The sequence below is a fragment of the Bhargavaea sp. GQ12 genome, assembly GCF_059758705.1.
On sequence record NZ_JCAXEU010000022.1, the window covers coordinates 1 to 47,034 of the forward strand.

The window sequence follows — 47,034 nt, forward strand, 5'->3', positions numbered from 1 at the left end:
AAATGGGTCATAGGTTTCTTCCTGGCTGCGAAGTGATGAAGCGATCCAGTCAACTATTGCTTCATCAATTATAGCGGGTCGGTCTGTTAGTTCATTGTGTAAAATATCCGGAATTTCACGGATGAAGTGGACCGGCAGTCCTGCTTCAAACCTGGGCACGGCATACCTGGAAGCCAGGCATACCGCTCCGACCACAGGAATCTGGATGTTTTGTGTAAGCAGCCAGTAGGTTAAAGTATCCACCGCGAAGTTCAGTTGGACAAACGGGGATTGGAAGTAGCTGACTTTGCCGTCCTGTGCCGTCCGTTTTAGCAGGGCGGGTTGCTGTTCCAGTTCAAGCGTACCGCTGATGTTTTTCACTTCAAGGATAAAAGCGAATTGTATTGTAATCACAAGTGTATCAATCTGAACGGAATCCTCACCCAAAACACGAACCGTCAGATCACGAAGAATCCGGGAGCCTTTGGGAAGATGGGCCCGCCGGAGCATTTGATCAGCTCGGAGTTCACCTTCGTAGCCGTAACGCATGTTGGTCATCTCCGCAAGAGCATCACTATACTTTGGAGTTTGATCCGTCATTCTCTGGAGCATGCGTTCTGTTGCATACAGGAAAGAGGATAATTGCGATCAGACATCCCATCACCTCCTATTCCGTATTACAACCGGCACAATGGGAAAAAGCAAATCCCCATTTTTCAAATTCAACCTCCAAATTCACCCTAATTTCAAATTTTACAGCTTCTTATAATCGGACAAACCCCGCCCCACGGCACTTCCCGAAAAAACAATTTCAAATTTCACCAGTTTCCCTTGAACTTTTCTCGGTTTCGCCTGTCTAATAAGTACAGAGATATTGGAAGCGGGGGAAGGCCATGGAAGAAAGAGAGCTGGCTGAGCGCTCAATCAGGGGAGATGCAGAGGCGTTCGTCCAGCTGATGGAGCTGCATAAGGTGTCGCTGTATCGTACGGCGTACGCTTTCCTTAAATCAGAGCATGCCGCTGTGGAAGCAGTGCAAGAAGTGACGGCGAGGGCTTTCCGCAATATCAGGCGGCTGAAAGAGCCCACATACGCGAAAACATGGCTGACACGGATCATGATCAACTACTGCCAGGATGAACTGAAAAAAGCGAGGCGTGAACCTGTCACCGACCGGATGCCGGAAAGCGTCGCTCATACCGGTGACGACCTCCTTATTCTTGAGGAGGCACTTCGCACCCTGCCTGATCCGTCGCGTCGGCTGATCCAACTAAAGTATTTTGAGGACATGAAGATCAAAGAAATCGCGGAAATCGAGAAAATTCCGGAGGGCACTGTTAAATCTCGCCTTAACAAAACGCTGAAGTCATTGCGGGATTTCATATACGGGAAGGGAGGGCACACAGATGACTGAGCGTGAAGAAGATCAGCTTCGGAGCATGAAGGAACAGCTGGATCAGATTCCGATTCCGGAAGAAGCTCTGTCGGATGCGATCAGGGCGGGTGTCCGGGAGGCGGAGCAGCAACGTATCCGTAAAAGAAAGGCCCGACGCTTCATCTGGCCGGCAGCAGCCGTTGCTGCCCTGTTGCTGGCCTTTGTGATGACCATCAGGGTCTCGCCGGCATTTGCCCACGCCGTTTCCAGCCTCCCGGGCATGTCGCAGATTGTGGAGATGATTCAGTACGACAAAGGTATGAAGGCGATCATTGCCAACGACTATTATGAAGAAATCCATGCGACCGACTCGGACGGAACCGTCACAGTCACCTTAAACGGAGTGATCGTCGACCAGTCCGGGATGGTCATTTCCTACACGGTTGATTCAACAACCGGTATGAAAGATCCGCAGATTGACGAGATTGAACTTTATACTGGAAATAAACTGCTCGAACACCAGGGCATCAGCTTCAACTATCCGTCTGAAGACGGAAAGATGAGCAATGAACAGCTGATCCAATACAACTTTACTGAACCGCTGCCGACTGATCGCCGGGAATTCGAGCTGAAACTCAGTATCGGGGATACGGAGGATCATCATTTCAGACTTCCGTTCACCATCCAAAAGCCTGTCGCAGAGGGTAAGGTATACGACCTGAACCGCTCCGTGACCATTCATGGACAAAAACTCACCATCGAATCCATCACTGTCCATCCGCTGAAGGTCACCGTGAGAATAAAGGAAGATCCGGACAATACGATGGACATCCTGCAGTATGAGGATCTCCGGATCGAGGACGGGGACGGGGAAGTGTGGAGCCGGATCACAAACGGAATGACTGCAACGCAGGATGAAGACGGCACTGATCTCTACTTCCTGCAGAGCAACTATTTCGAGCAGCCCGATCTGATGGTCTTCCGCATGAATCGTATGCAGGCCATCGACAAAACCGAAAAGCTTGTCGTGGATACACTAACCGGTGAAGTTCTAAAGACGCCGTCAGACGGGAAGCTTGCAGTGACGGAGCTGTCACCGACACTGGTTGAAACGCAGCTCCGGACGGGTCCTGAGTTCGGCTACGGATACCTTGGGAGTGCAGTTGATGCTAATGGCAAAACAATCGACCTTGCTTCGGGCGGTTCCTGGCATATAGGCGAATACAGTTACAATGACATGAGGTTCACAAACGGAGATTACATGAATCCGATCACCATCCATTTCTTCGCCTATCCGAATTACATCGAAGGCGACGTAACAATCCGGCTTGAATGAAACGGACAAACGGTGGGAAGCATAGACTTAAATGCTTCCCACTTTTTTCATGGCGTGCTATACTCATAAAATCGTGCATTTTTCCGCCTGAATGGAAAAATGCTTTCATTACGTTTACAGGGGGCTTTCGATTGAAACAGGCGATTCCGTTTGCATTGGACCGGGAGCGGTCGTTTTTTGAGTCACTCGACGACTGGATCGGCGATGTGCTGTACGATGAGCTGACCGAGAAGGGCTTTGACCTGCGCGATGAGCAGGTGTTCATGGCATTCCAGATTGGCCAGGCACTCAAGGACAAGTCGGTGTTGTTCGCGGAAGCGGGGGTCGGCACGGGCAAGACGATCGCCTACCTGCTGCCGGCGGTCGCCTATGCGCGATACACCGGGAAGCCCGCAATCATTGCATGTGCCGATGAGACACTTATCGACCAGCTGGTCAAGGAAACCGGTGATATCGGCAAGCTGGAGAAGGCGCTCGGACTGACAGTTGACGTCCGTCTTGCAAAGTCCCGTGAGCAGTATCTGTGCCTCAAGCGCCTTGATGAATCCAAAGGTGTAACGGACGTTGCCGATGACATCGACGCCAGCCTGCCGGACTTTGTACGGGGCCATGGTTCGATGATGCGGCTTGACCCGTATGGCGCACGCTCTGATTATCCGGATCTGTCCGACGAGGACTGGGGCTCGGTCAACTATCATCCGCTTTACCAGTGCGGTTCGTGCGAACTCCGTAACCGTTGCGGCCAGACACTCCACCGCAACCACTACCGGGCTTCGACCGACCTGATCATCTGCTCGCAGGACTTCTATATGGAACATCTCTGGACGAAAGAGTCCCGCAGCCGCCAGGGCCAGCTTCCGCTCCTGCCGGAATCCTCCGTTGTCGTCTTCGACGAAGGCCATCTTCTGGAATATGCAGCGCAAAAGGCGTTCACGTACCGCGTACAGGAGCGTACCATTGATACGGTATTGTCACGCATTATGGTCGATGGTGTCCGCGAGAAGACGCTGGTCCTCATGGAGGCGCTGATCGACCGTCACGCGGAACTGTTCCGCCTGCTGCATGAATCAGCACAAGGAGAGGGTGACCGCCGCGCGATCGTCCGTTCCAAGGCGATCGGCGATCATGCTGCGGCAGTCGTGAAGCTTGCCATCGATATCCTTGAAGAGCTCGTATTCGATTCTGACCTTTATGTCATCCCGGAATACGACTTGAAGATTGCAGAAGAATACCTTGAGCAATATATCCATTCAATGAAGCTTTTCTGCGAGAACGGGGAAGCGGTAGACTGGCTGGAAGATGAAAACGGTGATGAGACACTCGTCATCATGCCGCGTTTAGTGACGGATATGCTGGAGGAACTGTTATTCTCGAAGAAGATGCCAGTCATCTTCTCGTCCGCGACGATGTCGGTGGACGGAGACTTTTCTTTCCTTGCCGGTTCTCTCGGTATCCGTGATCACAAGTCCTTCTCCGTCGAGTCGCCGTTTGAGTACGATGAAGTGATGAAGATCAGGGTGACGGATGCTGCCGACAAAGCTTCTGAAGTTTTACGGCTTACAGAAGATGATGGACAGCAGTCACTCATTCTCTTCCGGTCAAAGGCTACAATGGATGCTTTCCGGAAAGCGACTGGTGGTGACCCTCGCTTCCTGTTCGAAGGAGACCGTGCACTGTCCGCGATGGTCCGTGATTTCCAGGAGGGCAAGGCACAGGTGCTGTGCTCCTGGCATCTATGGGAGGGACTCGATATACCGGGTGAGGCGCTGACCCGCGTCATTATTCACGATCTTCCGTACCCGCCGGACGACCCGCTTTTCGAAGCGAAGCGCCGGTTCGCTGAAGATGCCCACCGCGACATCGATCTGCCTTACATGCTTCTGCGTCTCAGGCAGGGCATCGGCCGTCTGATCCGTACGTCCGAGGACCACGGAGATATTCAATTGCTGCTCGATGAAAATGATCTGAAGGCTGAAGAAGACATCCTTAAGGTACTTCCCGTCCAGCCAGACAGCCTGCCTTCCGCATAATGCGGAAGGTTTTTTTGTGCGATTGGCAGGATAGCGGCAGGTAGGGGCTTCGCGCCGGCATGTCACGGATTAGCGGCGGCAACGCCTTAATCTTAGCCGGAGTCTCCCGGTTCCTAACCGGTGCTGCCCCAATTCCTTCTCCTCTGCCACGCTACAGTGAAAAAATGATATGATAGCACAAGAAAATAGAGACAGAGGAGATTTATGGCCTATGGCGCAAATTGCACAACAACACGAAACTTTAATCCGGCAGGCGGCTCAGCTGGCGGTGCTTTTCCGTGAGAACGGGGACCGTGAGCGCGCCGAAAAAGCGGAGCGTTTTGCTAGGAAACTGATGAAGAACGATTACATTGTCGGATTTGCGGGCCACTTCTCCGCAGGGAAATCAAGCATGATCAACGCCCTTACAGGCGTCGACATCCTGGCGACCGGGCCGATTCCGACAAGTGCCAATATCGTAAATGTACATAAAGCAGATGATGACTTCGCCATAATCCACCGGACGGACGGCGCGCCGATCCGCTTCACGGGAGATGTTGATGTCAGCTATGTAAAGGAATTCTCAAAAGACGGGCAGGCCGTCTCCGAAATCGAGGTCGGCCATATGGATTCAGCACTCCCGGAAGGCGTGACAGTTATGGACACACCGGGTGTCGACTCGACTGATGATGCACACCGTCTTTCAACAGAGTCATCCCTTCACGTGGCGGACCTGGTGTTCTATGTCATGGACTACAACCACGTCCAGTCAGGGCTCAACTTCACGTTCACAAAGAATCTGATGACCTATAACGAGAATGTATACCTGATCGTCAACCAAATCGACAAGCACCGCGAGACAGAGCTGAGCTTTGAAGACTTCAAGAATTCCGTACGGGAATCGTTCGCTTCATGGGGTGTCCACCCGAAAGGGATCTTTTTTACCTCCCTGCGCGAGCGTAACCTGCCGCATAATGATTTTGAGAAAGTAGAAACACTGGTCGCAACATCCATACAAAACCGTGAAGAGTCGCTCCTGGCATCAGGTGAAGGCACTCTACGGAAGCTTGCCGATGAACACATCCGGTTCCTGGAAGATGAGCGGGAAGAGCGAAAGGCGACTTATGCGGATGTCCTTTCGGAAGAAGAGTGGGGACGCCGTGAGGAGATCAAGAAAGAAGCTGCCGATGCTTCGAGGCGGGTCGAGCTGCTGTCACCGGAACGCTGGCAGGATGACTTTGAGTCCAAGCGGAAGGATCTCCTTGAAAATGCCGGGCTCATGCCGTTTGAAGTACGCGATCTCATGAAAGATTATCTGGAAGCACAGTCAAAGTCGTTCAAGGTCGGCTTCCTGTTCAGCGGGAAAAAGACCGAGGAGGAAAAGCAGCGTCGGGCGGAAGCAGTTCTTGCCACATACAGGAAAACAACGGACGCTCAGGTGGCGGTCCACCTTCGCGGCCTGATGAAGACGTCAGTCAGGGAAGCAGGTCTCCTTTCGGACGAAGAAGCGCTCCGGATCGACAGTATGGATTTTGTTCTGCCGATTTCGGTCATTGAAAGCCAGGTGCCGCAAGGGGCACTTGTTACAGGCGATACGGTGCTGAACTTCACGGAATCGGTGCGTCAGTCTACCATCCGCTGGTTTATCCGAGAAACTGACGAATGGAAAATTGAACAGACTGCACGGATTGCCGATGCGGCAAATGAACGGACGGATTCCGAGCTTCAGCAGTCTTCCGTGCTCAGCAGGAAGGCGGATGCAATCCGCGCCATCGAAGAGGCCGATAGCGAAATCACTGACTTCCGGAAATCTCTTGAAGCGCCGCCATCTGCATTAAAGAAGGAAGCAGGGCTGCTCGCCGGTAACTGGGAAGCCAAACAACGGACCTTAATGGAGTCGGTGATAGAATTTGATCCGTCAATGGCTCCCGGCAAGGAAGCGGAGCAGGAAGTGACATCAGAAGAATCCGTGCGTGAGGAAACTGGCCATGTGGATACCGAAGGGGCGATCCGCCAGGCGTCATTGATCGCTGAAAAGGTCCGGCCGATTCCTGGATTCCAGGAAACCGCGGATTACCTGATGCGTAAAGCGGACCGGCTCGGCAAACAGGATTTCACAATCGCTCTGTTCGGCGCATTCAGTGCCGGGAAATCATCGTTTTCAAACGCCCTGATCGGGGAATCGGTGCTTCCTGTGTCACCGAACCCGACCACTGCCGCCATTAACCGGATCCGTCCGGCAAGCGACAAACATGAAAGCGGCACCGCAGACATCCATCTGAAATCTCCGGACGCCATGACGGAAGACGTCACACGCGCATTTGCCCAGCTCGGCATGACCGTCCGCTCGCTCGATGAAGCGTTCCGGCAAGCCGACGATGCAATCGGAAAGGAAGACATCGAAGACGGAAAGCAGCTTCACCGCTCGTTTATCCGGGCATTCCGTGACGGGTATCCGGAACGGGGCATGCTGCTCGGGCAGACAGTCAATGTGGAAGAAGACGAGTTCCGCAAGTATGTCGCCGACGAAAGCCGCAGCTGCTTTGTCGAATCGATCGATTTCTTCTATGACTGCGAGCTGACGCGAAGGGGAATCACCCTCGTTGACACGCCGGGGGCAGACTCGATCAACGCCCGGCATACAGATGTCGCATTTGAGTACATCCGCAACGCGGATGCGATTCTGTTCGTGACGTATTATAACCACGCGTTTGCGGCAGCGGACAGGGAATTCCTCATCCAGCTCGGCCGGGTGAAGGATGCGTTCGAAATGGACAAGATGTTCTTCCTCGTAAACGCTATCGACCTTGCGGTAAATGAAGAGGAAGCGGACATGGTCAAGCAGTACGTCGGAGGCGAACTCCAGCGCTTCGGCATCCGCAACCCTCGGCTCTACGGTATCTCAAGCCTGCTTGCATTAAAGGAAAAGCAGGAGCAGTCGGACCTCGAATCCGGCATGTCGGAGTTTGAAAAAGCGTTCCATCACTTCCTTGGTGACGAACTGAGCGGCCTGGCCGTCCAGGCACTCAATGAGGAAAGCCGCAAGACAGCTGAGCGGCTCGGAGAACTCATCGAGCGGACAGAACGGAACCGGTCCAGAAAAGAGGAGCGGATGGAAGAGCTCCGCCGTTTTGAGCAGGAACTGCGGAAGCGTTACGCACAATCGGCTGCGCCGGTCATCCTGAATGACTCCAAGGCTGAGCTGGACGAGTTGCTGTACTATGTGCTCCAGCGCGTATTCTTCCGGTTCAATGAATTCTTCGGTGAAGCATATAACCCGGCAACATTCGCGGCCAAGCCGTCCAGGGAAGCCCTCTCCATTGCGCTGCGGGAAGCGCTCGATGCAGTAGGATTCGACATTGTCCAGGAAATGAAGGTCACTGACTTCCGGCTCATGAACTTTACCATCCGCAGGCTTGGCATGAGGTTCATCGAAGAGCAGCGGAAACTCCGGGACATGGATGCCATGTTCTCCATGACGCCGTACGAGCCCGAGGACAAGGCAAGCCTCGCATTCCCGGCGGTTTATCCGGATCCGAATAAGCACGCGTCGGTCAACCGTCTGTATAAGAATGACAAAGACTTCTTCGAGGGAGGCGGGCGTGATAAGCTCCGCGATGCACTGGAAGCAGTCGCTAAGAAGGATGCAGAGGCCTATGTGGAGAATGAGAAGAAGCGGATGATTGAAGACTTCACCCAGTGGACCGAACTGGAGACTGAAGGTCTCCGTCAACATCTGTTGCATGGTGCTCTTGCCCGCATCGCTTCGGAGAGGGAAGTTCTTGAAAAGACAGTGAATCTGCAGGAATGGAAAGAGGTATATGAAGCCATTTGCGAATTGGAGGGATCCAGGTGACGGACGTGTTCAAATCAGTGGATGATTTGTCTGGGGGCTATTACAAGCTGATCGATGCCAGGTTTTCGCTGGGTGACCCGGAAGCAGGCAGGAAAGCATATCAAGAAGGACATATTGCCGGGGCGGTTTACTGGGATCTTGAAAAAGACATGTCAGATATGGCATCGGACCGCGGACGTCACCCGATGCCTTCGCGTGAACAGCTTACTGAACTTTTCCGGCGGAGCGGCCTGTCCCTCGACGATCGGATTCTGATTTATGACGGTGGAGGCGAGCCGTTCGCCGCACGGGCTTATTTCCTTCTCCGATATGGCGGATTCACTCAGGCCTTCATCCTGGAAGAAGGGTTCAACGGTATGCGGACAGCCGGCTACCCGATTGACGCGGAGTCGTGCCGGCCTCATGTATCGGACGTGAAACCGGACTGGCAGGAACACCTTTTGGCGTCAAGAGATGACGTCAAGGTGATTTCGGAAGGCCTTGAAGGGGATGTCCTGCTGGATGCACGTGCTGCAGAACGTTATGCCGGGAAGCATGAGCCGCTGGACCCGGTAGCCGGACACATCCCGGGTGCCCGTAATTTCGACTGGACTCTCCTCAAAAAGGAAGGCCTATTCGATACAGGAGAAACAACGGAACAATCACTCAGGGGCACAGTAGCCGCTGATGAAAAAGTCACGGTGTACTGCGGGAGCGGCGTGACGGCCGCACCACTCTTCGCCATGCTGGACCATATCGGACACCAGGATCTGCGTCTCTACGTCGGGAGCTACAGCGACTGGGTATCCGACCCGGACAATCCGGTGGAGAAGGAAAACGACTGATCCGGCACATTGGCAGACTGTGCCAGATTTGAATAGATAGGAACAGGGTATCTACCGTGATAATGAAAGAATCATTGTCACGGAGGGATTACCTTGGATTATTTGCTGATTGCCGGGAAACTGGTCATCGGAATTGTGTTCCTGCTCACGATCATACGCATTCTTGGACGGAAGGAACTTGCGGAGATGACACCGTTCGATATTGTCTATCTCCTGATTTTCGGAGGGATTCTCGAAGAATCGGTCTATGATGACAAAGTGTCCATCTGGATGCTGATCTTTGCGCTCATTTTGTTTGGGATTATCGTATTCATCATTGAGAAAGTCGCGGAGAAGTCCGATAGGGCACGGGTGCTTCTCATGGGCACACCGGACTATATTATCAAGGACGGCAAGCTGAACACTAAGCGTATGGACCGCAATATGATGGAAATGGAGCAGCTCCGCATCATGTTGCGTCAACAGGGGATTTTTTCTCTGCGCGAGGTGAAGGACCTGATCATCGAGCCGGGCGGTTCCGTTTCGATCAACACATATGCCAAGTACAAGCCGGCAACCGTCGGCGACCTGAATATTGAAAAGCCGGAAGAAGACCCATCCGTCCTGCTGATCGATGGCGGATTCATCAAAGAGGATATGCTAGAACTGGTCGGCAAGAGCAAGCAGTGGCTCTATGACCAGCTTGCTGAATTGGGATATCATGATTCGGACAAAATCCTCTATTGCGAATGGTCTGAGACAGAGGGTTTCTATATCCGGACCTACGACGATACGACTGAGGCTGGGGGTAGAGAATGAGGTATGCGCTTTTGGGAGACATCCATTCATCCGTCGAGGATCTGAAGGATGTGTTGAACGATATCCAAAAACAGGCCCCGGGTGCCGAGCTGATCGGAACCGGCGACCTGTTTGAATGCATCATCAGCAAGAAGCGAGCGCCTTTCGAGCGTTTCAACAGGCTAAAGGATGTCATGCTGTTTTCTGATGAGCTGATCGACATGCTGACCTTTCCTTCGGTCCGGGGCAACCAGGAAGAGCGGATTGCACAAATCACCGAATCCGACGAGCCACTCCTGTTAAGAATCCGTACGATGGAAGAACGGATCGGAATTGAAAGAACTGCGGACGTGATCCACGGTCACCAATGGGAATGGGGAGGGGAGCCGTGGATGCCCGTCTTTCCTGAAACAGGACGTAATCTGATCTTTTATGGCCACAGTCATGAATCAGGCTTGACCATTGACAGCCAGGTGGAAGAGGTCGGTTTCGGTGTCCCGTATGATGTGACGAAGGGCCGGACATTTGTTAATGTCGGGGCTGTCGTCGGAGATCGCAATTGGGTGCTATACGACGCTGATGCAGGAACAGTTGTTTTCATGAAAGTTATGGACTAAAAAACGGAAGCCGGCAATGCAGACGCCGGCTTCCGTTTTTAATTTCTGCTCCGGGACGAATTCCCCCGTAGTGCCAGGCCATACTAATCCTTACTTCCTCCTGATGGCGGACCTTGCGAGCGCATCCGCAGCCCGATTCTGACTGTCGGGAATCCATTTAATGAAGAAGAAATCGAATTTGTCTGCGATTTGAAGCACCTGATTGAGCATATCCATATGTAAAGGGTTTTTCGCATATCGCTTTTCGACTGCGCTGACCACTGCCTTGGAATCGGAACGGACCGAAATCATCTCGGACGATAATTTCGATGCTTCTTCCACGCCTCTCACAAGTGCCAGGAATTCAGCCGTATGGTTGTCCAGCTCTCCTGCGGGCTCAGACACGCTCACTTCGTGCCCTTCGCCGCGGATAAATACCCCGATGCCCGCAGGTCCAGGGTTGCCTGCGGCCGCACCGTCGATATAGACTTCAAGCATCTTTAAGAACCGCCTTTCCTTCCGGTGCACATCCCAGCCGCTTGAAATGAGGACGGGAAGCCGGTACAATGTGGGAATCAGTAAACTGGAGTGAACGCTGTTGAATAAAATGGACCTGATACAGGGTATTGATGAACTGCTGGACCGCTATTGCGACGGCTGTTTCCTGAAAAAGCAGCTCCGTTCGGAACAGGGCAAAGCGACTGCACACCGCTTTTGCATCAAACAGTGCACCGTCGGAGAGCAGCTGCGCTTTCTCGGATCTGAACTGAATAAGCTCGGACAATGAAAATCCCGCTCTGCAATTGCAAAGCGGGGTTTATTTGTTTCATTGTGCGTCTAATTTCACGACATTTGCGGCTTGGGGACCACGATTGCCTTCCACCACTTCAAATGAAACGGTTTCGCCTTCATCGAGGGTTTTGAATCCGTCACCGGTAATTCCGGTGTAGTGCACGAAGACGTCCTCGCCGTTATCAAGTTCAATAAATCCGTAGCCCTTTTCATTGCTGAACCATTTCACCTTGCCCTGGTACATGCCCATCCCTCCAAAGCACAAATGTCTTTGTCCAGCATGGCCGGAACTACTCTTCAATATACAGGAATCGACAGTGAGCGTCAATGGACGTGCGAATATTCCGAGGAATCAGGGTTTTTTTACTAGTTTAATGTATGCCCATAAACGGGAACTTCAATATCATCATACACAAACCAAGAAAGTAGTTGATTGATATGAAACCGATTATCGGCATTACCGCTCAACAGCAGGAAAACCTATATGACTACAAGTTACAACCAGTCTATCCGGAAGTCGTCATTCAAGAAGGCGGCATCCCGATCATGCTGCCGATCGTCCCTTCAGACCAGTTGGATGAAGTTCTGGACCTTGTTGACGGGGTGATCATGACCGGCGGATGGGATATCGACCCTGATCTGTACGGAGAGGAGACCATGCCGCAAACCGGCCAGCTAAACTTCGAGATGGACGAGTTCGATTCTTGTGTCATCAAAAATATACTGGCACGGGATATGCCATTTTTCGGGACATGCCGTGGCGCACAGATGCTCAATGTCATGACCGGTGGAACGCTGTATCAGTGTATCGAAGAGCAGCTGGATGAGCCGCTTAAACATAAACAGGAACATGGCAGGGAGCATCCGGTCCACCATGTGGACATTGTCGGAGGCGAGATATTGCCGCCGCTTTTCCCGGGAGGCCGGACTAGGGTCAACTCTTCCCATAGTCAGGGGATCAAAACAATCGGTGAAGGTGTGGAGATTGCGGCGCAGTCTCCGGACGGCCTGACCGAAGCCATCGAATTGACAGACAAGCGGTTCGTCCTGGCCACACAGTGGCATCCGGAAAATTTTGCGCTAAAGGGCCATGAGCCTTCCAAGGCCATCATCGATAAATTCATCAAGGCTGCTGCAGATTACAAGAATAGTAAATCGTGATCGAGTTCGCACCGGACAACCGGTGCTTTTTTTATTTCTTCTGCACCCCGGTACAGCTTCCTGTGATATACTTTCGTTAGCACCAGATGCTAATGACTGGTATTAATCGTCCGGGAGGTATTCAGAATGGGAGATCTGCTGAAACTTGAAGGTAAAAACATTGTAATCATGGGCGTTGCGAACGAACGCAGCCTTGCTTGGGGTGTCGCCAAGCAACTGCAGGAAACAGGGGCCAACCTGATTTTCACGAATCGCCAGGAACGTTCCCGCGCTAAGCTTGAGCGCGCTCTGGACAAGCAAGGATATGAAGCACGTCTAATTGTCCAGTGTGACGTGAATGATGATGAAAGTGTCAAAGAAGCTTTCCGCGCCATTGGTGAGGAAGTCGGAACGATCCACGGAATCGTTCACTCGGTGGCTTTCGCAAAGGCTGAAGACCTGAAAGGGGACTTTGTCGAGACATCCCGTGACGGCTATGCATTTGCCCAGGATACGAGTGCGTATTCACTGGTGGCAGTGGCACGTGAAGCGAAGCCTTATATGACTGAAGGCGGAGCGATCGTAACGATGACTTATCTAGGAGCGGAGCGCGTACTGGACGGCTATAATGTCATGGGCGTCGCAAAGGCGGCGCTAGAAGCATCGGTCCGCTACCTTGCAAACGATCTGGGTAAAGACGGCATTCGCGTCAACGCACTTTCTGCAGGGGCTATCCGCACGCTTGCGGCAAAAGGGGTACCGTCATTCAACACGATTTTGCACCAAATTGAAGAAACTGCCCCGCTCAAGCGTAATGTCGACCAGCGGGAAGTCGGCGATATGACTGTTGCACTCTTGTCCAACATGGGAACAGGCGTGACAGGTGAAGTTATCTATGTCGACGGCGGCTATCATATTATGGGGTAAATGCCCATGAGACCGGAAGGCCACTTGCCTTCCGGGTTTTTGTTTCCACGGACCCTCGATCCTTGGTTCAAATGTACTGAAACATAAATTCCCTCTTGTACTGCTGATTTTATTATGAAACAATGACTGCATACTTGAATAGGCAATCCTTCGGGGCGGGGTGAAATTCCCCACCGGCGGTGATGGGCGCATGCCCTCAGTCCGTGACCCGTATTCGTACGGTGGACCTGGTGCAACTCCGGGACCGACAGTTAAAGTCTGGATGGGAGAAGGAGCCGCGTTTGAACACGACAGTGTTCAGCGTTTATTTAGCTATGCTTTCAAGCCCCGTATCTTTTTTGATACGGGGTTTTCTGTGTGATTGCGATAGAAACAGGCTGAGTACAAAAAAGAAAGGAGCCATAAATTTGTATGTTGAGCCCTACATGAGGACCATACTTTTGCCCGGCAAGTTAATGAAAACGGGCATCCCGCTTATTGAGAAATACATCAAGCATTTTGACTGCTACAGTCGCACTGAGACACGAGGCAACACCGATGAGTCCGCCGCATCAGCCGTCGGCAGGACCGAACGCTCTCACACAAGAAGATTAAGTCAACGGCGTATCAGCCGTATCCGTACCTGCCTGACAAGGCCTGCCTCTCTCCACAATCTCTCTCCTGACCTCCCGTCTGCCCCGCGGAGGAAACATTCCCATTCAAGTTATACCGGACACGGATCTCCTGATACCGGTCCCTTCAGATATCGTATGGAACTTCGGTACTGCGACGATCCGGCGCTGCAGAAAGGATGATTTGATGTTCACTGGAATCATTGAAGAAATTGGTACGGTCCGCTCCGTGACACCAGGACGGGATGCGGCGACACTGAAAATCGGAGCCTCGGTCGTCCTTGAAGATGTTCGGCTCGGCGACAGCATCGCGGTCAACGGTGTATGTGTGACCGTTACAGGCTTTACCAGACATGCATTTACGGCAGACCTCATGCCGGAGACTTTAAAGGCGACGTCTCTTGCGACCGTGATATCCGGTACACCTGTTAACCTTGAGCGCGCTCTCAGAGCCGATAGCCGTTTGGGTGGCCATATCGTTTCGGGTCATATCGACTGCACTGCGGTGATCCGATCAAAACGGACTGAAGGCAACGCAATATACCTGGATCTGACGATTCCAAATGAGTATTCGACCTACCTGATCCAAAAAGGTTCGGTTGCGTTGGACGGGACTTCGCTGACTGTTTTTGAAGCCAGAGAAGATTCGATCACCGTATCGCTCGTCCCGCACACGCAGGCCGTTACTATCCTCGGATCCAAGAAACCGGGTGACCGGGTCAATCTGGAGTGTGACATTCTGGCCAAATACGCGGAGAGGATGCTGCAGCCATTTGCCGGACAGAAAAACGGAGTCACATTCAATACACTGCAGGAAAACGGGTTTGCATGATGAAAGGGGAGAACACAATGTTTTCGACAATTGAAGAAGCATTGCAAGACCTGAAGGCGGGCCGTCCCGTAATTGTAACTGATAATGAGGACCGGGAAAATGAGGGGGACCTGGTGTCCATCGCGGAACTGGCTGATGCGGAAATCGTGAACTTCATGGCAAAGCATGGCCGGGGGCTGATCTGCATGCCCATCACAAAAGATAAGGCGTCTGCCCTTCGTCTTCCTCTGATGGCTGCTGAGAACACCGATTCTTTTGGCACCGCATTCACTGTCAGCATCGACCATGTCACGACGACTACAGGCATCAGTGCCGAGGAACGCGCGGAGACGATCCGCAGTGCAATGGATCCCGCTGCTCCTGCGGATGATTTCCGCAAGCCAGGGCATATCTTTCCGCTCATCGCTAAAGACGGAGGAGTACTGGAACGCCCCGGGCATACAGAAGCGGCCGTAGATTTGGCCCGGCTTGCCGGGCATTCTCCGGGCGGCGTCATCTGCGAGATTATGAATGACGACGGCACAATGGCCCGGCTTCCCGAGCTCACAGTTATGGCAGAGAGGTTCAGGCTCAAGCTGATTACGATCCAACAATTGATCGAGTATCGGAAAACGCAGGAATGCTTGGTCTCCCGGGAAGCAGAGATCAGGCTGCCTACCGATTTTGGAGAATTCCGGTTGATTGGCTATACCGAGCGGCTGACCGGGCAGGAGCATCTTGCTTTGATCAAAGGCGAAATCCCTGAAGACGGTCCCGTCCCCGTGCGCATCCATTCTGAGTGTATGACCGGCGATGTTTTCGGCTCCAGCAAATGTGACTGCGGCCCGCAGCTTCATGCGGCGCTCATGCAGATGCAGGAAGAGGGGCAGGGGATCCTGCTTTATATGAGACAGGAAGGCCGCGGCATCGGCCTCATTAATAAGCTAAAGGCGTACAGTCTTCAGGAAGAGGGCTTGGACACCGTTGAGGCCAACGAACGACTCGGTTTCCCGGCCGATATGAGGGATTACGCGATTGCGGCACAGATACTGAAGGACTTGGAAGCCGGAAGTATTCGCCTGATGACAAACAACCCAAGAAAAGTGGATGGGCTCACCCATTACGGTATCCGAATTGTAGAGAGGCTGCCGATCGAGACTGAGCCAATACCGGAAAATCACCGATATTTAAATACTAAAATGGAAAAACTGGGGCATCTGCTCCATGTTTGAGGAGGACAAGGAAATGGTCAATGTGTTGGAAGGGAATTTAGTAGGAACAGGTCTAAAGATCGCGATTGTTGCAGGACGGTTCAATGAATTCATCACAGGAAGACTGGTTGAGGGTGCCCTGGATACTCTACGGCGACACGGTGTTAATGAGGAAGACATTGCCGTCGCAAAAGTGCCGGGAGCCTTTGAAATTCCGCTTGCTGCACAACAACTCGCAGCTTCCGGCAAGTATGATGCTGTTATTACACTGGGCGCGGTGATTCGCGGCGCGACAGCCCACTTCGACTATGTCTGCGCAGAAGCAGCCAAAGGGGTGGCCAAAGCGTCTGCAGACACAGGAGTACCTGTCATGTTTGGTGTGATCACAACGGATACAATCGAACAGGCAATCGAGCGTGCTGGTACAAAAGCAGGGAATAAGGGGGCGGAATCAGCAACCGCAGCCATCGAAATGGCCAATCTGCTTCGTCAACTGAGCTGAAAAACGGTAAAGTGATATAACTGAACTATAAGCATCATCGACTTTTTAATATGTAAAGAAGGGAGCCTCTTAGGGGCTCTTTTCGTTTTTCTTCAGGCGTGTACTGGGTGGAACTGTTGTATTTCAACCGGAATTTATATAGAGGCCGGTTCTTAATCATCAAAAGGCAATAATTCTTTTATTACCGTTTATTACAAACAGATTACAAGAGCCCTCGAAAAGAAATACTTTGTAAAGCAGAGAGAATAGTCCCGATTTCCCCGCTAATATTGGATGAAGTTGCGGATTTTCTTTAGGCTTGTGAGGAAATCGATTCATTGATTGATAAAGTCTGATTCTTTATGCCTTGGAGAAGAACTTTCTTTATTCATCCCGTGGAATTTCCTCGAAACATCAACCTTTCTAAAGAATCATTTTCCATAATCATGCAGAATATGCATCCTTGCATATCCTAAAGGCCTATTGGTGAGCCCGCGCCAGTCCTGCAACCTTCTCTTTCGCCTACTAAACGACGAGTGTATTGTATCGGACTATTTACCCTGACGGCATCAGTCCCAATGGAGCAATTCCTTTTTACACCTATCGACAATTCAAAAATATCAGTTTTTTCGTTGTATAGTAGTGCTAACAACACAGATGCAGGAAGGCACCATGAATCAGAACACTTATTTACGGAAAGGAGGAGTGAGGCATGGGCCGTCTTTATTCTTCCCGGGAAATGGGCGGCTCCTACAGGACCGGGCATTACCATTCGAAGGGGAGGAAACGCATTGCCGGGATCAAAGAAGAAATCCACAAAGTTAATGAGCATGGCCGCCACAGTGCTGATGGTTTCGTCACTAATCGCACCGGGCCTCGCATCCGCGGAAAGCCGGACGAGCTTATCGGCGGTTGATACGGCCAAGGAAGCGCAGGCGAAACTCAGCGACCGGCTGATCACAGAGTTCAAGAATGATGAGAAAGTCAACTTCCTCATCAAGTTCAAAGACAAAGCAGATACAGTGAAGGCAGCGGCGTCTGCCAGGGAAGCGGCCGAAAAAGCTGATTTATCCTCACATCAGACCAAGCTTGCTGCACGCTCGGCTGTGGTATCTGAACTGAAGGCGACTGCACAGACCTCACAGGCCGACGTCAAAAAGTATCTGACAGTGCTTGAAAAGAGCGGTGAAGCGGAAAACGTCCGACCGTACCACATCGTCAATGGGATGTCGGTCACAGCAACGAAGGAAGTCGCTGAGAAAATCGCAGGCTTCAACGAAGTCGAAAAAATTCTGCCTGACGAGAACCGTCAGCTGTTTGTGACGAAGACACCGGAAGCGGAAACTCCGAAGTCCGAGGTCGCAAATGTCGAATGGAACGTTGAGCGGGTCAAAGCCCCTGAGGCGTGGAATCTCGGCATCGACGGTACCGGCACGGTAGTGGCCAGCATCGATACCGGCGTCCAGTGGGATCACCCGGCGCTGAAAGAGCAGTACCGGGGCTACAACCCGGCTACCGGCGAAGCAAACCATGACTACAACTGGTTCGATGCGACGGCAGGCAACACGACACCTTACGACGACCAGGGTCATGGCACGCACGTGACAGGTACGATGGTCGGTGCAGAGCCTGACGGCAGCAACCAGGTCGGCGTCGCACCTGGTGCAAAATGGATCGCCGTCAAGGCGTTCACGGCAGCAGGCGGCACGGACAGTGATCTTCTGGCAGCAGCACAGTGGATCCTGGCTCCGACTGACTCTGAAGGCAATGCGCGCGTAGATATGGCGCCGGATGTCGTCAACAACTCGTGGGGCGGCGGACCAGGACTGGATGAGTGGTATCTTGAAGTCGTGCAGAACTGGCGTGCAGCTCAGATTTTCCCTGAGTTTTCAGCAGGCAACACGACTCTCTTCAATCCTGGCGGACCGGGATCTGTGGCATCACCTGCCAACTATCCTGAGTCGTTCGCAACAGGCGCCACTGACATCAACAACATAGTGGCAGGATTCTCGCTCCGAGGCCCATCGCCATACGACGAGATCAAGCCCGACATTTCTGCTCCTGGTGTAAACATCCGCTCGTCGGTACCGGGAAGCGGATATGAAGGCGGCTGGAACGGCACATCGATGGCAGGCCCTGCAGTATCTGCCGTAGCGACGATGCTCCGTCAAGTGGATGCAGACATCACAGTCGATGAAATGGAACAGATTCTCATCGATACTGCTGTACCATTGACAGACGAAGAATATCCGACTGTTCCGAACCATGGCTACGGATATGGCCTCGTTGACGCGATGGCTGCCGTATCTTCCCTCATGTCCGGCATCGGCACGATCGAAGGCCAGGTTATGAAGGAAGGCGATGATGAGGAAGCACCTGAGTTCAGCCACACAGCACCGGCTGAGACATATGCCGGCATGGACCTGACTCTGTCGGTTGATATCACTGATAATATTTCGGTCAGCTCCGCAGTGATCAACTATACGGATGCTGAGGGCAATGCTCAATCCGAGGAACTCGTCCGCACGGCGGGCAGCTTCACTGAAGGCACTTATGCAGTCACTGTGCCCGGCGAGCATATCGGAGGCGAGGAGTTCAACTACTCGTTCACGATCAATGACTTCGGCAGCAATGAAGTGACGTCCGATGAGTATTCCGTATCAGTCCTGCCGGGTATCACAACCGGTTACTCGACAGACTTTGAAGCGGATGCAACGGGCTGGATCTCGTTCGGTAATGAGAACAGCTGGGAGCAGGGTGCTCCGACTTCCGGGCCGGGCAACGCGGCATCCGGAGAAAACGTCTATGCCACCAATCTTGCTGGCCAGTATGCGAGCAACATGAACGCGACGCTCGTCATGCCTCCGGTCGATCTTCCTGAAGGCAACAGCTACCTGCAGTTCAAGCACTGGCACAACTTCGAAGAATCCACATCCACAGGCCGCGCATGGGATTACGGTCACGTGGTCATTTCCACAGATTACGAAAACTGGACTCAGCTTCTCATGGTCCAGGGCGAATCTGGAGATTGGGCAGATGTCGAAGTTGACCTTTCCGAGTATGCCGGACAGCGGGTATACATTGGCTTCAACGCCTTCTCGGACGGCAGCGTGACACGTGACGGATGGTACCTCGATGATGTTTCCCTTTCTGAAACATCTGAGTCCACATCCGCAGCGGTCAAAGGCAATAACGGAAAAGGCAAGGCAAAAGGCAAGACAAACGGTAAAGCAAACGGTAAGGCCAGCGGTAAGGCAAATGGTAAGGCAAGCGGAAATGCGAAAGCCGGCAACAACGGCAAGCAGCTTGGCGTCATCAAGAAAGAAAACGAAGCACTGAAAAAAGGCGATCCGATCGATCCGACTACGATCAAGCCGGTCATGCCTAAAAATGAAGTCAAACCTGTTGAAGACGGACAGAAGCCGGCACCGATGCTGCTTCCGCTCAATGCGCAGGTAAGCGTCCTTGAAACAGGGACTTCCGTTTATACGGACCCGGCGGACGGCACGTATTCGATGCGTACGGCAGCCGGCGACTACACGCTTGTCGCAGAAGCATACGGTTTCCGTTCTGATAACCAGAGCGTATCTGTCGGAGCGGACGAAACTGCAACCGCTAACTTCGTCCTCGAGGAAATTCCGATGAACACGGTATCCGGCACGATCACGGATTCCGCAGACGGTTCTGCGGTCGAAGGAGCCACTGTCCTTCTCGTGGAAGATGCGAACATCGCACCGGTTACGACCGATTCCGATGGCCGCTACGAAATCGAAGCTTATGAAGGGGACTACACGCTGAAAATCGTCGCATCCGGCTACCACGGCACAGAGGTGAATGTCACAATCGGCGATGAGCCGGCAGTTCATGACATCACGCTGGAGCCGTTCTACACAGTACCGGGCGGGGAAATCGGCTATGACGACGGCACAGGCGAGAACGCACGTGCATTCTACGATGCGGGCAACGGCTGGGCAGTCAAGATGACTCTTCCTGAAGGGCAAGAGCAGGGGATCGTCTCTGCAGGGGTCTTCAGCTTCTGGGATACTTCCTGGCCGGTACCGGGCGGAACAGACTTTGCAGTTGAAGTCTGGGATGCATCCGGCACTGATGGCGCTCCTGGTGAGAAACTTGCCGGACCATTTGAGGCGACTGCACTCCGGAACGGTGAGTGGACGGTTGTCGACCTGAAAGAACACGGCATCAATGTCGGGAAAGATTTCTACATGGTCTACATCCAGTCCCACGCCAACCCGAACACTCCGGGACTTGCAACGGATGAAAACGGACCAAATGCAAATCGCAGCTATCAGTTTGTAGGCGGTGCGTGGTCCCCGGTTCCTGAAGAAGAAGGTAACTACATGATCCGTGCACAGGTGGATTATGAAGTCGCGACCCCGGTCATCACGAACCCATCCGATGGCCAGCTGACGAATGAAGCAGACATCACGGTTGAGGGTACGGCATCGGCTACAACCGAAATCCGTCTCGACAACAATGGTGAGGAAGTCGGCACAGCGACAGTCGGCGATGATGGCAAGTTCTCGTTCGATCTGACGCTTGCTGAAGGAGAGAACACCTTCACGGCCACTTCGCTTCTGGACGGCCGGGAAACAGGGGTATCCGCTCCGGTCACGGTTACACTCGACACAGCTCTGCCTGAGCTCACGATCGACAGCCCGGCAGACGGCGAAAAGACGAACCGTGAGACTGTAACGGTCCAAGGTTCTGTATCCGACGCCAACTTGGATTGGGTTGAAGTCAACGGCCAAAAGGCTGACGTCCGTGACGGCAAATATTCGAAGCGGATCCTTCTGGACAATGGCGCCAACCTTATTGAAGTGGTTGCGCAGGATGCTGCAGGAAACCAGGCAACCGAGAGTGTAACGATTCAGGCAAACTATGATGCGCCTGCCATCGAAAATCTCATGCCGGAAGAAGACGTTAACCTGAAAACAGGCCAATCCTTCATGTTCGAGTTCGACAGCACACCTGGCCTCAAGGCAAGCTTCGTCATTCATATGCCATTGACGAACCTGCCGTCCACCAACCCGACTGAACTCCCGATGATGGAAACGTCTCCGGGCCACTATGTCGGCTACTGGACAGTACCTGCCGGTATGAAAGCAAACGGTGCGCAGCTTGAAGTGAAGGTTAAAGACGACTTCGGCAACGAAGCCCGCAAAACTGCAAACGGCAAGATCTACATCAATATCAATTGATGTGAAAGCGCCCCGGGACAAGTGTCCCGGGGTATTTTTGTGTCAGTCCAAAAGATAAGTTTACCGGGGTGAATAACAGAATCACTGGTGCGCATAATAAAATCGGACATATTCAAGGTGCGGTTCTGATCTTTCTCGGTCCGGTGGATTGTCCTGAAAATCTCACCTATGGCAGAGCACAGGACAAAACACGAAAAAATGAGATGGACAACGTCCTATTGGGTACAGACTACGAATGGAGCGCTATGAGAAATATTTCACAAACAGGCCTGGTTTTATAAACAATTTAACCAAGAACGAAAGCCCTAAAAAAAGTTTGACAAAATGGTGAATAGGATACAGAATAATATCAAGCCCTAAACCCGGCTTTGCCGGGACCATTATATAAGGAGTGGAAACCGTTCATGCAGTGCTATCGTGTTGCACCGGACAAGGAAGCTTCTCGTTGGATGATTACCATGGGAAATCAGGATTTGGAAGAGATGTTCATTTATAAAGACGAGGCCATCGCCGAGGCGATTATCCTTGCTAAAGCGAACAGCCCGAGCAAGATTGAAATTTGTGATGAAACATATGAAGTGGTCGACAAACGGAAGTATTAATGCTGCCTTTATCAATTTCTATTATTTATCTTCCGATCGACTCACCGGAGAGCAGAAACAATCTGCTCTCCGGTTTTTTGTTTTTCGGGGAGGCAAACAAAAAACACGGGGAGGAAGTGTCCTCACCCGTGTTTTGCAGGAACGGCAATTAATTGTTATTATTGTTGTTATTATTATTTTTGTTTCGGGCGTTTCCGCCTTTTTCTCCAATTTCCTCGTAGAAGCTGCGGTCATGGTTTTCGGAAGTGGCTTCTCCGCCCTTACGTCCGATTTCTTCATAGAAATCTTGGTCGTGATTGTTGGAAATGGCTTCTCCGCCCATACGGCCTGCTTCTTCTCTGGACATTTTGTTGTTCTTGTTTCTGTTGTCTGCCATGTTGCATTCCTCCTCGATTTTATTATTGGAAAGAAGCTATGTGCAGCTTCATCCATTGTATTGCCGCTTATAGAACTTCTAAACCACTGAAGAAGAATCGTAATAATTGTAATAATTTCTATTGAAGACGAAGAATCACAAAAGTGATATTTCATAAGGGTTTGAGTGGGTTTTTTTCATCTTGACACAATGCTATTTCTCACAAGTAACAATTTTAATACACTACTAAATATTAAACTCTTTTTACAGAAGAACACAAAGGAAGACTTTATAGTAAGATAATGTTAAAATACAAAATATAAAAATTTAAAAATGGGGAAATGAGATCGTGAACCGACATCAAATAGAGAAAATCATCCATGAGACGATGAACCATGTCGGGGTTATTCGTGAAGTCCGTTTAGAGAGGAACGGCATCAACATGACGTACCACTTTATCCATGACTATGTCACGTATGATCCCGACCGGATTCTAGAAGCAGTCAGCGAGCAGGAACGCCGGGTATCAATGGAAACATATGTGGCTGCGATCACCATGCACGAACTTGGGCATGCGCTCGATCGCCGGGCACTACTTGCCGGACTCTCGCTTTCAAGGGAAGTCTATCAGATGAAGAAAACGACGCCTCCAAAAGTTTTGGAACGAAATCCGGAATATATGGCAAAAATCATAGCTGAGGAGGAGCGAAATCTTCACGCGGAAAAGACAGCCTGGAACAATGCCGCAGAGCTTAACCGCAAACATGGTCTGATCAGCGAGTTGGATTTCGCAGCAATTAAGCGGCAGTCTCTCTCATCCTATGAGCGCCGTCTTGCCGGAAAAGTAAAAGTGTACCGCATGGCAGCCGGCGAGGATGTCGGCGACTGATTCGGGTTTGATTACCCTCCATCAAAGCACTGTCCCTTATTTTGGGGATGGTGCTTTTTCATGTCTCTACAAATAGTTCCGTATATTGCCAAAGATTGTCGGACAACGTACTATTAATGCAGAGTAACCATACAGGAGGGGTCTTCTTGGCCTATATGATCCCGGAAACCATCCGATCGTCCGCGACTGCAGGCGAGCGGCTGCTTTTCCGCACAATGAAGCAAGTCCTGCCGGATGATGTGATTGTCTATCATGAACCTGAAATCCATGGCCGCAGACCGGACTTTGTGTTGATCGGACCTGACTTCGGAATGGTGGTCCTTGAAGTGAAAGACTATACACGAAATACCCTTTATCAGCTGAATCGAAATGAGTGGACACTGCTGACTTCTGGCAGTACACATACAACTGTGAAAAGTCCGATGCTTCAGGCCAAAGAATACATGTTCCACATTAAAAATGTGCTGGAAAAGGACAAGGCGCTTGTCCACCTAGAAGGAAAGTATCAGTTTAAGTTAAAGTTCCCGTGTGGCTTCGGTACCGTATTCACGAGGCTTTATGAACAAGACATGGTCAAGGATCATCTTTATTCCGTTCTTGATCCGGAGCGGACATTCACCCGGGACGCAATAGATCCCGATCAGGAAGGATTCTCCGGGGAGCAGTTTATAGAAAAAATTCATGCACTGTCTTCAATGACGTTCCCGCTGCGTGAGCCATTGGGACGGCAAGAAATCGATTCCATCCGGTACCATTTGTTCCCTGAAGTGCGGATCAGCGCAGAATTTCGTGAGCCGGTTCCTTATAAAGACCAATTGCTGCTATCTCTGCGTGACCTGAAAGCGATGGATCTTCATCAGGAGAATCTTGCCAAGCAACTAGGTGACAAAAACCGGCTTATCCGCGGAGTGGCAGGAAGCGGCAAGACGCTCGTTCTGGCGAGCCGCGCCAAACTCTTGGCAAGAGAGCATCCCGAATGGAAGATTCTTATCCTCTGCTACAATATCTCCTTGTCACGATCCATTGAGTCACTGGTCAGGCGCATGATGAATGAACCGGACAGCCTGTTCGACTTTGATTTGGCTGACGGTCAAAAAAGAAATGACATTCCCGGCACGGGGAATATCCTTGTCCGCAATTTTCATGCGTGGCTTCGGAATGACCTCAAGATTAGTGAAAAGCAGATTCCATATTACCTAAGCAAACTCGATCATGGTGAGGCTGTCCTTCCATCCTATGATGCTATTCTGATCGACGAGGGCCAGGATTTTGAACCGGAGTGGTTCCGGTTGGTCAGCAGTCTGCTTAACCCGGAAACCAAATCACTTCTTCTCGTGGAAGACCGTGCGCAATCAATCTACAAGCGAAAGCGTTCCTATGTACAAGACACAGGGCTTGATTTCCGCGGACGGTCAAAGGTTCTCAATATCAACTACCGTAATACCGCTCAGATCGTTTCTTTTGCATGGGATTTTTACCGTGAGCATTCAACTTTGAAAAACAAAGTGGTCACTAAAGAGTTCGAAGGGGAGATCATTGCGCCACAGAGTACCAAGCGGAACGGGTATGAACCCGGAATTATCAGGAGAAAGGATTTCTTAGAGGAGGCGGCATTTGTCGCCAGACAGGTCCGGCTGCTTCACGAACAGCGGAATATCCCCCTTTCCGGCATGCTGATCCTTTACCGGGTCCGCAAATGGGGAGGCCACGACTATGTGGATGCTCTGCAGAAAGCTCTCGAAAAGGAAAACCTCCCTTTTTACTGGCTGACCGAAACCCCAGAGTCTAAAAGGAATTATGACCGCAATGCAGAAGCTGTCACAATCAGTACAATCGACAGCAGCAAAGGACTGGATTTCAGAGCAGTCTTTATCGTGCATATTGACCTATTGCATCTCCCTCTGGAAAAGGATGAGGAGCGAGAAGCGTCTCTTCTTTATATCGCGATGACGAGGGCTCAAGAATATCTGTGCCTTACCTATTCAGGCGAATCGGCGTATACCCGCTATTTTGCAGCCATTGCAGAAGAACGCAAACAGCATCTCGTACGTGGCGGGATGAGCTGACGGAAGAGGTTTAAAAAAACAAAGCGGATCATCGTCCCGGCATGCAACTTTTGCATGAGCGGGGCGTTTCTTTATTAAGATTGCTCATTGGCCGGGGAAATTGGGTAATACCATATAGAAGTATGGTTTTAATGGAGGGTCGGTCGATGGACAGCATCATGATTTGGTTTGAAAAGCTCCTTCCTTATCTGGATGGAGTGAAAATAGAGGATATTGAGACCGGAAAAACGGACTGTTCAAAAGGGCTCTGGACGCTGCAAAGAAAAGACGGAGGAGAACCGGTTGGCGAACTCCATCTGGACAGTAAAGGAGGAATACGCTACTTCATTAATCACCAAGCGGAAGGACGCACTCCGGTCGTGTCACTGTCGCCGGTTGCCATTCGGGATCGCGCCGGTCAATTTATTGCCGATGTCTTCGGGATGGAGGCGGCAGAGTTACAGTTTTCTTCCGTTGTTGATCTGGAACATGTCTATACTGTCGATTTTGTCAGGGCGGATGAAGACGGTCTGGAGCTACCGAATTCCGGTCTGAGTATCGCCTTCCAAAAAGATGGGGTACTGTCCGAAGTGGTCAGCTATCTCGGGCCGCTTGTATTGATTGACGAAGAAAAATCGATCAGTTCAGAGGCTGCACTTGATCTGTACATGGCCAATCTTACAGCGGAGCTGAAAATCAGCAAATATGACTCTGACCTTTACGTGGATGGCGATGATCAGTTTCATCTGATCTACGATTTCCTGACTGGTTCTCCTGATGAGGTCAAGATGGACGGGACGGTCATCTCTCTGGCGGAAGATCTAGGAATTTATCCGCCGGACCACGAGCCGCTTGGCAAAGAGACCCTTAAGGCGGAAAGCCGTCCTGATACTTCTTATCGAATTGCGCTGGATTCAGCAATCAAGATGTTATTCAGGAAGTTTCCCGGTGCTGAGCAGCGGTTTCTCCTCAGAAAAGAGCAGAGCGAATCCCAGGCAGAAGAGAGAAACGTCTTCACCTTCATTTTCGACCGCCACCAGTACGGAGTTCAGGTGGAGGATGAAGGCGTTGAAATAGACGTGGACCGTAAGACCGGCACAGTAGTCCGGTTTGATATGAGCGAGGCGGCCGCCATTGATTTCAGCCCGCTTTTGCGAGAGCGTCCTTTTAGTCTGCGCACAGTGAAGGCGCTGTTCGTCTCCGATATCACGATGCGTCCGGTCAGGACTAGAAATGAAGCTGCGGGTGGCGTGCCGGTGTACGAGCTTGTCTACATTCCGGACTTCCCGGAACCGGGCGGCCATGTTCATGCCATTGATGCCCATTCACTCGAGAAATGGACGGTGGACACCGGTTCACTCCTGGAAGGATAGGTTAGTTTACGCTTACAATCGGATTTCAACATTGTATAATGGATAAGGAATTATGGATGACGAATTATATTATAGGAAGTCGGGAATAAGAGAGAATGATGGAAAACAAACATGTAACAGTGAGGCAAGCGGCAGAAAATTTTTCGCTCGAAGTATTAAGCGGCAAGGATGAACTGGACCGGGAGATTACCAAAGCACAGGTGAGGCGTCCGGGACTTGAATTTTTGAATCACTTCGGTTTTATAGCAAAAGGCCATGTCCAGATTCTGGGACGCAACGAAATCAGTTATCTCAGGACATTGGATGCGGATGAAGCCCGGCACCGGATCGGGAATATGGTGACGTACGACCCGCCGTGCATCATCATCACATCCAACCAGGAGGAACCTGTTGGACTATTGCTGCATTGCGGCGAAGCGCATATTCCGGTGCTTAGGACATCAGACTCGATGACTGATCTGGTCCAGAAACTGAACCGTTTCCTGCTGAATCAACTGGCTGAAGAAATCGCGGTTCACGGTGTGTGTGTGAATGTATCCGGCATCGGCGTCCTTCTCCGGGGGAAATCAGGAGTCGGGAAAAGCGAGACGGCCCACACGCTCATCGGCCGTGGGCACCGTCTCGTAAGCGATGACATCGTGGTACTGCGAAAGCTAAGCCCTCAGACACTCCTTGGTACTCATGACGGAAGCAACAAGGAGTTCTTGGCCCTCCGGAGCGTCGGTCTGCTGAATGTCGTCCGAATGTATGGCCGCACCTCCTTCCAAGAAGAGACACGCATTGCGCTTGATATTGAACTGATCGAATGGGAAAAAGACGCGCTTAACAATGAACTTGAAGTCGACATGAAGTTCAAAGAATACATGGGCGTGAAGATCCCCCATATCCAGATTCAGCTGCAGCCGGGACGTGATGTCGCAGGACTGATCGAAGCAGCGGCAAACAACTGGTATCTGCGTATGCAGGGATATAGTGCTGCCGAAGAATTCAGGCACCGTCTTGAAGAAGCATTCCATGATGAGGAAGATGAATAAGTAGTCCGGGCCCCGTGCCCGTCTGGCGGTTTTGTTTCTGCTTCCAACAAGGATGCAGGGGGGAAGCCGCCTTCTTATGTTGGGAAGATATTTGAGAATAGGGTAGTATATTGATAGGAATATGATTCCTTGAGGAGGTGCGGCTGTGAACGATCAATCCAGGTACAGGCAACTTGCCAACCTAACCCGAATCATCAATACGAAACTTGACCTGAAAGAGATGCTGCAGGCGGTGACGGACGCTATTTCTCAGGAAGTTTTCCAGTGTGACTCGGTCGGCATTTACCTGCCGCAGGAAGACGGCACATTCAGGGGGTTCACCGGAAAACCGGAAGTCCTAAACGGCATGACGCTTGATATGCATGTGATCAGCCCGGAAGATGACGCCCTGGTCAGGGAAGTCACAAAAACAAATCGGGCTGTATACATACCGGATACCAGATCCGATGGCCGGCCGAGCGACTGGGCGGTCGACTCGTTTCTGATCCGCTCGCTGCTCGCAATGCCCATTGCTTTTGGAGATGACCTTTACGGACTCGTCTTCCTGTTCAACTACGGGCAGCCGATGAACATCACCGGGGAACAGCGTGAGACTGTGGAAGCGTTTGTCAACATGGCAGCAGTCGCCATCCGCAATGCCAATGATCTCTTGCGTAAAGAGAACCTGATCCAGGACAAGCAGCTTCTCCTCGATGCCAACAGTGAACTATCGAGGGCGGAAACGATGGACCAGGCGATCCAGACCTGCTTCCGGCATGTAGGCCAACTGCTTGAAAGCGACGATCCCGCTGTTCATCTGCTGGATCCGGTCGCCGGTAAAAAGATCAAACCCGCTCATCTGGCAAAGAGCAGTGACATGAGTGAGGATGAATGGCTGCGAATGCACAGGGCACAGCTTAATGACCTGCTTGAAGACAGGATGTACCAGGATTCAATACGGACGAGGAAACCGGTATATATCCCTGACGTGACCAAGGACGAACGTCCGAACAAGGATATCTGCCGGACGTTCGGGATCAGGGGAATGGCCATATTCCCGATGATTGCGATGAACGAGATTCTCGGATTCATCGCTGTCCCGAATCGTTCCGGGAAGATTGTCGAGTATCCCCAGACCACGATTGACCTGGCACAGTCCATTGTGGACATGACTGCTTCCACACTTTCAAACCTCCTCTTTATCGAGAAGCAGGAAATGATCATTAATCAGCGGACCAAGGAAGTAACGGTTAAAAACGAAGAGCTGCAGCGGGTAATCACAGAGCTGGAATCGCTCTCCAGGGAAAAGGAACTGATCCTGAAATCTGCAGGCGAAGGGATTTTTGGAATCGGATTGGACGGTAAGGTTACATTCAGTAATCCGGCGGCACTGAAAATGCTCGGTTATTCCCGTCCCGAAGAACTTGAAGGCCAGTCTTCAGCGAATATATTTCGTGGAGGGGACAGCGGAGAGCTACCGCAGCTAAATGATGAATCAGACGTTTTCCACAGGAAGGACGGAACCGTGTTCCCTGTGGAATATGACATCTCCTTTATTCAGGAAGACGATCAGATCTTCGGTCAAGTCGTCATTTTTAAGGACATTACAGAGCGTCGCTATCTTGAGGAAGAGATTAAGTATTACGCATACTATGACAGCCTGACCGATTTGCCGAACCGGCTGCAGATGAAAGAACGACTGGATGAAGCGTTGGAAAATGCCAAGAGAGATGATGAGCAAGTGGCGGTGATGTTCCTGGATCTGGACCGCTTTAAACTTGTCAATGACACTCTCGGACACAGTTTCGGCGATCTTCTTCTGAAAGAAGTGGCGAAACGGTTGAGTGAAGCCGTACCTATTAACGGTATCGTGTCCAGGCAGGGCGGTGACGAATTCATGATCATCCTGCTTGACGTCAAAAACCGGGAGGAAGTCCTTCGTGCCGTCAGCAAGATCAATAAATCTTTTGCAAAGCCGATCACCATTGACGATCACGAAATATTTATCAAAAACTCAATTGGCATCAGCATGTTTCCCGCAGACGGCGATAATGCCGAGATGCTCATCAAAAATGCCGACACGGCGATGTATCACTCCAAGGAAGTGGCCGGCGGCAGCTATTATTTCTACGACGAGAAGATCGGCAAACGGACCATCGAAAGCGTCAAATATGAAAACGCACTATACCGGGCGTTGGAGCGGGACGAATTCACTCTGTATTATCAGCCGCAGGTCGACTTATGCAAGCACCGGATGGTCGGTGTGGAAGCGCTGATCCGATGGAATCACCCGGAGGAAGGCCTGGTATCCCCGGATATATTTATCCCGCTTGCCGAACAGACCGGCCTGATCGTACCGATCGGTGAATGGGTGCTTCGCGAGGCGGTTTCGCAGCTTAAAAAGTGGCATGACAAAGGCTTCGATGATCTTTGCATGGCCGTCAATCTGTCAGCCGCACAGTTCGAACAGGGCAGCCTTCACCGTATCGTCAAGCAGGTGCTGGCCGAAACTGGCATCCGTCCCGAACTGCTTCATCTTGAACTGACAGAGAATCAGATCATGCGCAATACGGATCTTGCCATCTCTACGATGAACAAGCTGAAGGAACTCGGTGTACACCTGGATATCGATGACTTCGGTACGGGTTATTCGTCACTTGGCTATCTTCAGAGATTCCCGCTGACAACCCTCAAGATCGACAGGACATTCATCCGTGATATCCTGCTTGATGAGGATGACCGCGCGCTGACCGATACGATCATCACAATGGCAAAGAATATGGGCCTTGAAGTGATCGCGGAAGGCGTAGAAACAGAAGAACAGGCCGACTATCTTGCCTCCCGCGAGTGCACGATGATGCAGGGCTACTTCTTTAGCCCGCCGGTACCGGCCAGAAAGCTTGAGAAGGACTTTTTGACCAACGACCAAGGGGGATGGAGCCGTTGAAAGCAGGGATAGCGGTACTTGAGTTCTTCAGGAACATAGGAATCGACCGGATATTCGGGATACCGGCGGGCAGCGTCAATGTACTTTTCGACGGGATGAACGACTATGAAGACATCTTGCCGATCATCACAAAGCATGAAGGGGCAGCCGGGTATATGGCGGCGGGGTTCGCCAAGTATTCCGGAGGTCCTGCAGTCGCGATCGGCTCAAGCGGACCGGGTGCGATGAACCTGGTCACGCCTGCTGCAAATGCCATGCGGGAACAGCTGCCGGTCCTGTTTCTGACGGGATTCGTGCCGACGTCAACAGTAGGGATGAATGCCTCGCAGGAACTGGAGGCCGCATCTGTGTTTGCGCCAGTCACAAAATACTCCAAGCTGGTCGGCCGTGGAGATGAGCTGGTAAAGGAAATCGCAAAGGCCCTTGAGATCGCCATGAGCGGGGTGCCGGGACCTGTACATATCGCAATGCCGCTTGACGTGCAGATGACTGATATCGATCCGTCCATCATCCCGGTTGCAGTCTGTCCGGCAAGGATAAAGGCGGATACTGCGGCTGCCGGCCAAGCTGCAAGGGAGCTGAAGAGCCGCAACGCCGGCCTGATTTTCTGCGGGCAAGGTGCCCGGGGAATGGTGTCGGAAGTCATGCGCCTTTCTGAATTGCTGGGCTGGGCGGTCGTTTCCACGCCTGTGGCCAAAGGCTTGTTTAAAGATGCACACCCGAACTTTGCAGGAGTCTATGGCTTTGCCGGGAACGAGTCAACAGGCCGGCTTATCCAAGATGGGGACTTCGATACACTGCTCGTCATCGGCTCGAGCTTGGGTGAGACCGCTACGAGCAACTACAGTACCGCTCTCGCAAAGGACCGGTTTGTTATCCAGTTTGATCGGGACGAAACGGTGTTTGGCAGGAAGTACTCCGCAGATCTTCCCGTTTTAGGCGATCTGACAGATACGCTTCCGGTTGTCCTGAGGGAGCTTAAGATGCTCGGAACAAGAGAAAAACCGGTCAGCGTCCCATACAATCCGGAGAGGCTATCGCCAGGAGCCGCATATACGACGAAAAACGTCGTTCTAAAGCTTCAGCAACTGTTGCCGGAAAATACCAGATACGCAGTCGACATTACGGAAACCGAAGCTTATGTGATACATGACCTGAGCGTCCTTTCGCCGGATGCCTTTGATATCAATGTGCACTTCGGTGCAATGGGAAGCGGTTTATCAGTTGGAATGGCCGCTAAAATGGCGGACCCTGAACGACCGACGGTGATCATCACCGGTGATGGCTGCTTCCACATGCACGGCATGGAGATATTGACAGCGAAAGAATACGGCGTGCCTGTTTTGTTCATCGTCATGAACAATGCCCGGCTTGGCCTGGTCTATCACGGACACAGTCTGCAGTTCAAGCGCGCGCACAAAACGTTCTCCACACAGCCGATGAACTTCACGAAGATGGCGGAAGCCCTTGAAATTCCGGCGGCGCGTGTGGAATCGATGGAGGATCTTAACGGGGAAACGATCAGTAAGCTGATGTCCACAGACGGCCCGGCCCTTCTCGAGATCGTCCTTACCGACGACAATCCGCCGCCGATGGGTGACCGTGTCAAATTCCTTGCAGGATTTGCAGAGTGAAAACGAATTGATGCGGGACGTTGCCATATTGGGGTGTAACGTTAACATACTGGAGTGAAACGCTAACATACTGGAGTGAGACGTTAACATACTGGATGAAAACGTTGATGATGCCCAACGCGCATGCCCCTACACAAAACAGCCCGGATCCGCAGAGGATCCGGGCTGTTCATATGCACATGGGTCAATGTTGGGGATGTTCTTCAAAATACTCGGTGATCGTCCGGATCGTCAGCGTCTTAAAGTCGTCGGATACGGGCTCGCCTTCGGGGTTTGCATAGAAAGCGTGTCCGTCGCGGTTTTGATAACCGATGTTGATCAGACGCTTAAGAAGATCTTCCGGGAGAAATTCATTGCCGTTGACGGTCATGAATTCTTCGGTAGGGGTAACAAGAACCTCCAGGTCTTCGTGTCCGCCTGTAATCATGACAAGATCTCCGCGATGGCGTTTTACCCAGTTGTCCTTGGATCGGATCGAAATCGGTGCTTTCTCAATGGAGACAATTCCTTTGAGATTTGTGCCAAACAGATAAAGCAGGAGCGGACAGAGATGCTCCACTGTCAGCGCGGGAAGTTTCTGCAGTTCCTCAGAAAGAATCTCCCTGTTTGTCAGCCCTTCACGTTTGCCGCGCAAAACCGGCACATAATCATAGTCAAAACCGAACAATTCAAGCACGATTTCATGAACCGCGTCAGCAGGGTCCCTGCCGGCGATCGATGAAAGCCGTTTTTCCATTTGGCCGAGCCGGTTTAGCTTTTCTTCCGTCACTTCAAACACCGCCCTGAACGACCTCTCTTTTGTATTATTATGCCACACTTTATCACGCTTTGTAGTCCGCTAATAAGAAATGATAGAATAAGTAGATTGTAAAAGAGAAGGAGTCAGCGTTGTGAACGAAAATGGCGAATACTATTATGCGTTTCTGGAACACCGGCATCTCGCCTTGGTTGCAGGGGAACTGGAGCAGTCTGTCTATACGAGTCCGAGGACGATGCTGACGCATGCACGTGTACTGATCGATTCGGTCCTTCAACTGGTCATGCAAGAAGAAGGGATTCCGGATGTTCAGCATAAATCATTAAAAGACCGGCTAGACGAAGCAGGTCGCCAGGGTTTGCTGACCGATGAAGTCCGGGATGCGCTGCATGACATCCGAATGGCAGGAAACCGGGCAGCCCATCAGCCAAGAGCCTTCCGCGTAACAGAGTCTCTTGCTGCCTGGGAACAGCTGTATATCGTAATGAAGTGGTATGTGGAAGTTTACGGGAATCCGGATTTCACATTCCCGGAATACCGGGATCCGGCTCCTCCGAAGGAACAGACATTCGAGTTACCGGAGCTGGAATCCCGCCTTGGCCGCCTGGAAGAACTTCTCAGAAAAACATTGAGCAATGAAAGGGAAGAAACTCTCCCTGCTGAATCTATAGCTGTCAGCACACCGAAGACACACCAATCTGAACAGCCTGGCTATACAACTGTCCGCCAGATTCGCCACGGAGACAGAACACTGGATATTCCCTATTTCCTGCGCGACGCATTCCTGCTGCCGCAGCGATTTGAGAAGTCGGTCCGCTTTCTTGTGAAGCTCCACGGAGTGGAAGAAGCGCGAATCATGAGTGAATTGCCGGCTGACCTTACAGGACTTCATCAGGCGGTTACACGCTACACCGAGAAAAATGATGAACAATTTTTCGAGGAGCTGGCGGAATTTGTTGATGAGGAAAGGGCACGCCGGCGAATCCGCATTGAGCGGCCGGGCGAACTGTTCCTGTTCCATAAAGGAGACTCCATTATCGTGACGGAGACCCTCGCCAAGGCTGAACTGACCAAAGAGAACTTTCCTTCGCTGACACCTGGATTTATCCGGCAGTTGGAGGAATCGGGCATCCGGCGGGCTGGGCAGCTGCCACAGGAACTCGTCATACTCGCCAAATACAAAAACGTAGGAGCGGGGACGATCGAGAAACTGTTTGAAGACATGAAAAACACGCAAAAAGAAGCCGAAACGGTATAACGATGAAGCACCCGCCATCCGGTGGGTGCTTCATTCTTTTTAGATGAAAATATGGGTAGGGAGATACTCGAGATAAAGTCATTAATAATAGTATTATGTATACTAAAATGCTTTAATCGCTCTTTCATGCCTATAAATATATTTCCAGTACCGCTTGCTTATAAGAAAGGGAAACCCGTAGAACATGTCGAATGGGGGGAAATAGTCAGATCGATATTTCATACTTGGAGGGATCATGATGGAAGAACATTACCCGGTGCTCAAAGGCGCCGAACCTTTTCATGCAGAAGGCGGGAAAGAAGGGATTCTGATCTCGCATGGCTTCACGGGTTCCACGCAAAGCATGCGGCCACTGGCGGAAGCGCTTGCCGGAGCGGGATATACGGTATACCTGCCGAGGCTGAAGGGTCACGGTACCCACTATGAAGACATGGAACGGTCAAGCCGGCAAGATTGGGCCGACTCGGTTGAAGAGGGATACAACTGGCTGAAGGATCGGTGTGACAAAATCTTCATGGCAGGTCTGTCGATGGGCGGGACGCTGACACTCCACATGGCGCAGAAGCACCCGGACATTAGGGCGATCGCACTGATTAATGCAGCGATTGATATGCCGGCACTAAAGGAAGTCGGAGAACCGGGAGACATCAGGTTTCTCGATGCGATCGGTTCGGATATTAAAAAATCGGGCGTTACTGAACTGGCTTACGACAAGACTCCGGTTAAGTCGGTCAAGGAGATCCTCGCGCTTATGGAAGAAGTGCGGGCAGAATTGGGTAAGGTGAACTGCCCGGCACTGATCCTTGTCTCAGATGAGGACCATGTCGTTCCGCCAGGGAACTCGGATATCATTGCTGAAGGGATCTCGTCGGAAGTGATCGAAAAAGTCCGGCTCGAAGAAAGCTATCATGTCGCCACGCTGGACAATGACCAGGAGAAAATCACCGAAAATGTGCTGCGCTTCTTCAAGGAGCATGCTTAAAATCAATAGGGTTTTGGTACCATGAACAAAAACGGTGCATTAGTACGAAAAACAGGCTCTGTTGATATGTTACGATACTTACGAGAAATAGAAATGGACCAGGCACGGCAGATTCTGCCGGGGATACGCCTTAAATACTAAAAAGCCCGCCCGGACCCGGAAATCCCGGCGGGCTGTTTGCATGTAGGCCGGGTCACGGAAACCATTTATGAAAAGGTGGTGACGGCATGAAAGTCTTGGACGTAACCTTATTCCGCGAAGGTATGCAGCGGAATGTCGAGACGCTGATGCGCCTGGAAGAAGAAATGCAGATGATCAGGGCGGCGACAGAAGAGCTCCTCGCTCTTCAGGAATCACTGAAAGGAGAGGGAGGCGATGCGATCCGGGCTTTTTACCGGGATTGCCATCTGCCGCTCCTGCAGTACTTTGGAATGTTCAAATCCCAGTTCCAAACTATCCTTCAGCAGATGGATTCAGCGCTGAATGCCCTGGAACCGGCAACCGGCGGGCATATCCGGGAAAGCTTCCTCGAGAGCGAGGTCGAGAGCGGCCTTTCCGAAATCGCCACGGCCTTCCCCGAAAGCAATCCTGAAGTCGGGGTTCCGGGTGACTTTGGTGTCCATCCGCTGACTTTGGCCAATCAGACGGAAGGCGATGTTCTTCCTGGGTGTCAACCGTCTTGAGCAGCCGATCAAAAACATCACATTCGACTATACACTCGGTGTCGATACAGGTGACGGAGTCGAATACGTCTTGGAAAAGGAACGGGTTGAGCTTCCCGAGCCATTTGCCGGCACCATCCAGCCGGGCCATGCCATCCCGTTCACTGTACCGGTCACGCCTGAGGGCGCAGAGATTCTCCAGTCGATTACGGAAGAAAATAAAGTCGTCAAGCTGGAAAATGCGGACTTCGAACTGGAAAACTGACGGACCAGGCAAGACGACGGAGGAAGAGAATTGGATTTTTTCATAAAAAGAAACTGGGCCATTACGAAAGAGATCGCCTCGGAGATCATACGGAATTGGAACAAGTTCCGGAGCCTGACGACCCGTGGTGACAAAACCAAAATGTTTACATTCCTCTATATGAGCGCCGTTTTCCTGCTGGCGTTCTTGGCAAGCTGGTATGTCAGTGCCCTGTTTGCCATTTTGGGGATTGTGATGGGATTGTACCTCGGAATCACGGATCACCCAGGATTTTTTGCGCTACTGTTGCTTCCGTTGGTCGGTATCATCACACTTAAGCTTACACAGCTTTACTGGACCCGGTTTTATCCGGAGTACCGCAAGGAATTCTTCAATAAGATGAACCTTTAAGTTGAATTTGTACGGCAAAAGGCACCCGCCAGGGTGTCTTTTTATATGAAACCCGGATTCAATTGGTATAATGGATTCAGAACAGTCTGAATCATAAAAGAAAGGCAAAGCATCTAAGCACGAAGCCCCCCTCAAGATGAGATTTCCCATGGCGCAAGCCAGTAAGATCCCTCGAAGATGACGAGGTGGATAGGTCCGGGGTGGAAGTGTGGCGACACATGGAGCTGACGGATACTAATCGATCGAGGACTTCTCCTCAAGGGAGTGCCGAAGCGGCCCGAGCAGTTGGCCGCTGAGGCCGGACCATGGCACGTGGAAAGATGGTTATACAACAATGTCTCGTTTATCCGGTTTTGAGCGAACAAGCTCAGGTCCAGTGATGAAGGCGAAGAGGTCACACCCGTTCCCATCCCGAACACGGAAGTTAAGCTCTTCAGCGCCGATGGTAGTCGGGGGCTTCCCCCTGCAAGAGTAGGACGTCGCTGGGCAAAGGCCGTCTCCAAAAGGAGACGGTTTTTTTGTGCATTTATCATTTATGGCGACTGTAGTGATCAAGAAGCTCCCATGCAACCCCCTTATCATATAATGACTGAATATTGTTAAAATATAAAATCTGGTGGTTACAAGCAAGTAGATTTAATTTACAATAAAAGATAACGTGCTTGCAGGAGAAATCTCCTTGTACAACATGAGAATGCCACAGGGGTGATCAGGATGCTGTTATCAGTCAAGGAAATTACCGACTCATGTTTATTTAAGAATGCCACCATCAAAACCGGGGAAGAGACCATTTCCAACAAATCGGTTGAGTGGGTATCAGTCATGGAAAGTCCTGTTGAAAATTTTGTCCGTGAGAATGAATTCGTTTTGAGTACCGGTATCGGGTGCCATGAAAATTCAGATGAGCTATTGTCATTTATAAAAGATGTCTACGACTCGGGAGCCACCGCCCTGGCCATTGCAACAGGCAGATATATATTTGAAATTCCGGAAGAGGTCATTCAATTTGCTAAAGATCGGGAGTTTATTATTATCGAACTTCCTTGGGAAATTCGATTTGCGGACATTGTCCATGAAGTAATGAATAAACTGAATGAACTCAAACAGTCTGAAACGATGCGCTTTCGGGAAGTGCAACAGCAGCTGATCCAGAAGGTCCTTGAAGGAAGAACATTAAAACATATATCGGGTTTCGTTGAACAGGAGTTAAGTCGGCCTGTACTGATTTGCAACGAGAAGAGGCAGCCGATTGCGGGCAGCGCGGATCCGGATGAAGTGTTCACTTTGTGGAAACAGGTGGAAGAGAAGTCAGCCACCCATGAATCTAATCATCCGAGGCATGCCGAGATCAAGAAAGTAGAGAGCGGAAATGTGGAACTGATCCATCTGAACATCCAATCCGATGTCGGCCATAAAGGTGATTTTTTCATTCTTTCCGAGTCGGGAAACAGGCTGAAGGAACAGGAAATGATGATTGCAGAGCAAGCTGTGGTCGCAGCTGCTTTATGGTTCACGCGAAACAGTGCGGTCATTGAGGCCGAAAGCAGGATGCAAAATGAATTCTTGCTGGGGTTGGCGAAAGGGGAAACAATGTCTGAAGAGCATGTGGCTTCACATGCAGAGTTCTTTAAATACAATCTTGATCTTCCGTATCTTTGCATCATCGGCTTTCCGGAAGACCTTAACGACTCCCTCGATCACGATGCGGCACCTGATGAATCCAGAAGGACGAAGTTGGATAGGGTCGCCATCTATATCAAAGAAGGAATGCTGTATGCAGGAGAGAATGTGCAGCGACAGGTTTTGTTCGCATATGAGGCTGATCAAGTGATTGTTTTTTTGGAGGCATCCAGCAGTCCTGCACCAGATGCGGTCAATCAGTTCCTGGATCTGGTGGAAAGAAGGTTCAGCCACTTATTGCCCGGTGTAACGTTTTCATGGGGAATCGGAATGGAGAAGGATGGTGTCCGTAATTTTTCCGGCAGCTTTCAAAAAGCGACAGCTGCTTTGGAAATGGGCAGAACTCAAAGAGGCATTGGGAAGCGGACCTATTTTGATGAGACACAAATGAACAGGCTCATGCTGAACCTGGCCGGCAATGAGGAAGTCAAAGATATCACGATCTCCACTGTGTCGCCATTAGTTGAATATGATGAAAAAAGAGAGATGGATCTGATCAAGACATTCATCACGTACAACAACAACAACGGGAATGTCAGCCAGACAGCCAGGGAGCTGAATCTTCACCGTCAATCGCTTCTTTACCGGTTACGCAAGATCGAGTCACTGACCAAACTATCACTGGTCAATCCTGATGATTTGTTTTTATTGAACTTCAGTATTAGAGTCTGGTCGACAGGTGTAATTAAAATGAAAACAGGACATCTAACTCATAATTGGGACCGGAGTGATTAATCTCCGGTTCCATTTTTCTTATGAAAAGTGTATGAACGGCTCAAAAAGAATTTCATACAAAGTTGCAGATGAATTATAAATATTTAGAATTTATAATCATCCTTACAAGATCGGTTGAGCAAAGGCTAAAAGGCTTCTTTGTTTCAGCGGACAGAATACCAATGAATGATCAAAAGGAGGAACGCAGATGTTGCCTTTCGGATTACAAGAGTACAAGGCCCGGTTGGAAAAGACAAAGGAGAGTATGTCGGACCAAGGAATTGAAGTGCTGCTGATTACCAATCCCGCAAACATGAATTATCTTTCAGGCTATGACGGTTGGTCCTTTTATGTTGACCAAATGCTGATTGTGATCAGTGATGAAGACCAGCCGATCTGGATCGGAAGGAAGATGGACGCCAAAGCAGCCGAGGCAACGACATGGCTTTATAAAGACAACATCATTCCTTATCCGGAAGATCATATTCAGAACGATTTAAAGCACCCGATGGATTTCATCGCTAAAATCCTTTCTCAAATCGGCCAATCCAAACGGAAGATCGGTGTCGAGATGGGCTCCTATTACTTTTCAGCGCTGGCTTACGAAAAACTAAAGAGAAATTTGCCGAATGCCCAATTCTCTGATGCGACGCTTCTTGTGAATTACGTCCGGCTCATTAAATCGGAGAAGGAAATCGAATATATGAAAAGAGCGGCCCGCATTGCGGGAATCGGCATGCAGGCTGCAGTGGAGTCCATCCGGGAAGGAGTCAGGGAGTGCGATGTGGCAGCCAACATCTATAGCGGGTTAATCAGCGGAACGCCGGAGTATGGCGGCGATTATCCGTCAATCGTCCCTCTGCTGCCGGCTGGTAAAAATACATCAACCCCACATCTGACATGGACGGACCGAAAATACACCAATAACGAAATGGTGCTCATTGAATTGGCGGGTTGCCACCAGCGCTACCATTCCCCGCTGGCAAGAACCGTTTCAATTGGGAAACCGGCAGACAAAGCGCTGGATACCTCGAAGATATTAGTAGAAGGATTGAACACTGCATTGGATAAGGTGAAGCCGGGGATCACATGCGAGGAAGTAGAACTTGCCTGGAACACTGTCATATCAAAACATGGCATCAGCAAGGACTCCAGGATCGGCTATTCCATCGGACTAAACTACCCGCCTGATTGGGGCGAGCATACCGCGAGTCTCCGAAAAGGAGATCAAACGGTTTTACAGCCAAATATGGCCTTCCATCTGATACCGGCACTTTGGTTTGAGGATTATGGAATTGAGATCACTGAATCATTCAGAGTGACAGAAACCGGCTGCGAAGTATTGACTGATTTTGAGCGCGGCCTGATTGTAAAAGACCATCTGCAGGCCATTATTTAACGGGATCAGTGTACAAATGAACAATAAAATGAAAGCGCTTAACAAAGGGGTGTTGGGTATGCCGGTCCATAGCGAGCACACAACTGTAATCGCAAAAAGTTTGGAGCAGCAGCTGATTGCGTGGCGAAGACACCTCCACAGATTTCCCGAGCTCAGTTTCAATGAATTCAAAACAGCTCAATTTGTTGCCGAAAGGTTAGGGGAGGTCGAGGGGGTTACCGTCCAAACCGCCATCGGGAAAACCGGTGTGGTTGCAACCCTGTCAAATGGTGAAGGACGGACAGTGGCAATCCGGGCAGATATGGACGCACTGCCAATCGAGGAGAACACCGGCCATGGCTTCCAGTCGGAGCACACAGGTGTCATGCATGCTTGCGGCCATGATGCCCATACGGCCATTTTGCTGGGTGTTGGCAACTTGCTGGCTGAGAAATTTTCATCTGGACAGTTACACGGAACCGTCAAGCTTATTTTTCAGCCCGCGGAAGAAGACACCGATAAAGAAGGGCGGTCGGGTGCCCAGAGGATGATTGAAGACGGCGTTTTGGAAGGCGTTGACTCCATCATTGCACTGCATGTCTGCCCATGGCATCCGGTTGGAACGATCCAACTAAACGACGGATACAGCATGGCGAATGTGGATGTATTCCGCGGCAAAATCAGGGGATCGGGCGGCCATGGCGGGTACCCGCATCTGGGCACCGACCCAATCTGGATGCTTGCTTCTGTCTTGCAGGCGTTTTATGGAGTGACATCCAGGAGAATTTCCCCGCTGGACACAGCAGTTGCCAGTATCGGTGAAATCCACACCGGCGCAGCGAGCAATGTCATCCCAGAAGAGGTGGAAGTGACAGGAACGCTGCGGACTTATTCAAACGAGGTGAGGGAGCAGCTGAGCGCCGAGATCGAAAAAGCATTTCAAGTGGTCGAAGCATTCGGAGGGACCTATTCGTTCAGAGTAGACCGAGGTGAACCTGCGCTGAATAATCATGCCGCAGTCAATAGCATCATCAAACAGACCGCAGCAGACTTAAATCCTACTATTCAAATTATCGAAGAGGAGTTTGGTCTTGGAGGCGAGGATTTTGGCTATATGACACAGGAAGTTCCGGGTGCGATGTTCTTCCTTGGCTGTGCTCTTCCGGACGGGGTCAGACGGGGTTTGCATACGAACACTTTCGACCTGGATGAACGCTGCATGCTATTGGGAGCGGAGATCCTGGCAGAGTCCGCAATCAGGCTATTAACCGGAGAAATCATTTCTTGAAAGGCAGGTGCAGGTTGATTGAATACTAAAGTGCTTGGAAAGCCAATGCTCATCGCCGGCAAATGGGTCGAAAAAGAGGAAGTCATCGAGGTGTGCAATCCTCAGGACAACTCACTGATCAGTACGGTTCCGGCGGCATCAGAAGAGGACATGCTGCTGACAATTGAAGGAGCTAAGGAAGGGGCTAAGGTCGCCGCTTCCATGCCCGTCCATCAGCGAATGATCATCCTGAATAAAGCGGCTGCGTATATCGAAGAAAATCTAGGGGAATATGCGGCTACGATTGCACTGGAAGGCAGCAAGACCATCAGAGAAGCGACAGCTGAAGTCAAGCGCTGCATCCAGACGCTGAGGATCAGTGCAGAGGAAGCAAGGCGCATCAATGGCGAGACCATTCCTTTCGATCAGGCTGAGGGCAGCGAAGACAGGATCGGTTATTACTACAGATTTCCGATTGGTATTGTTGCGGCCATCACCCCATTTAACGATCCATTGAATCTGGTGGCCCACAAAGTGGGACCGGCAATTGCCTCTGGCAACGCCATCATCGTGAAACCGGCCACAGTTACGCCACTAAGTGCACTTTTGCTTGCGGAGGCATTTGAAAAGGCCGGATTACCGTCCAAGGTACTGTCAGTGATTACAGGCAAGGGAAGTGTTATCGGCGATCTTCTGGTGACCCACCCTGCGATCCGGATGGTTTCGTTCACAGGAGGTCTGGAAACAGGGGAAGAAATTGCACGGAAAGCCGGCCTGAAAAAGATCAGCATGGAGCTCGGATCGAATTCCCCTGTCATTGTGCTCAACGATGCGGATATTGAAAAAGCTGTGGAGTCTACGGTGTCAGGTGCCTTTTATGCAGTCGGGCAAAACTGTCTGGGTGTGCAGCGGATCTATATTGAAGAAGAAAGTTATGAAACATTCTCTTCTCTCTTCGTCAATCGGGTTCAGCAATATCAGGTTGGAGACAAAATGCTGAATACGACCGATATGGGGCCCATGATCAGTGAGACGGAAGCCATCCGGGTGGAGCGTTGGGTGGATGAAGCGGTTGCGATGGGGGCCAGACGATTAACCGGCGGAAAGCGGGAGGGTGCCTTTTATCCTCCGACTGTGCTGACCGATGTGCCGCCGGACTGTACCATTGCCCGGCAAGAAATCTTTGGCCCCGTCGTACTGCTGTATCCGGTCGCCGATCTCGACACGGCCATTGAGCAATCCAATGACGTGAATTACGGGCTGCAGGCCGGAATCTTTACGTCCAATATTGATAAAGCCTTCGAAGCAATCGGAAAGATGGATGTTGGCGGGATTATGATCAATGACAGCAGTGATTACAGGATTGACGGTATGCCATTTGGAGGGGTGAAGGGATCCGGTTTAGGGCGGGAAGGGGTCAAGTTTACGGTTCAGGAAATGACAGAGCCGAAAGTTGTGAGCTTTAAGCTAGCGCAAAAGCGGTCTGTATAGGAGATTCCCTCTTTTCGCTGTTTAGGTTTCCGGAGACTAAAGGAGTCATAATATGAAACCAAAAACTAGAGCAAAGCATATGAACATCGTCTTTTGGACATCTACGGCGGTCATCACCCTACTCGTCTTATGGGGGACGGTGAACCCTGCAGGTTTGTCCAGATGGGCAGACACGGCGTATAGCTTTACAACGGATGCATTCGGATGGTTCTATTTGCTCTCGGTCCTGGCGATCGTCCTCTTCTGTTTCGGGCTGGCCGTCAGTAAATATGGGCGGATCAAATTGGGAAGGGACGATGAAAAGCCCAAATACTCCTACTTCGCATGGATCGGCATGCTGTTCAGCACGGGGTTTGGCGCAGGCCTTGTGTTCTGGGGAATTGCCGAGCCGATGAGCCACTTCGCCAATACACCGACGGGGATGGAAGGCTATAGTCCGGAGGCAGGACGGCAAGCCATGCAGTATTCCTTTTTTAACTGGGGCGTGCACCAATGGTCGGTGTTCACAATAGTCGGTCTGGCTTTGGCCTACTTCCAGTTCCGGAAAAGGGAAGGCCGGATGATCAGCGATACGCTGAACCCGGTCATAGGGAAGAGCGGCAAGAAGCCGCTGAGAAATGCGATCAATATTCTGGCGGTTATCGCGACGGTGCTGGGTGTCGCCACATCCGTCGGAATGGGGATCCTGCAGATCAATGGCGGGCTCAATTATGTGTTTGACGTTCCGCAAAATACGCTTTTCCTATTAATCATTACCGGCGGACTGCTGCTGCTGTATTTGACTTCTGCATTAACGGGACTGGATAAGGGGATCAAGATTCTCAGCACCCTAAATCTAAGCCTCGCCATCGGACTGATCCTGGTTGTCCTGTTTCTCGGGCCAACACAGTTCATCCTGGAAGCATTGGCATTGGGCATGGGGGATTACATCCAGAATTTCTTCGGGATGAGCCTCGGGCTTTCCCCGTATGACGGAAATACGTGGTCGAAGGGCTGGACAGTCGGCTATTGGGCCTGGGTCCTGGCATGGTCGCCTTTCGTCGGAACGTTTATCGCACGAATTTCAAAGGGACGGACCATACGAGAATTTGTTTTTGGAGTGCTGATTGTCCCGCCGTTCATTGCAGTCGTGTGGATCGCCGTATTTGGCGGGACCGCCCTTTATATGGATCTGTTCCAGCAGACGAATATTGCCGGAGCGGTGCAAAATGATGTCACAAGTGCGCTGTTTGCCACCTTTGATAACTTCCCGGTGAGTACAGTACTGTCTGTCACCTTCATTTTACTGATCGTCACATTCCTCGTGACATCCGCTGACTCGGCCACTTTCGTACTCGGAATGATGACGACAAATGGAGATCCCAACCCGGGCAATCTGGTCAAAGTCATTTGGGGCGTACTCATGTCGGCCATTGTGGCAGTTCTCATCATCAGCAGCGGACTGCAGGGTCTCCAAACGGCTTCCTTGGTGGCAGCGCTGCCGTTCACGGTCATCTTGCTCCTGATGGGTGTCTCCTTATTCAAAACCATCAGGGCAGACGAAGCAGTTCCGGTGGAAGCGGAGAAAATGGCGGAGACTGCGGAAGAAGGGTTGCAGGAAAACATCGAGGTCTACAAGGCTGCGCCGAGAAAAAAGAAAGTCACGTATCCGGGGGCCGTCCGGGGCCATCAATGAAAAATGTATTTGCGGTAATCAGCAGTAAGGAAACACCAAATATATGGATTTGTTAATGGAGGGAAACAATATGACGATGAAAACGATGGAAAGTGTACAAAGAAAATATGAGGAATTGGCAGCGATCGATAAAAAGCATTTCATGCACCCTACGTCTTCTTTTAAACAGCAACAGGAAAAGGGTCCCGGTTTTATTTTCACTGAAGGAAAAGGGATCTATTTGAAAGATGTCCGAGGGAAACAAGTGATCGACGCTCTGTCTTCTCTGTGGAACGTGAATATCGGCCACGGCCGGGAAGAACTTGCAGAAGCTGCGGCGGAACAAATGAAGAAACTCGCTTTCAGCTCGTCATTTGCCACGAACAGCCACGAACCAGGAATTCGTCTAGCTGAAAAGGTCGCGGAAATGACTCCGGGAGATTTGACGATGACCTTCTTTACATCAGGCGGTTCGGACGCCAACGACACAGCATTTAAAACGGCGCGCTATTACTGGAGACTAAAAGGCAAGCCGGCTAAGAAGAAAATCATTTCGCGCCAGAAATCGTATCATGGGGTATCTGTTGGTGCCTCCAGTGCAACAGGTCTGCCAGCTTTCAGAGACTTTCCTTCACTGGCACCGGACTTCTATTATGTGGATTCTTCAATAGAAGCGCTGAAGGAACTTATTGAGCGGGAAGGAGCGGAAACCATTGCGGCGTTTATTTCTGAGCCAGTCCAGGGATCAGGCGGCGTCAACCTGCCCCCTGAGAATTACTTTAAAGAAATCCGGGAAATCTGCGATCAGAACGACATTCTCTTCATCGCGGATGAAGTGATCTGCGGCTTCGGCCGAACGGGCAAAAACTTCGGCATCGAGAACTTCGGTACGATTCCGGACATGATGGTGATCGCGAAAGGGATCTCCAGCGGTTATGCCCCAATCGGAGGCATGGTCATTTCCGAACCGCTCAGAAATGAACTCATTGAACTGACAGAAGGGGTCTATATGCACGGATACACCTACAGCGCCCACCCGATGTGCTGTGCCGTGGCAATAAAGAACCTGGAAATCATCGAAGAAGAGAACCTGATCAAAAACGTACAGAATATGGGTGAGGAACTGCAGAAAGGATTTAACTGGCTGGCAGGGCGACACGAGGAGATCGGCAATATCCGGGGAATCGGGCTGCTCGGAGCATTTGAAATCCTAAAAGACCAGGAAACCAATACCCGCTTTTCCGAGCCGGTATCCGTCAAGGTCGTAGAGGAAGCGCTGAACCACGGCCTGTTGGCAAGAAGCATCGTGTATGAAGGACAGGATACACTCGCTTTCGCTCCGCCATTCTGCATCAACAAGGAAGAAGTGGAGTCGATCATCTCCATCATTGATCATTCACTGACCGAAGTGAAAAAGAAAGGGATTCAATGATCTGCAGTGATCCCGCAGTGGGAAGCGTGTGATTTAAAAGTGGGCATGGCCGGAGAGGAATACCGGCCATGTCCTTTTTCAAATGCTTTGAATAGACACCGCTGACGAAAGGTTCCGACTATGTGAGAAGGGCTTGCGCTGTCCGGAAAATCATTGTATAGTTATCAACGTTGCGCTTCTGAGTGAGACGCACTGAACAAAACAAAGTGAAAAAAGATGTTGACGTAAGCTTTGCGGCGTGTTATATTAAGAAGGTCGCTACAAACGACATCAACAATAAATGAACCTTGAAAACTGAACAGCG

At 51.0% G+C, this 47,034-nt stretch carries 37 protein-coding genes, 1 rRNA gene, 1 riboswitch and 1 other annotated feature; of the genes, 33 read left to right on the top strand and 5 right to left on the bottom strand.

Features of this window, described 5'->3' with window-relative positions; translation table 11 throughout:
* A partial coding sequence (locus AC6CHQ_RS14610) for a nuclease-related domain-containing protein (protein ID WP_498081947.1) occupies positions 1-528 on the bottom strand: 528 nt, incomplete at its 3' end.
* Between the two features lie 344 nt (positions 529-872).
* Here AC6CHQ_RS14610 and AC6CHQ_RS14615 point away from each other — a divergent pair.
* The 7 genes from AC6CHQ_RS14615 to AC6CHQ_RS14645 all read left to right on the top strand — a co-directional run bounded on the left by AC6CHQ_RS14615 (position 873) and on the right by AC6CHQ_RS14645 (position 10,771).
* The gene (locus tag AC6CHQ_RS14615) at positions 873-1,391 is read left to right on the top strand and encodes a sigma-70 family RNA polymerase sigma factor (RefSeq protein ID WP_251239814.1); all 519 of its coding nucleotides are present in this window, start codon (positions 873-875) and stop codon (positions 1,389-1,391) included.
* Entirely contained in the window at positions 1,384-2,688 is a 1,305-nt protein-coding gene (locus AC6CHQ_RS14620) for a DUF4179 domain-containing protein (RefSeq protein WP_498081948.1), read from the top strand. The genes AC6CHQ_RS14615 and AC6CHQ_RS14620 overlap by 8 nt, the downstream gene beginning before the upstream one ends.
* A 131-nt stretch (positions 2,689-2,819) precedes the next feature.
* Positions 2,820-4,718 (top strand): ATP-dependent DNA helicase, encoded by a 1,899-nt coding sequence (locus tag AC6CHQ_RS14625; RefSeq protein ID WP_498081949.1) that lies wholly within the window; start codon positions 2,820-2,822, stop codon positions 4,716-4,718.
* A 211-nt stretch (positions 4,719-4,929) separates the two neighbouring features.
* Positions 4,930-8,553 carry a dynamin family protein gene (locus AC6CHQ_RS14630; protein WP_498081950.1) on the top strand — a complete coding sequence of 1,208 codons (3,624 nt, stop codon included), beginning with the start codon at positions 4,930-4,932 and terminating at the stop codon, positions 8,551-8,553.
* Positions 8,550-9,377, top strand: a complete 828-nt coding sequence (locus tag AC6CHQ_RS14635) for a sulfurtransferase (protein WP_498081951.1) — start codon at positions 8,550-8,552, stop codon at positions 9,375-9,377. The genes AC6CHQ_RS14630 and AC6CHQ_RS14635 overlap by 4 nt, the downstream gene beginning before the upstream one ends.
* A 93-nt stretch (positions 9,378-9,470) precedes the next feature.
* Positions 9,471-10,175 (top strand): DUF421 domain-containing protein, encoded by a 705-nt coding sequence (locus AC6CHQ_RS14640; protein WP_498081952.1) that lies wholly within the window; start codon positions 9,471-9,473, stop codon positions 10,173-10,175.
* Positions 10,172-10,771, top strand: coding sequence for a metallophosphoesterase family protein (locus tag AC6CHQ_RS14645; protein ID WP_251239820.1), 600 nt, complete (start codon positions 10,172-10,174; stop codon positions 10,769-10,771). Before AC6CHQ_RS14640 ends, AC6CHQ_RS14645 begins: the two co-directional genes overlap by 4 nt.
* Before the next feature lie 90 nt (positions 10,772-10,861).
* Here the strand turns inward: AC6CHQ_RS14645 and AC6CHQ_RS14650 are convergent, their stop codons facing one another.
* Positions 10,862-11,248 carry a reverse transcriptase-like protein gene (locus AC6CHQ_RS14650; protein ID WP_424237978.1) on the bottom strand — a complete coding sequence of 129 codons (387 nt, stop codon included), beginning with the start codon at positions 11,246-11,248 and terminating at the stop codon, positions 10,862-10,864.
* Between the two features lie 100 nt (positions 11,249-11,348).
* Here AC6CHQ_RS14650 and AC6CHQ_RS14655 point away from each other — a divergent pair, with 100 nt between their 5' ends.
* Positions 11,349-11,537 carry a zinc-finger domain-containing protein gene (locus AC6CHQ_RS14655; RefSeq protein ID WP_498081953.1) on the top strand — a complete coding sequence of 63 codons (189 nt, stop codon included), beginning with the start codon at positions 11,349-11,351 and terminating at the stop codon, positions 11,535-11,537.
* A 39-nt stretch (positions 11,538-11,576) separates the two neighbouring features.
* Here the strand turns inward: AC6CHQ_RS14655 and AC6CHQ_RS14660 are convergent, their stop codons facing one another.
* The gene (locus AC6CHQ_RS14660) at positions 11,577-11,786 is read right to left on the bottom strand and encodes a cold-shock protein (protein ID WP_092048584.1); all 210 of its coding nucleotides are present in this window, start codon (positions 11,784-11,786) and stop codon (positions 11,577-11,579) included.
* Positions 11,787-11,980: 194 nt separating this feature from the next.
* Here AC6CHQ_RS14660 and AC6CHQ_RS14665 point away from each other — a divergent pair, with 194 nt between their 5' ends.
* From AC6CHQ_RS14665 to AC6CHQ_RS14695, 7 genes are all read left to right on the top strand, one after another.
* The gene (locus tag AC6CHQ_RS14665) at positions 11,981-12,703 is read left to right on the top strand and encodes a gamma-glutamyl-gamma-aminobutyrate hydrolase family protein (protein ID WP_251239823.1); all 723 of its coding nucleotides are present in this window, start codon (positions 11,981-11,983) and stop codon (positions 12,701-12,703) included.
* Between the two features lie 126 nt (positions 12,704-12,829).
* Positions 12,830-13,609 carry an enoyl-ACP reductase FabI gene (fabI, locus tag AC6CHQ_RS14670; protein WP_285859170.1) on the top strand — a complete coding sequence of 260 codons (780 nt, stop codon included), beginning with the start codon at positions 12,830-12,832 and terminating at the stop codon, positions 13,607-13,609.
* Positions 13,610-13,751: 142 nt separating this feature from the next.
* A riboswitch (FMN riboswitch) is annotated at positions 13,752-13,887 on the top strand.
* A gap of 520 nt (positions 13,888-14,407) precedes the next feature.
* A complete protein-coding gene (ribE, locus tag AC6CHQ_RS14675) occupies positions 14,408-15,052 on the top strand; it encodes a riboflavin synthase (RefSeq protein WP_498081954.1) in 645 nt (214 codons plus the stop codon).
* Between the two features lie 17 nt (positions 15,053-15,069).
* Positions 15,070-16,263 (top strand): bifunctional 3,4-dihydroxy-2-butanone-4-phosphate synthase/GTP cyclohydrolase II, encoded by a 1,194-nt coding sequence (locus AC6CHQ_RS14680; protein WP_498081955.1) that lies wholly within the window; start codon positions 15,070-15,072, stop codon positions 16,261-16,263.
* A 13-nt stretch (positions 16,264-16,276) separates the two neighbouring features.
* Positions 16,277-16,744 (top strand): 6,7-dimethyl-8-ribityllumazine synthase, encoded by a 468-nt coding sequence (gene ribH, locus AC6CHQ_RS14685; RefSeq protein ID WP_498081956.1) that lies wholly within the window; start codon positions 16,277-16,279, stop codon positions 16,742-16,744.
* A 770-nt stretch (positions 16,745-17,514) separates the two neighbouring features.
* Positions 17,515-21,942: a S8 family serine peptidase gene (locus AC6CHQ_RS14690; protein ID WP_498081957.1), complete on the top strand. Its 4,428-nt coding sequence runs from the start codon at positions 17,515-17,517 to the stop codon at positions 21,940-21,942.
* Between the two features lie 449 nt (positions 21,943-22,391).
* Positions 22,392-22,544 (top strand): hypothetical protein, encoded by a 153-nt coding sequence (locus AC6CHQ_RS14695; RefSeq protein ID WP_177168206.1) that lies wholly within the window; start codon positions 22,392-22,394, stop codon positions 22,542-22,544.
* A 148-nt stretch (positions 22,545-22,692) separates the two neighbouring features.
* Here AC6CHQ_RS14695 and AC6CHQ_RS14700 read toward each other — a convergent pair whose 3' ends face one another.
* Positions 22,693-22,920 carry a KGG domain-containing protein gene (locus tag AC6CHQ_RS14700; protein WP_251240569.1) on the bottom strand — a complete coding sequence of 76 codons (228 nt, stop codon included), beginning with the start codon at positions 22,918-22,920 and terminating at the stop codon, positions 22,693-22,695.
* Between the two features lie 328 nt (positions 22,921-23,248).
* Here AC6CHQ_RS14700 and AC6CHQ_RS14705 point away from each other — a divergent pair, with 328 nt between their 5' ends.
* The 6 genes from AC6CHQ_RS14705 (at position 23,249) to AC6CHQ_RS14730 (ending at position 32,800) form a co-directional block, all read left to right on the top strand.
* Complete coding sequence (locus AC6CHQ_RS14705; protein ID WP_251240568.1) at positions 23,249-23,788, top strand: integrase; 540 nt, start codon at positions 23,249-23,251, stop codon at positions 23,786-23,788.
* Positions 23,789-23,934: 146 nt separating this feature from the next.
* Entirely contained in the window at positions 23,935-25,854 is a 1,920-nt protein-coding gene (locus AC6CHQ_RS14710; protein WP_498081958.1) for a 3'-5' exonuclease, read from the top strand.
* A 146-nt stretch (positions 25,855-26,000) separates the two neighbouring features.
* Positions 26,001-27,206: a YcdB/YcdC domain-containing protein gene (locus AC6CHQ_RS14715; protein WP_092048566.1), complete on the top strand. Its 1,206-nt coding sequence runs from the start codon at positions 26,001-26,003 to the stop codon at positions 27,204-27,206.
* A gap of 95 nt (positions 27,207-27,301) precedes the next feature.
* Positions 27,302-28,240: an HPr(Ser) kinase/phosphatase gene (gene hprK, locus AC6CHQ_RS14720; protein ID WP_251240566.1), complete on the top strand. Its 939-nt coding sequence runs from the start codon at positions 27,302-27,304 to the stop codon at positions 28,238-28,240.
* Positions 28,241-28,385: 145 nt separating this feature from the next.
* Positions 28,386-31,166 carry an EAL domain-containing protein gene (locus AC6CHQ_RS14725; RefSeq protein ID WP_498081959.1) on the top strand — a complete coding sequence of 927 codons (2,781 nt, stop codon included), beginning with the start codon at positions 28,386-28,388 and terminating at the stop codon, positions 31,164-31,166.
* A complete protein-coding gene (locus AC6CHQ_RS14730) occupies positions 31,163-32,800 on the top strand; it encodes a thiamine pyrophosphate-binding protein (RefSeq protein WP_498081960.1) in 1,638 nt (545 codons plus the stop codon). The genes AC6CHQ_RS14725 and AC6CHQ_RS14730 overlap by 4 nt, the downstream gene beginning before the upstream one ends.
* 184 nt (positions 32,801-32,984) lie before the next feature.
* Here AC6CHQ_RS14730 and AC6CHQ_RS14735 read toward each other — a convergent pair whose 3' ends face one another.
* Complete coding sequence (locus AC6CHQ_RS14735) at positions 32,985-33,569, bottom strand: hypothetical protein (RefSeq protein WP_251240563.1); 585 nt, start codon at positions 33,567-33,569, stop codon at positions 32,985-32,987.
* Between the two features lie 121 nt (positions 33,570-33,690).
* On the opposite strand from AC6CHQ_RS14735, the gene AC6CHQ_RS14740 reads away from it, so the two are divergent.
* The 12 genes from AC6CHQ_RS14740 (at position 33,691) to AC6CHQ_RS14795 (ending at position 46,730) form a co-directional block, all read left to right on the top strand.
* Complete coding sequence (locus AC6CHQ_RS14740) at positions 33,691-34,815, top strand: DUF4145 domain-containing protein (protein ID WP_251240562.1); 1,125 nt, start codon at positions 33,691-33,693, stop codon at positions 34,813-34,815.
* Between the two features lie 238 nt (positions 34,816-35,053).
* Entirely contained in the window at positions 35,054-35,797 is a 744-nt protein-coding gene (locus AC6CHQ_RS14745) for an alpha/beta hydrolase (protein ID WP_251240561.1), read from the top strand.
* A 227-nt stretch (positions 35,798-36,024) separates the two neighbouring features.
* Complete coding sequence (locus AC6CHQ_RS14750) at positions 36,025-36,480, top strand: T7SS effector LXG polymorphic toxin (RefSeq protein WP_251240560.1); 456 nt, start codon at positions 36,025-36,027, stop codon at positions 36,478-36,480.
* Positions 36,452-36,724 (top strand): hypothetical protein, encoded by a 273-nt coding sequence (locus AC6CHQ_RS14755; protein ID WP_251240559.1) that lies wholly within the window; start codon positions 36,452-36,454, stop codon positions 36,722-36,724. The genes AC6CHQ_RS14750 and AC6CHQ_RS14755 overlap by 29 nt, the downstream gene beginning before the upstream one ends.
* 30 nt (positions 36,725-36,754) lie before the next feature.
* Positions 36,755-37,114: a hypothetical protein gene (locus AC6CHQ_RS14760; protein WP_498081961.1), complete on the top strand. Its 360-nt coding sequence runs from the start codon at positions 36,755-36,757 to the stop codon at positions 37,112-37,114.
* 15 nt (positions 37,115-37,129) lie between these two features.
* Positions 37,130-37,360: a sequence feature (23S ribosomal RNA rRNA prediction is too short), on the top strand.
* A gap of 126 nt (positions 37,361-37,486) precedes the next feature.
* Positions 37,487-37,602: ribosomal RNA gene (rrf, locus tag AC6CHQ_RS14765) — 5S ribosomal RNA — on the top strand.
* Between the two features lie 226 nt (positions 37,603-37,828).
* Positions 37,829-39,529 carry a PucR family transcriptional regulator gene (locus AC6CHQ_RS14770; protein ID WP_251240557.1) on the top strand — a complete coding sequence of 567 codons (1,701 nt, stop codon included), beginning with the start codon at positions 37,829-37,831 and terminating at the stop codon, positions 39,527-39,529.
* A 187-nt stretch (positions 39,530-39,716) separates the two neighbouring features.
* Positions 39,717-40,907 (top strand): M24 family metallopeptidase, encoded by a 1,191-nt coding sequence (locus AC6CHQ_RS14775; protein WP_251240556.1) that lies wholly within the window; start codon positions 39,717-39,719, stop codon positions 40,905-40,907.
* A 16-nt stretch (positions 40,908-40,923) separates the two neighbouring features.
* On the top strand, positions 40,924-42,174 hold the full coding sequence (locus AC6CHQ_RS14780; RefSeq protein ID WP_251240555.1) for a M20 metallopeptidase family protein: 1,251 nt from the start codon (positions 40,924-40,926) through the stop codon (positions 42,172-42,174).
* 45 nt (positions 42,175-42,219) lie between these two features.
* The gene (locus AC6CHQ_RS14785) at positions 42,220-43,644 is read left to right on the top strand and encodes an aldehyde dehydrogenase family protein (protein WP_498081962.1); all 1,425 of its coding nucleotides are present in this window, start codon (positions 42,220-42,222) and stop codon (positions 43,642-43,644) included.
* A 52-nt stretch (positions 43,645-43,696) separates the two neighbouring features.
* Entirely contained in the window at positions 43,697-45,319 is a 1,623-nt protein-coding gene (locus tag AC6CHQ_RS14790; RefSeq protein ID WP_251240553.1) for a BCCT family transporter, read from the top strand.
* A 70-nt stretch (positions 45,320-45,389) separates the two neighbouring features.
* The gene (locus AC6CHQ_RS14795; RefSeq protein ID WP_251240552.1) at positions 45,390-46,730 is read left to right on the top strand and encodes an aminotransferase family protein; all 1,341 of its coding nucleotides are present in this window, start codon (positions 45,390-45,392) and stop codon (positions 46,728-46,730) included.
* Positions 46,731-47,034 lie beyond the last annotated feature (304 nt).

What these genes read in the sequence shown, in the direction of transcription:
- AC6CHQ_RS14615 (WP_251239814.1), top strand. Translation starts at nt 873, where the DNA reads ATGGAAGAAAGAGAGCTGGCTGAGCGCTCAATCAGGGGAGATGCAGAG.
- AC6CHQ_RS14620 (WP_498081948.1), top strand. Translation starts at nt 1,384, where the DNA reads ATGACTGAGCGTGAAGAAGATCAGCTTCGGAGCATGAAGGAACAGCTG.
- AC6CHQ_RS14630 (WP_498081950.1), top strand. Translation starts at nt 4,930, where the DNA reads ATGGCGCAAATTGCACAACAACACGAAACTTTAATCCGGCAGGCGGCT.
- AC6CHQ_RS14645 (WP_251239820.1), top strand. Translation starts at nt 10,172, where the DNA reads ATGAGGTATGCGCTTTTGGGAGACATCCATTCATCCGTCGAGGATCTG.
- AC6CHQ_RS14650 (WP_424237978.1), bottom strand. Translation starts at nt 11,248, where the DNA reads ATGCTTGAAGTCTATATCGACGGTGCGGCCGCAGGCAACCCTGGACCT.
- AC6CHQ_RS14660 (WP_092048584.1), bottom strand. Translation starts at nt 11,786, where the DNA reads ATGTACCAGGGCAAGGTGAAATGGTTCAGCAATGAAAAGGGCTACGGA.
- AC6CHQ_RS14665 (WP_251239823.1), top strand. Translation starts at nt 11,981, where the DNA reads ATGAAACCGATTATCGGCATTACCGCTCAACAGCAGGAAAACCTATAT.
- fabI (WP_285859170.1), top strand. Translation starts at nt 12,830, where the DNA reads ATGGGAGATCTGCTGAAACTTGAAGGTAAAAACATTGTAATCATGGGC.
- ribE (WP_498081954.1), top strand. Translation starts at nt 14,408, where the DNA reads ATGTTCACTGGAATCATTGAAGAAATTGGTACGGTCCGCTCCGTGACA.
- AC6CHQ_RS14680 (WP_498081955.1), top strand. Translation starts at nt 15,070, where the DNA reads ATGTTTTCGACAATTGAAGAAGCATTGCAAGACCTGAAGGCGGGCCGT.
- ribH (WP_498081956.1), top strand. Translation starts at nt 16,277, where the DNA reads ATGGTCAATGTGTTGGAAGGGAATTTAGTAGGAACAGGTCTAAAGATC.
- AC6CHQ_RS14695 (WP_177168206.1), top strand. Translation starts at nt 22,392, where the DNA reads ATGATTACCATGGGAAATCAGGATTTGGAAGAGATGTTCATTTATAAA.
- AC6CHQ_RS14700 (WP_251240569.1), bottom strand. Translation starts at nt 22,920, where the DNA reads ATGGCAGACAACAGAAACAAGAACAACAAAATGTCCAGAGAAGAAGCA.
- AC6CHQ_RS14715 (WP_092048566.1), top strand. Translation starts at nt 26,001, where the DNA reads ATGGACAGCATCATGATTTGGTTTGAAAAGCTCCTTCCTTATCTGGAT.
- hprK (WP_251240566.1), top strand. Translation starts at nt 27,302, where the DNA reads ATGATGGAAAACAAACATGTAACAGTGAGGCAAGCGGCAGAAAATTTT.
- AC6CHQ_RS14745 (WP_251240561.1), top strand. Translation starts at nt 35,054, where the DNA reads ATGGAAGAACATTACCCGGTGCTCAAAGGCGCCGAACCTTTTCATGCA.
- AC6CHQ_RS14750 (WP_251240560.1), top strand. Translation starts at nt 36,025, where the DNA reads ATGAAAGTCTTGGACGTAACCTTATTCCGCGAAGGTATGCAGCGGAAT.
- AC6CHQ_RS14755 (WP_251240559.1), top strand. Translation starts at nt 36,452, where the DNA reads ATGTTCTTCCTGGGTGTCAACCGTCTTGAGCAGCCGATCAAAAACATC.
- AC6CHQ_RS14770 (WP_251240557.1), top strand. Translation starts at nt 37,829, where the DNA reads ATGCTGTTATCAGTCAAGGAAATTACCGACTCATGTTTATTTAAGAAT.
- AC6CHQ_RS14775 (WP_251240556.1), top strand. Translation starts at nt 39,717, where the DNA reads ATGTTGCCTTTCGGATTACAAGAGTACAAGGCCCGGTTGGAAAAGACA.
- AC6CHQ_RS14780 (WP_251240555.1), top strand. Translation starts at nt 40,924, where the DNA reads ATGAACAATAAAATGAAAGCGCTTAACAAAGGGGTGTTGGGTATGCCG.
- AC6CHQ_RS14785 (WP_498081962.1), top strand. Translation starts at nt 42,220, where the DNA reads ATGCTCATCGCCGGCAAATGGGTCGAAAAAGAGGAAGTCATCGAGGTG.
- AC6CHQ_RS14790 (WP_251240553.1), top strand. Translation starts at nt 43,697, where the DNA reads ATGAAACCAAAAACTAGAGCAAAGCATATGAACATCGTCTTTTGGACA.
- AC6CHQ_RS14795 (WP_251240552.1), top strand. Translation starts at nt 45,390, where the DNA reads ATGACGATGAAAACGATGGAAAGTGTACAAAGAAAATATGAGGAATTG.